Source organism: Pseudomonas sp. PvP100 (assembly GCF_017833055.1).
Lineage (GTDB): Bacteria > Pseudomonadota > Gammaproteobacteria > Pseudomonadales > Pseudomonadaceae > Aquipseudomonas > Aquipseudomonas syringae.
This window is the reverse complement of sequence record NZ_JAFIBO010000001.1, coordinates 4,716,453-4,773,008: the sequence shown is the minus strand read 5'-3', so window position 1 is coordinate 4,773,008 and position 56,556 is coordinate 4,716,453. Positions and strand designations below refer to the sequence as shown.

The window sequence follows — 56,556 nt, the reverse complement described above, 5'->3', positions numbered from 1 at the left end:
CGTTCGGGCGAATATGTAAAAAAGATACTGTATTACTTTTGTTAACAAGAACGATTTGCAATAATGGCAGCCCATTCGTTCCCCGTGAGCGTCGACGGCACCACGCGACGCACTGGAACCATCCCCTTTTTTCCTCTCAGGTCCGGCCAGCATGAAACGCATTCAATCAATCGCTTCGCCTACCCAGATGCCTCGCCTGCCTCGTGCATGGCGCAGTATCGCAGCCCTTGTCTTGAGCCTGATGTTCGTCCCCATGGCACTCGCGGATCAATCGGCTCCGACCGCGGCCCCTGCGACCTCCACCGCACCTGCGGCAACGGCACCTGCCGCACCTGACGCAGCAGCCCCGGTGCAGGCCATGGAACCCGCCGCCGAAGACAACAGCCTGGGCATGGCGCATGACCTGTCGCCGTGGGGCATGTATCAGAACGCCGACGTGGTGGTCAAAGCGGTCATGATCGGTCTGGCCATCGCCTCGATCATTACGTGGACCATCTGGATCTCCAAGGGTTTCGAGCTGCTGGGCGCCAAGCGCCGGTTACGCGGCGAAATTGCCAACCTGAAAAAAGCCCGCTCCCTGTCTGAAGCGAGCGCCACCGCCAGCACGGAAGGCACCCTCGCCCACTTGTTGGTGCACGACGCCCTCGAAGAGATGCGCTTGTCGGCCAACAGCCGCGAGCGCGAAGGGATCAAGGAGCGTGTCAGCTTCCGCCTCGAGCGTCTGGTCGCCGCCTGTGGCCGCAACATGAGCATGGGCACCGGCGTGCTGGCGACCATCGGTTCGACTGCGCCGTTCGTAGGTCTGTTCGGTACGGTATGGGGCATCATGAACAGCTTCATCGGCATCGCCAAGACCCAGACCACCAACCTCGCCGTGGTCGCCCCCGGCATCGCCGAAGCCCTTCTGGCCACGGCGCTGGGCCTGGTCGCGGCGATCCCTGCGGTGGTGATCTACAACGTCTTCGCCCGCTCCATCGCCGGTTACAAGGCTCAGGTGTCCGATGCCTCGGCACACGTCCTGCTGCTGGTCAGCCGCGATCTGGATCATCTGCCAGAGCCGTCCGAGCGCAATCAACAACAACCGCACATGGTCAAGGTGGGCTAACACGTGGGCCTGCATCTTAACGAAGGCGGCGACGATCTCGCCGAGAACCATGAAATCAACGTGACGCCGTTCATCGACGTCATGCTGGTGCTGCTGATCATCTTCATGGTGGCTGCGCCGCTGGCGACCGTTGACATCAAGGTCGATCTGCCAGCGTCTACCGCCACACCGCAGCCCAGACCCGAGAAGCCGATCTTTCTCAGCGTGAAAACCGACAAGAGCCTGTACCTGGGCGAAGAGAAGGTTGCCCGCGAGCAGATCGGTCAGGTGCTGGACGCCCGCACCAAGGGCAAGAAAGACACCACGATCTTCTTCCAGGCCGACAAGGGCGTGGATTACGGCGATCTGATGGAGGTCATGAACACGCTTCGGGGTGCGGGTTACCTGAAGGTCGGTCTGGTGGGTCTTGAGACGGCTGGTAAGAAATGATCAGTACGCGCCAAAAACTGACGCGCTATAGCGGTAGTCTGTTGTTGGTGCTGGCCGTGCACGCCATCGCAATCATTGTTGCCGTTCGCTGGCCTGCCCCGCAGCCTGTCGAATTGCCACCGGCCGCCATGATGGTCGAACTTGCGCCAGTGCCCGAACCCGCTCCGCCACCACCGCCCAAGGTCGTTCAGCCGCCTCCACCGCCAGCCCCGGAGGAGCCGACACCGGTGCCGGAAGTCGTGCAGGCGCCGAAGCCGGAAATCGTGGTGCCCAAGAAGGTCGAGAAGCCCAAGCCCAAACCGCAGCCGCCAAAGCCGCAGAAGAAGCCTGAGCAGCCCAAGGAAAAGCCTGCCGACGAAAAGCCGGTCGATACACCGCCGACCACGGCGCAACCGGCAAAGCCGGTGGCTCCCAAGCCTGCTCCTGCACCTTCGCCACCCAGCAACGCATTGCCGAACTGGCAGGGTGATTTGCTCGGTCATCTGAGCAAGTACAAGAAGTACCCTGAGGATGCACGCCGTCGTGGCATGCAGGGTGTTGCTCGTTTGCGCTTCGTGGTGGATGCTGACGGCAACGTGCTGTCCTACTCGATTGCCAACAGTTCAGGCAGCTCGGCGCTGGATCGAGCGACCATGGAAATGATCCGTCGCGCTCAGCCATTGCCCAAGCCGCCTAAGGAAATCCTCAACAACGGCACCATTGAAATCCTCGCACCGTTCGTTTATTCGCTGGATAAACGCTGAATTGTACTTTTGTTACTCATAAGTACTTCTGATAACGTGCGTCTATCGATTGCACCCGCTATGCTGGGGTCGCAACTTCATGGACGCACGTTATGACTCTTACAGAATTGCGCTACATCGTTACGCTCGCCCAGGAGCAGCACTTTGGCCATGCGGCGGAACGCTGTCATGTCAGCCAGCCAACGCTGTCGGTGGGTGTCAAAAAACTCGAAGACGAACTCGGCGTGCTCATTTTCGAGCGCAGCAAGAGCGCTGTGCGCCTGACACCGGTCGGTGAAGGCATCGTTGCACAGGCGCAGAAAGTGCTTGAGCAGGCCCAGGGTATTCGCGAACTGGCCCAGGCCGGCAAGAACCAACTGACCGCCCCGCTGAAAGTCGGCGCGATCTACACCGTCGGTCCTTACCTGTTTCCTCACCTGATCCCGCAACTGCACCGGGTCGCCCCGCAGATGCCGTTGTACATCGAAGAAAACTTCACGCATGTGCTGCGCGACAAGCTGCGTAACGGTGAGCTGGATGCCGTCATCATTGCCTTGCCGTTCAACGAAGCCGACGTGCTGACCCTGCCGCTTTACGACGAACCGTTCTCTGTCCTGATGCCGGCCGACCATCCCTGGACTCAGAAAGAGACCATCGATGCCTCGGCGCTCAACGACAAGAGCCTGCTATTGCTGGGCGAAGGTCACTGCTTCCGTGATCAGGTCCTGGAAGCCTGCCCGACGCTGGGCAAAGGCAACGAAGGCGCCAAGCACACGACAGTAGAGTCCAGCTCGCTGGAAACCATTCGGCACATGGTCGCCTCCGGGTTGGGCATTTCGATCCTGCCGCTGTCGGCAGTCGACAGCCACCACTACGCGCCCGGCGTGATCGAAGTCCGCCCGCTGACGCCGCCCGTGCCTTTCCGCACGGTCGCCATCGCCTGGCGTGCAAGCTTCCCGAGACCCAAAGCCATCGAAATCCTCGCTGACTCTGCACGTCTGTGCTCGGTGGCACGTCCGAAAACAGTCGCTAGCTAGGCAGAACAGAAATGAGCGAGCTTTCCAGGGTCTCGGTCACGGCGCTCAAGGGTGTCGGTGAAGCGATGGCAGAAAAGCTGGCCAAGGTCGGCCTGGAAACCCTGCAGGATGTGCTGTTCCATCTGCCGCTGCGTTATCAGGACCGCACGCGCATCGTACCGATCGGTGCGTTGCGTCCTGGTCAGGATGCCGTCATCGAAGGCGTGGTCAGCGGTGCCGATGTGGTGATGGGCAAGCGCCGCAGCCTGCTGGTCCGGCTGGGCGATGGCACCGGCGTCGTCAGTCTGCGCTTCTACCATTTCAGCAACGCCCAGAAAGAAAGCATGAAGCGTGGCACGCACCTGCGTTGCTTCGGCGAAGCGCGTCCCGGAGCTTCAGGACTGGAAATCTATCACCCGGAATATCGGGCGATTACCGGTGATGAGCCCGCGCCCGTCGAACAGACCCTCACGCCGATCTACCCGACGACCGAAGGCCTGACCCAACAGCGTCTGCGCCAGCTGTGCCAGCAAAGCCTGGCCATGCTCGGCCCCAAAAGTCTGCCGGACTGGCTGCCTGAAGAGCTGGCCCGAGATTATCAGCTGGCCCCGCTGGATGATGCGATCCGTTACCTGCATCACCCGCCGGCCGATGCCGACGTGGAGGAGCTGGCCCTCGGGCATCACTGGGCGCAGCACCGACTGGCTTTCGAAGAACTGCTGACTCACCAGCTTTCCCAGCAACGCCTGCGTGAAAGCCTGCGTTCACAGCGCGCACCGGCATTGCCCGTTGCGAAAAAACTGCCGAAACAGTTTCTCGCCAACCTTGGCTTTGCCCCCACCGGCGCGCAGCAGCGTGTCGGCAAGGAAGTCGCCTATGACCTGAGTCAGCCTGAGCCGATGCTGCGGCTGATTCAGGGCGACGTAGGGTCGGGCAAGACCGTGGTTGCTGCGCTGGCTGCATTGCAGGCACTGGAAGCGGGTTATCAAGTGGCGCTGATGGCGCCCACCGAGATTCTCGCCGAGCAGCACTACATCAACTTCCAGCGCTGGCTCGAGCCCTTGGGCGTGGGTGTGGCATGGCTGGCGGGCAAGCTCAAAGGCAAGGCGCGCGTCGCGTCTCTGGAGCAGATCGCCGGCGGCACACCCATGGTGGTCGGCACCCATGCGCTGTTTCAGGACGAAGTGCAGTTCAAGAACCTGGCGCTGGTGATCATCGACGAGCAACACCGGTTCGGCGTGCAGCAACGCCTGGCGCTGCGCAAAAAGGGCGTTGGTGGCCTGATGTGCCCGCATCAATTGATCATGACCGCCACACCAATCCCGCGCACGCTGGCCATGAGTGCCTACGCCGACCTGGATACTTCGATCCTCGACGAACTGCCGCCGGGCAGGACGCCGGTCAATACCGTGCTGGTTGCCGACAGTCGCCGCCTTGAAGTCGTGGAGCGTGTGCGCGCCGCCTGCGCAGAAGGTCGCCAGGCCTACTGGGTGTGCACGCTGATCGAAGAATCCGAAGAGCTGACCTGCAAGGCCGCTGAAACCACGTACGAAGAATTGAGCAGCGCGTTGGGTGATGTGCGCGTCGGGCTGATTCACGGGCGCATGAAACCCGCAGAAAAAGCCGCGATCATGGCCGAGTTCAAGCAAGGTGCGCTGCAATTGCTGGTGGCAACGACGGTCATCGAAGTCGGTGTCGACGTGCCGAACTCCAGCCTGATGATCATCGAGAACCCCGAGCGCCTCGGCCTGGCGCAATTGCACCAGTTGCGCGGCCGCGTCGGGCGCGGCAGCGCGGTGAGTCATTGTGTGCTGCTCTACCATCCGCCGCTTTCACAAATCGGACGGCAGCGGCTGGGCATCATGCGCGAAACCAACGACGGTTTCGTCATCGCCGAAAAAGACCTCGAACTGCGCGGCCCTGGCGAAATGCTAGGTACCCGACAAACGGGCCTTCTGCAGTTCAAGGTCGCCGACCTGATGCGCGACGCAGACCTGCTACCGGCCGTACGCGACGCGGCTCAGGCGCTGTTGGAGCGCTGGCCGCAACACGTCAGCCCGCTGCTCGACAGGTGGCTGCGTCATGGCCAGCAGTATGGTCAGGTGTGATGCAGACTATGCTTTGCAAACCGCGTGCGACCCAAATCGAATAACGTGGTTATACTTCAAAAAATGTAGGAATTTGGACATAGCTCATGACAGAAGTCGCCCACGTCAATGATCCGCACCATGCGCCGTCGGTAATCCGGCAGTTGCTTGAAAAATTGGCTATCAACTATAACGAAGTCGTGGACGAAAAAAACCTCCCTCCAGCGCGCAAGGTGCAGGCTGTGCTGGTCGAGGACGCTGTCGGTGCATTGCTTATCCTGTTCCCGCAAAGCCAGTTGCTCGACCTCTCTCGCATCACCGAGCTGACCGGTCGCAAACTGACCGCCGTACCGCACGAGCGGCTGGCGCGCATGCTCACCAAGCACAACCTGCGCGTACTGCCAGGTCTCCCGGCGCTGACCAGCTCACCGTGCCTTTACGACGAGCGCCTGCTTCAGGAGCCAACCCTGTTGGTGGGTTCGGGCGAGCCTGGTGTCCTGCTGGAAATCAGCAGCGACGACTTCAAGGGCATGCTGAGCAAGGCCAGCGCCGCGCACTTTGGTCAACCGGTGGCGACGATCCGGCCGAACCTCGACCGCCCTGACGACGATCCTGCAGAAATCACCCAGGCCATGCATGCCTTTACAGCGCGCCGCATCCAGCAGCGTCTGGAGGCGACCCTGGAGATTCCGCCGCTGGCTGGCACTGCGCAAAAAATCATCAAACTGCGGGTCGACCCCGATGCGACCATCGACGACATCACCGGCGTCGTCGAAACCGATCCAGCGCTGGCCGCTCAGGTCGTCAGCTGGGCCGCTTCGCCGTATTACGCGTCGACCGGCAAGATTCGTTCGGTCGAAGACGCAATCGTCCGCGTACTGGGCTTCGATCTGGTGATCAATCTGGCACTGGGCCTCGCACTGGGCAAAACCCTGAGCCTGCCCAAGGATCAGCCACAACAGACCACGCCGTACTGGCAGCAATCGATCTACACCGCTGCCGTCATCGAAGGCCTTACCCGCGCCATTCCACGCGCCAGCCGGCCGGAGGGTGGTCTGAGCTACCTCGCCGGCTTGCTGCATAACTTCGGTTACCTGCTGCTGGCGCACGTGTTTCCACCGCACTTCACCCTGATTTGCCGGCAACTGGAAGTGAATCCGCATTTGCACCACAGTTTTATCGAGCAGCACCTGCTGGGTATCAGCCGCGAGCAGATCGGTGCGTGGCTGATGCGCTATTGGGACATGCCGGATGAGCTGTCCATCGCATTGCGTTTCCAGCACGACCCGCACTACAAGGGTGAGCATCACGTCTATGCCAACCTGGTCTATCTCGCAGTGCGCCTGCTGCGAGCCAACGGTATCGGCTCCGGTCCCGAGCAGGACATCCCGGACGAATTGTTCGACCGCCTGGGTCTGACGCGCGACAAAGCCAACGAATCGGTGAAAAAAGTGCTCGAGGCCGAAGTGCTGCTGCGCGAACTGGCGTCGCAGTTCAGCAAGTAACCTGCGGATGTAACGTACGAATAGTGCCGAAGGCTACGGCCTTGGCACTCTCCCCTCAAACCCTAGAAAGGTTCGCCTTCAACCCCCGGCAGGTGCGCATCCAGGCGTAGCCATGGAAGCCGGTTGGTAACACAGCTCGCCGCAATGGCAGCCACCCGGGTGTATCTCGCTCATCCGCGCCCCTCCTGTTCATGCCCACAACCCCAGCGACAATAAAATTCCCGCAACTGCCGAATGAAAGGTCGGTGAAAGCTTGGCCAATTAGCATCAGCCCACTTCCGGCAAAAAGACCGGTTAGCCAGGAACGGACTCCGCGGTGTTTCAGGCCCAATTAACAACAATAATGGTGACTCCGATGCTTGCTGACTTCTCGCTCCACACTCTCCTTGCGCCCCCACTCCACGTACCGATCTGCTGAGCTGACTCGTTCATTTCGCGTTCTGTAGCCGTATTACGTCTGGAGTATTCCCATGCTGACTTTCCTTGGCTTTGCCATGGTTATTGCGTTCATGTACCTGATCATGAGCAAGCGCCTGACTGCGCTGATCGCCCTGATTCTGGTTCCGATCATCTTCGCCCTGTTCGGTGGCTTCGCGTCGCAGATCGGCCCGATGATGCTGGCAGGTATCACCAAGCTGGCGCCGACCGGCGTGATGCTGATGTTCGCCATTCTGTACTTTGCGCTGATGATCGACTCCGGTCTGTTCGACCCGGCCGTGCGCAAGATCCTGAAAATGGTCAAGGGCGACCCGATGCGCATTTCGGTCGGCACCGCCGTACTGGCGCTGGTGGTGTCCCTCGACGGTGACGGCGCGACCACCTACATGATCTGCGTCGCCGCCATGCTGCCGCTGTACAGCCGCATCGGCATGAGCCCGCGCATCATGGCCGGCCTGATCATTCTGGCCGGCGGCGTGATGAACATGACCCCCTGGGGCGGCCCGACCGCTCGTGCGGCCAGCGCCCTGCACGTCGATGCCTCCGACATCTTCGTGCCGATGATCCCGGCCATGCTGGCAGGTGTGATCGCGATCCTGGCGATTGCCTACTTCTACGGCAAACGCGAACGTGCCCGCCTGGGTGAACTGCACCTGCAGGGTGATGAAGTCGACCACAGCGAAATCAGCGTCTCGCAATTCCCTGACGCGCGCCGTCCAAAGCTGATCTGGTTCAACGCTGCCCTGACCCTGACCCTGATGGTCGCCCTGATCATGGGCCTGCTGCCCCTGCCGGTCCTGTTCATGATCGCGTTCAGTATCGCGATGATCATCAACTACCCGAACCTGCAGGACCAGAAGGATCGCGTATCGGCCCACGCCGGTAGCGTACTGGCGGTGGTCGGCCTGATCTTCGCTGCGGGCATCTTCACCGGCATCCTGTCCGGCACCGGCATGGTCGACGCGATGTCGAAAAGCCTGCTGGCCGTGATCCCGGATGCGCTGGGCCCGTACCTCGCCGTGATCACCGCGCTGGTGAGCATGCCGTTCACCTTCTTCATGTCCAACGACGCGTTCTACTACGGCGTACTACCAGTGCTGTCCGAAGCCGCTGCTCACTACGGCATCAGCCCGGTGGAAATGGCCCGCGCCTCGATCGTCGGTCAGCCGGTCCACCTGCTCAGCCCGTTGGTGCCTTCGACCTACCTGCTGGTGGCACTGGCCGGTATCGAGTTCGGCGACCACCAGCGCTTCACCCTGAAATGGGCGATTCTGGTGTGCATGTGCATCCTGGTTGCCGCGCTGCTGATGGGGATCTTCCCGTTCTATAGCAGCATGTAAGCGTCTTTAGCTGTCCCAAAACTCGCCGTCGACTTGATCGTTGACGGCGAGTTTTTGCGTTTGCGGCCATCAATTGGTTGAAGGCCGATACTGCAAGGCCTCCGCCAGATGACTGCGGTTGATCGCGTCCACCTGCTCCAGATCAGCCAACGTCCGCGCCACCTTCAGCAATCGATGCGCCGAGCGCAACGACAGGGTCAGACGCTCACACGCCGTCTCCAACCAGCTTTCGTCAACACTGGACAGCGCGCAATACTCGCGCAGCCCCGGCAGATCGAGAAACGCATTGGCACAGCCCTGACGACGTTGCTGACGGTCTCTCGCCTCAGCGACCACGGCTGCGGCACTGGCAGTGTTTTCACTGGTGGTCGGGTCAGGGTTGAGGGCGGTGGCTTCCCGAGCGACGGTCAGGTGCAGGTCGATCCGGTCCAGCAGCGGGCCGGACAACTTGTTGCGATAGCGCTGCACCTGCTCGGTGGAACAACGGCAGCGCCCGGTCGGCTCGCCTAGATAGCCACAGGGACACGGGTTCATCGCTGCCACCAACTGGAACCGCGCCGGAAAGCGCACGCGATCCCGCGCCCGGGAAATCACGATATGCCCGGACTCCAGCGGCTCGCGCAAAACCTCCAGCACGCGGCGATCAAACTCCGGCAGCTCATCAAGGAATAGAACACCGTGATGCGCCAACGTGATCTCGCCAGGTTGCGGACGACTGCCACCGCCCACCAACGCCGGCCCGGACGCCGAGTGATGCGGCTGGCGAAACGGCCGCTGCGGCCAACTGGTCAGTGGCACCTGGCTGGCGACCGACTGAATCGCTGCCACTTCAAGCGCTTCATGCTCGTCCAGCGGCGGCAACAAACCCGGCAGGCGGCTGGCGAGCAGCGTCTTGCCGGTGCCGGGCGGCCCGCTGAACAGCAGGTTATGCGCCCCCGCCGCGGCAATCACCAAGGCACGCTTCGCGGCGGTCTGGCCCTGCACTTCGCTAAGGTCCGGATACGGCTTGGGCTGATGCAGCAGACCGCTGGACTGATACGGCGCAATCACCGTACGGCCGTTGAAATGCGCGACCAGCTCCAGCAAGTGACTCACCGCAATCACCCGCAGCCCCGACGCCAGGCACGCTTCCTCGGCGTTCACCGCCGGGATGATCAGCGTCCGCTCCGCAGCACGCGCCGCGAGCGCAGCAGGCAGCACACCCTGAATCGGCCGAATCGCCCCCGACAGCGCCAACTCGCCCAGGCATTCAACATCCTGCAGCGCAACCAGCGGCACCTGCCCGCTAGCGGCCAGTAAACCCAACGCAATCGCCAGATCGAACCGCCCGCCATCCTTGGGCAAATCAGCCGGCGCAAGGTTGAGCGTGATCCGCCGCGCCGGAAAATCCAGCCCGGAATTGAGAATGGCACTGCGCACCCGGTCCTTGCTCTCCTTGACAGCGCCTTCCGGCAACCCCACCAGCGTCAGGGCCGGCAGGCCGTTGGCCAGGTGCGCTTCAACAGTAACCGCCGGGGCTTCCACCCCGACCTGGGCACGACTATGGACGATAGCCAGCGACATGGATCATTCCTTGATATGAGCGATGGGCGGGTATCGTGCTTTATTTACGGGGTGGGGGTGAGGGGGGAATGGATACAGGGTGTGAGTGGGGCGAGAACGACGGATATATATTTTGGTTGCGTAGAAATGCCATAAACATTGCTTTAAATGCTGAAACAAACCAAGCAGGAGCATTGATATGAGCATCCGCCTTGCCCTTCCCGAGGACTCGCTGCAAATAGCGACGATTCATCTGGAGTCATGGAGAAGTGCCTATGAGGGCATCATTCCCTCCGCCTATATCAATCGGATAACGCTTGAGGCGAGGCTGTCCCACTGGACTAAGGAGATCGCTTCGGGCGAATCGGACCTGTACGTCAAAGTCGACAGGTTAGATCGGGTCTTGGGCTGGATGGCAACCGGGGCTGACAGGGAACATCCCGAAGACCGCGGCGTCGCGGAAGTACAGGCCATCTATGTCAGCCCAGCGCACACACGCCAAGGCGTTGGGCGAGAGCTGTTCGACCATGTGATGCCTCTCTTTCAATCCGCTGGCCGCACCAGAGTTGTCGTCTGGGTGCTGGAGAGCAATACCCCTGCCATCGATTTCTACCATCAACGAGGGTTCGCAAAAGAGCCGATCGAAACCAAGACGATCGAACGAGACAATGCCAGGTTGGTCGAGATCAAGCTTGAACAGCTCATCACGACACCGTCCTCAACGGTGCCCTGCTCACCTTAGTCAAGCCTGCAGCTCAATAAGCACTCCCCGTAGGCCGCACCACAATCTCGCTCACATCCACCCCATCCGGCTGCTCGATCGCGTAAACAAGCGCACGTGCGATCGCATCCGGCTCCAGCGCAACCTTTCTAAACGCTTTCATCGCCTCGCGCGCGGTCTCGTCGGAAATCGAGTCGGCCAGTTCTGATTCGACCACGCCGGGGCAGACGACGGTGACGCGGATTTTGTCGGTTTCCTGTCGAAGGCCATCGGAGATGGCGCGAACAGCGAATTTGGTGGCGCAGTACACTGCGGCGGTCGGGGAAACGGCGAGGCCGCCGATGGACGAGATGTTGATGATCTGGCCATGCCCTTGCGCTTGCATGCTCGGCAGCACGGCGGCGATGCCGTGCAGTACGCCGCGCACGTTGACGTCGAGCATCTGGTTCCACTCTGCGATGTTCAGCGCGGCGAGCGGCGACAGGGGCATGACGCCGGCGTTGTTGATGATCACGTCGATCTTGCCGAACGCGTGTTTGGCGAAGTCGGCAAAGGCTTGCATGTCGAGCGCATCGGTCACGTCCAGCGCGCGGAAGCGTGCCGAGCCGCCCTGCGCTTCGATGTCTGCCGCCAGCATCTCCAGACGCTCGATGCGCCGAGCGCCCAGCACCACGTGTGCGCCCTTGGCGGCGATGAGTCGGGCGGCAGCTTCGCCAATGCCGCTGCTGGCACCTGTGATCAGTACAACCTTGCCTTGAATGTTCGACATGACTGGCTTTCCTCGTGAAGTCATCGTGGCTCAGCTTCAGCGCGGGGCTCAAACTGATTGCGATGGCCATGCTACGAGTCGCTCATCACTGTGCGCATGCCGATACCTGCGCGACACTTGCCTATTCCTGTCTGTGGGTCTGCCTTACGCTGAATCGCTGCACAATGGCCGCTATGATGGCGTTCGATGCAAAGGAAAGGCGTGCAGCAACACTGACTTGGGACGGGGTTATTCGTGGATACACACAATGCTGCGAGCGCTCCGGGCACCAATGTTTGCCGGGCTGAAATCATCCAGTTGCTGACGCAGCGCTTTGCGGCACCCGGTGTTTATGAAACCGCTATTGCGCCGCTGCACGTTATCCGCTGCGATGCACCGTCCGAGCTGATTCATGCGCTGCATCGGCCAGCCCTTTGCGTGATCGTTCAAGGTCGCAAGGAGGTTGCGCTGGGCGATGAGCAATATGTGTACGACCCGCTCAAGTACCTGATCGTCGCGGTGACTGTGCCGGTCGCCGGGCGCGTGCTGGAAGCGAGTGGCGAGGCGCCCTACCTGTGCATTCGTCTGGATTTCGAGCCTGCGCACATTGCCCAGCTCATTGCGGAAGCGCCATTGAACGGCGTTCCGGACGAGCCGCAGCGGGGCCTGTTTCTTGAGCCTATGGATCAGCCATTGCTGGAGACGATGTTGAGGCTGGTGCGCCTGCTCGACACGCCTCGCGACATCGGCATGCTCGCGCCCCTTGCACTTCGGGAGCTCTACTATCGGCTGCTGCGCGGTAACAATGGGCGGCGACTCTACGAAATCGCGGTTGGGGATTCGCAGACGCATCGCGTCACGCGGGCGGTCGACTGGCTGAACAGTCATTACACCGAGCCGCTGCGCATCGACGAGCTGGCGCGTCTGGCCAACCTCGGCAATTCGACGCTGCACCACCGATTCAAGGCGCTGACCGCCATGAGCCCGTTGCAGTACCAGAAAAAGCTGCGCCTGCAAGAGGCTCGACGACTGATCATCAATGAAGGCCTGGACGCCTCCAGCGCCTGCTATCGCGTCGGCTATGAAAGCCCTTCGCAGTTCAGCAGGGAGTACAGCCGCCAGTTTGGCTGCCCGCCCTCGACAGATCTCAGCCGAGTGCGGCAGATTGGCTGACCTCCCCGTCTGATATCAGCGACCGGGCGCGGCCAACCGCGCATATTGGTCCTGACTGATCCACCCGGTAAACGAGCGATCATCGGCATTGATGAACTCGACCTGAGCCGCGCCATCCTTGAATGCCAGAACCCCGACAACGTCATCCTTGACGATATAGGCGCCTCGGGTGGCTTTGGCATTCGGTGTTTTTTGCAGCCAGGCCTTGTCCGCCGTGACGGTCACCAGACCGACCCACTGCTTGCTGGCGGTCCGGGTCAGATCCATGCCGGTGGCGATGTCCGGCGCCATCACGTTCATGCAGCCGGGGTGCTGCCGGCCTTGCTCGATCGTCAGCACCACGCCATCAGCCGAGGCCTTTAGTGTTCCTGGGTAGACGTCATCAAGCCAGGACGACACCGCTGCGCCCTTCCCGGCCTCGACCTTGCCTTGCAGATAGAACGCACAGCTGAATGCCTCGCCGCGCGTCTCCGAGTAATAACCCTCGACCTGATGCTCGGGCGTTACGGCCAGCATCAACTGCTCGTACTTGCCGGAATGCAGTGCCGTGTCCTGAGCGAAAACCGACGTGCCGACACACAACCACAAGGTTGCGGCCAGCGAGCAGTGAGTAAGGGGACGTTTGTCAGTCATGCTTCCATCCATAGAACGTTCGAATAGCCGGGAGGAGTGGCCAGTCCATGACTGGCGCGCCGAGACGTTAGCGTATTTCGGCGCGCAACTGTATCACTGAAGTCCGGAGCGATTCATGGCTGCGACGCGAAGGCCAGTACACGTTTGAGCATCTCGCTTCGCGAGCAGGTCAGGTGTCTGGCCGGCTGTGCATGACAACGTTCAGCACTACAGCGCACTGAAAGCAAAACAAAGGAAAGCCCTTATTCGGCTTTTTCAGCCCCTGCGGCCCCACCAGCCTTCTCTTCCAGCTCGACCATCTTGGCCTCCAGCGCTTCGAGGCGCGCGCGGGTGCGGGCGAGGACGGCCATCTGGCTGTCGAACTCTTCACGGCTGACCAGATCCAGTTTGCTGAAGCCGCTTTGCAGCAGGGCCTTGAACTGGGTTTCGAATTCGCTGCGCGGTACAGGCGTTTCGCCATTGAACAGGCGAGAGGCGTGGCCGCTGAGAGCGTCAAGAAAGGCTTTGGGCGCGAGCATGGTTATTTTCCTGAATCAGAGGCCGGCAGTGTAACACGCAGTGTCTATAGTCAATCCCAGGTGCGCAATGCACGCTTATGGAGCGCAGTGACGGGCACATGAGCACCATTGCTGTGCATTAGCTCCATGATGGACCCTGCAAGGTTATGCAAAACCGGCCCAAGGGCCTGTATTCAATGAATATTCGCGAGGTGGCAAGCTTTCTGCTTAGTGGCTTATGACCCATGCACTGATGCAGTCGCTGTGACGAATGCAGTGCGGCAGGCGGAGCGGGGAAGTGTTTCGTCAGAAGCGGTTTTCTGGAGTTGGCCTGGCCTGATCAGGCGGCCAGCACGTTACAAAGCCAGACACTGCGCTTAGACTTGAGTCGGGTTTGTTTTCCTGGGGCAAGTCCACCAAATTCGGGAGAAAGTTTTCATGAAGCTAGTCACTGCCATCATCAAGCCGTTCAAACTGGATGACGTTCGCGAGTCGTTATCTGAAATCGGCGTGCAGGGCATCACCGTCACTGAAGTCAAAGGCTTCGGGCGTCAGAAGGGTCACACTGAGCTTTATCGCGGTGCTGAATACGTCGTCGACTTCCTTCCCAAAGTGAAGATCGATGTCGCCATCGATGACAAGGATCTGGATCGTGTCATCGAAGCCATAACCAAGGCCGCCAACACTGGCAAGATCGGTGACGGCAAGATTTTCGTGGTCAATCTGGAACAGGCCATTCGCATCCGTACCGGCGAGACCGATACAGACGCTATTTAAGCCGCCAAACCCAACGCCCCAGGAGAAAACAATATGACTCTGCGTCAATTCGCAGGGCTCGGTGCCCTGTTGTCCCTCGCATTACCTGGTCTTGCCCTGGCGGCTGATCCAGTGGCCGAGCCGGTGCTGAACTCTGGCGACACTGCATGGATGCTGACCTCGACCGCTCTGGTCCTGTTCATGACCATCCCCGGTCTCGCGCTGTTCTACGGCGGTATGGTTCGCTCCAAGAACATTCTGTCGGTGATGATGCAGTGTTTCGCCATCACCGGTCTGATCAGCATCCTGTGGGTCGTCTACGGCTACAGCATTGCGTTTGACACAACCGGTATGGAAGCGGGCATCGTCAACTTCAATTCCTTCTTTGGCGGTATGGGTAAAGCGTTCCTGGCAGGCATCACGCCGGCAAGCATTACCGGTCCTGCTGCGTTGTTCCCTGAGGCGGTGTTCGTCACCTTCCAGATGACCTTCGCGATCATCACCCCTGCCCTGATTGTCGGCGCTTTCGCAGAACGCATGAAGTTTTCCGCGATGCTGGTGTTCATGGGCATCTGGTTCACTCTGGTCTACGCGCCAATCGCCCACATGGTCTGGGGCGGCGTCGGTGGTTTGCTGTGGGACTGGGGCGTTCTGGACTTCGCTGGCGGTACCGTCGTACATATCAACGCCGGTGTAGCCGGTCTGGTAGCGTGCCTGGTACTGGGCAAGCGCAAAGGTTTCCCGACCACGCCGATGGCGCCGCACAACCTGGGTTACACCCTGATCGGCGCCGCGATGCTCTGGGTCGGCTGGTTCGGCTTCAACGCAGGCTCGGCAGCTGCGGCCAACGGTACTGCCGGTATGGCTATGCTGGTCACTCAAATCGCTACCGCGGCCGCCGCACTGGGCTGGATGTTCGCCGAGTGGCTGACTCACGGTAAGCCAAGTGCTCTGGGTATTGCCTCTGGTGTGGTTGCCGGCCTGGTTGCCGTTACCCCTGCGGCCGGTACCGTCGGCCCGATGGGCGCGCTGATCATCGGTCTGGCAGCGGGCGTGATCTGCTTCTTCTGCGCGACCAGCCTCAAGCGCAAGCTGGGCTACGATGACTCCCTGGATGCGTTCGGCGTTCACGGCATCGGCGGTATCGTCGGCGCGATCCTGACCGGTGTGTTCGCAGCACCTGCACTGGGCGGCTTCGGCACCGTGACTGACATCGGTGCTCAGGTCTGGATTCAGTTCAAGGGCGTCGCGTTCACCGTTGTCTACACCGCAATCGTGACCTTCATCATCCTCAAGGTGCTGGATGCGGTCATGGGTCTGCGCGTCACCGACGAGGAAGAGTCTGTCGGTCTGGACCTCGCTCAACACAACGAGCGTGGCTACAACTTGTAAGCTTTGGCCTACGCAAAAAAGAATGCCCGGTCTCCGGGCATTTTTTTGTCTGACGTTTGTGGATATACCGCCGCTTTTTGCTGTCATTGATCTTGCCCGTGTCAATGATTTCGGCACCGTGACGCAGCGCAGGTAACGAGGTTGCGGCAGTCTTCGTCAACTTGCAGGGAAGCCGGTTTATTGCGCGCTTTGCTTTTTTCTCAGTCGAGTTAGAATGCGCGCCGAAGGTGCGGAGAACGGTATGTGGCATCAATCCAGGATTGCCTTGCGGGCCAGGCCCCGCGGGTTCCATCTGGTGACTGACGAGATAGTCGCGGGGTTGCCCCCGTTGCGCGGTTGTCGTGTCGGGCTTCTGCATGTATGGCTGCAACATACCTCGGCTTCGTTGACCGTCAACGAGAATGCCGATCCGGCGGTACGTCGCGACTTTGAGCGTTTTTTCAACCGTCTGGTGCCCCAGGGCGCGGACGGCTACGAACATGACGACGAAGGCCCTGATGACTTGCCAGCGCATTTCAAGGCCAGTCTGCTGGGCTGCCAGTTGCTATTGCCGGTTACGGCAGGGCGACTGGCGCTGGGCACCTGGCAAGGTATTTACCTGGGCGAACACCGAGACGCTGGTGGGTCTCGTAACGTCCTTGCCACCCTTCAGGGTGAGTGGACATAACCGCTGAAGTCAGCGGTTGTTGAATTTTTCCGGTTGCCTTAGCAATTTTGGGCGATTGGGCTATAACTAATCAGCTTTCGCAAGTCATGAGGTAGAACATGAGCGACGACGACGATATTAAGGACGATCTGGAAGACGACCTGGAAGGCGAAGAGGACGGTGAGGAGCTTGCAGCTGCTTCCGGAGACGACCCGGTCGAAGCAGACGATGACGTTCCGGCACCTGCCGCAAAAGGCAAAGCCAAGGCTGCAGTCTCGGTCGATGAGCTGCCTAGCGTGGAAGCCAAGAACAAGGAGCGTGATGCTCTGGCACGTGCCATGGAAGAATTCCTGGCGCGTGGTGGCAAGGTGCAGGAAGTGGAGGCCAACGTGGTCGCCGATCCGCCCAAGAAGCCTGACAACAAATACGGTAGCCGCCCTATCTGAGGCTGCGTGACTGTATGAGGAAAGCCCGCCGTCGCTGCGGGCTTTTCTATGCGCGCTTGTCAGTGCGCTTTCAGGCCCAGCGCGCCAGCACCTCGGGCAGTTGCGACAGGTTATGGATCTCGGCATCCGGAAGTCGATCCGCATCCCAGGCCTTGCCTTGCGGGTTGTACCAGATGGCGCGCATGCCAGCCTGCTGGGCACCTGCAATGTCGTCCCTGGGGTGGTCACCGACATGCACCGCCGAACCGGCATCGACCTTTGCCCGGCGCAGCGCCTCCACGAACGGTGCCGGGTCAGGCTTGCCGATGCCCAGGTCCTCGGCGCACAGCGCGAAGGCAAAGTAGTCCGCCAGCCCCAGACGACGCACATCGGCATTGCCATTGGTAATCACGCCCAGCGTGAAGGTCTTGGCGAGAATCTCCAGCATCGGTTGCACCTCAGGGAAAATCTGCACCTGATGACGGCCCTGCAGAAACACTTCAAAGCCCCGGTCGGCCAGATCCTGCGCCTCTTCCGGGTCGTAGCCGGCATCTTCGAGTGCATGAAACAGTACGCGGCGGCGCAAGGCGCTGATGCGGTGCTTGAAGGACGGGTCTTCGGCCACCAGACGCGAGCGGATTTCCCACAGGTGCTCGACAGGAACCGCCCCCAGCCTGGGCGCGTTTTCGCCCAGCCAGTCACGCAGCGTGACTTCGGCACCGGCAATGGCAGGGGCGGTGTCCCAGAGCGTGTCGTCAAGATCAAACGTCACCAGCTTAATCATCTGCAGCTCCTTTACGTTTGGCTCGAGGATGGGCGCTGTCATAAACAGTAGCCAAATGCTGGAAGTCCAGGTGTGTGTATATCTGCGTGGTCTTGATATCCGCATGACCGAGCAGCTCCTGCACGGCGCGCAAGTCCTGTGACGATTCGAGCAGATGGCTGGCGAAGGAGTGCCGCAGCATGTGCGGGTGCAGATTCTGCCCCAGCTCTCGCTCACCGGCTGCCTTGAGTCGCACCTGAATCGCACGCGGGCCAAGACGCTTGCCTTGCTGGCTGACAAATACCGCGTCGTCCTGCGGATGGGTCAGAGCGCGTAATGGCAGCCAGACTTCCAGTGCCTGACGCGCCTTGCTGCCCACAGGCAGTACGCGGGTCTTGCTGCCCTTACCCAGCACCTGCACCAGTCCGTCGCGCAGGTCCAGTTGGTCCAGGTTCAGGCCGGTCAGTTCGGACAGGCGCAACCCCGACGAGTACAGCAGTTCCAGAATGGCTTGGTCGCGGTGCGCCAGAAAATCATCTTCAACGCCGCCGTCCAGCAATTGCGCGGTGCGGTCGGTGTCCAGGGTCTTGGGCAGACGCCGCTCACCCTTGGGCGGTGACAGGCCGTTTGCCGGGTCGTGCTGGCAAATGCCTTCGCGATTGAGGTACTTGTAGAAGCCGCGCACCGCCGACAGCATCCGCGCCAGGCTGCGTGAAGACTGGCCCTGCTGGTGCTGGCGGGCAGTGAAGCTGCGCAGGTGCTGGATATCCAGATCACTCCAGCTCGACAACTGTGCCTTTTGGCAATACGCCAGAACCTTGCCCAGGTCGCGTCGGTAGGCTTCGAGTGTGTGAGGCGACACCTGGCGCTCACTGCGCAGGTGCATGCAGTAGGCGTCCAGATGCTGATCCATGGCTAGCGAACCGAGCGTAATGAGTGGGCGAAGCGCGGCAGCAGGCGACTCAGCACATCGGCGATATAACTGAGGAACAAGGTGCCGACCGAGCTTTTGTAATGCTGCGGATCACGGCTGCCGATGGCCAGCACGCCATGCAGTCCCAGATGATTGAGGCTGGCGATGGCGGTCGAACCGACTTCCTTGCCCTGTTCTGCGCCAAACAGAAACGCCAGTTCATGCTCACGCAGAGCGCCACAGATGATTTTCTCGCCAATCAGGCCGCCGATGGCTTTCTGTGCTTCGGCGCTGCTGACCCAGCGACCCACGGGCATCGGGCTGTCGCTGAACAGGATCAGGCTGACAAAGGGCACCTGGAAGTCTTGACGCAGGCTGTCTTCGACGGCGATGACCAACTCTTCCAGACTGGTCGCATCCATCAATGCGAGGTTCAGGCGGCGGGTCTTTTCGAACAGACGGTCGTTGTCCCGTGCGACGTCCATCAATTGCGACAGGCGATGGCGCATTTCGATATTGCGCTCGCGCAGCAGCTTGAGCTGACGCTCGACCAGCGAAACGGTGTCGCCACGCTGGTGCGGGATGCGCATCGACACCAGCAGCTCGTCGTGCTCGGCGAAGAAGTCCGGGTGCTCGAGCAGGAAGGCGATGACCGCCTCTGCTTCAAGGTCTGGCGCTGCGCTATCGACAGGCGATTCGCAGGGTGTGCCTGTTGAAGCGGGAGGTTGATCGGTCATGGTACTTACTCACTCAAAGACGGACTTGGCCTTCATAGACCCTGACTGCAGGGCCGGTCATCATGACAGAATGTCCCGGCCCAGCCCATTCGATGGATAGGCGCCCTCCGGGCAGGTCGATCAGCAACGGCGAGTCCATCCAGCCCTGACTGATGGCAGCGACAGCCGCCGCACAGGCACCGGTGCCGCACGCCTGGGTTTCCCCGGCACCGCGTTCCCAGACACGCAACTGCGCACGCTGACGGTCCACAACGTGAAGAAAGCCGACGTTGACCCGGGCCGGAAAGCGCGGGTGATGCTCGATCTTCGGCCCCAGTTCATGCACCGGTGCGTTATTGATGTCATCGACCCGCAGCACGGCGTGCGGATTGCCCATGGACACGGCCGCCATTTCGATATTCTGCCCGTCGACGTCAACGGTGTAACTGATGGCCTGTTCCGCTGCTTCGAAGGGTATCTCTTCGGGGACAAACCTTGGCGGTCCCATATCGACGCTGATCTGCCCGTCGCTGCGGATATCCAGTTCGATGATGCCGCTCTTGGTCTCGACGCGGATCTGCTTCTTGGCCGTCAGGCGCTTGTCGAGTACGAAACGGGCAAAGCAGCGTGCACCGTTGCCGCACTGCTCGACTTCGGAGCCGTCGGAATTGAAGATTCGATAGCGAAAGTCCACATCCGGGTTGTTCGGCGCCTCGACCAGCAAAAGCTGATCGAAACCGATACCGGTGTGGCGGTCGCCCCATTGTTTGGCGTGCTTGGGCAAGATATGCGCGTGCTGACTCACAAGGTCCAGGACCATGAAGTCGTTACCCAGCCCGTGCATCTTGGTAAAACGCAGCAGCATGGGGATTACTCCGGCAGCAGGCTTTCGCCAGCGAACAGCTCGGCCACGGTTTCGCGACGACGCACTTCAAAAGCCTGGGAACCGTCGACCAGTACCTCGGCGGCACGGCCACGGGTGTTGTAGTTCGAGCTCATGACGAAGCCATAGGCACCGGCTGAATGAACGGCTAGCAGATCGCCCTCGGCCAGGGCCAGCTCGCGCCCCTTGGCGAGGAAATCGCCGGTCTCGCAGATCGGCCCGACGATATCGTACGCACGAGGTTCGCTGTCACGCGGACGCACCGCTGTGACATCCATCCAGGCCTGATACAGCGCGGGCCGGATCAGATCGTTCATCGCCGCATCGACGATGGCAAAATCCTTGTGATCGGTATGCTTGAGGTATTCGACACGGGTCAGCAACGCGCCTGCGTTGGCGACGATGAAGCGTCCCGGCTCGAACAGCAGCCCCAGGTCGCGACCGGCAAGGCGCTCACGCACGGCCTTGATGTAGTCGGCCGCCAGCGGAGGCTCTTCATCGCGATAACGCACGCCAAGGCCGCCACCCAGGTCGATGTGGTGCAGATGAATGCCGCAATCGCCCAGACGATCGACCAGGGCCAGCAGGCGATCCAGCGCATCAATGAACGGTTCGAGCGTGGTCAGTTGCGAGCCGATATGGCAGTCGACCCCGATCACTTCCAGGTTCGGCAGTTGCGAGGCGCGAATGTACACGTCTTCCGCTGCTGCAATGGCGATGCCGAACTTGTTTTCCTTGAGGCCCGTGGAGATGTAAGGATGAGTGCCTGCATCCACGTCCGGATTGACCCGCAGCGATATCGGCGCACGAACGTTGAGTTCGGCAGCCACTTCCTGCAGGCGCTCGAGCTCGTCGGTGGATTCGACGTTGAAGCAGTGCACGCCGACTTCAAGGGCGCGACGCATGTCTTCGCGGGTCTTGCCGACACCGGAAAACACGATTTTTTCGGCCTTGCCGCCCGCCGCCAGCACACGCTCCAGTTCGCCACGCGAGACGATGTCGAAACCGGCGCCAAGGCGCGCCAGGACATTGAGCACGCCCAGGTTGGAGTTGGCTTTCACGGCGAAGCAGACCATGTGCGGCATGCCGCTCAGCGCATCGGCGTAGGCACGGTATTGCGCTTCGATATGAGCGCGCGAGTAGACATAGGTCGGCGTGCCGAAGCGCTCGGCAATGGCAGACAATGCTACCCCTTCCGCGAACAGCTCACCGTCGCGGTAGTTGAAGGCGTCCATTGGAGTCCCTTAAAGGTGCTTGTGCGATTGCGATTTGGCTTGTTCGTCCGGGGTTTTGGTGTCATCCGGCAGATACAGCGGGCCTTTCTGGCCACAAGCTGTGACAAGACAAGCGACCGCGACAAGCGCAGCAAGCGAAGAGATCAGGCGCTTCATGGCGAAATCCTTTGTAAAAGCATTAATTGCGCCCGAGTATACCGACCACCCGGCACCTTGCCTATGCGAGCAGCGTCCCGTCTGGCGGGCCTTTGGCGCGAAAGCCGCAGCAGAGCTATGGTTGATCGGGATTAAAGTGCTCGTGCATCGTCAATGATGAGTAAGCTTTGCATTTGCCTGGCTGCGTCCGTATCTTGCCCCTCTGCGCTATTTGCAGACACTTACCGAGGTTCCCGCAATGAGTTTGACCGAAGCCCGTTTTCACGACCTCGTCGATGCGACGCAGCAGAATATCGAAGACGTATTCGACGAGAGTGGTCTGGATGTGGACCTGGAAAACTCGGCCGGTGTACTGACGGTCAAGTTTGAAGGCGGCACGCAGCTCATCTTCAGCCGTCAGGAGCCCCTGCGTCAGCTCTGGCTGGCCGCCAGATCAGGTGGTTTTCACTTCGACTACGACGAAGAGAATCAGTGCTGGGCCTGCGACTCCAGTGACGAGCTGCTGAGCGAGATGCTGGAGCGCTTTACCGTCGAGCAAGCCGGCGTCGAACTGGACTTCTCCGAGATCTGATCGTGAGCCAGTCCCCCGTTCGACCGCCCAAGCCGCTTTTCAGCAATGTCAGCCCGGCAGTGGCCTCGCCGTGTATCAGCCTGTGTCGGCTCGATGAGCAGAAGGTTTGCCTGGGGTGCTTCCGTCATGTCGAAGACATCCGCGAATGGCGATCGGCCGATGACGACCGCCGCCGTCAGATTCGCCATGAAGCCGATCAGCGTCGAGCCCGCGCCGAGGTTGACCAGGCCGCAGGCTAAAACCGCGTCGGGTTGTGTATTTACTGCGCTGTGTTAGTGTCAGGCCTTGCCTCTGCAGACAAGAGGCTCGTCAAACCCCGCCAACTGGTGGGGTTTTGTTTTATTCATGGAGAATAAAGGAGTCTGCCCAGACCATGACCACAGCACCTTCGATCATCCTTACCCGACTCGACGTACAGCGTCTTGAGAGTTTTATCGCCAGCCAGGACGAAGACGCGCCGGGTATCCAGGCGTTGCAGGCCGAACTGGACCGCGCCGACCAGGTGGTTGGCCACGACGAAGTGCCTGCGGGCGTTGTGACCATGAATTCGCGTGTGCATTGCCGCGAAGAAGTCAGTGGCAAGGACTACCACCTCAAGCTGGTTTATCCACAGGATGCGGGCGCGGACGGCACCGTCTCGGTCCTGGCGCCAATGGGTTCAGCGCTGCTGGGTCTGCAAATCGGCCAACACATCGACTGGCCTGCACCGGGCGGCAAGACCCTGAAACTGACCTTGCTGGCGGTGGAATATCAGCCGGAAGCGGCGGGCGAGTACGAGTAATAGAAGACGCTACCTCCGCATTCAAGAGCGGACGCAGAGCGTCCGGAACTGCATTCCCACGGAGCGTGAGGAACGACAGGCGTCCCTCAGAACACCTACCGTGCCAATGCTGAACGTCAGGCCTGATCCATCGCCTCGTTCAGCAGCTTCTCCAGTTCGGCCTTGTGGCGCAGGAAGAGGATGCTTTGTCCGTGCTTGCCGTCGAGCAGCCCGGAGAGGTCCAGGTCGGTGATGTAACAGCGGTAGCGCTGAAGCTCCAGGCGTTTGCCGAGGATTTGTTGCGCGACGGCGGCGTACAGTCGATCGCCGTATTCCAGCTCGGAAAACTCGCTGTTGTCGCAGTACAGGGTAGCGTTCAGTTGCCCTGGCGAGGTTTCTTCAATGATTGCCTGCACATCGTAAAACGCCTTGTCCGCGGCAGTCGGCGCTGGTCGATGTTCAACACGTCGGGCAGGCCCTGCGCCGGAGGGCAGCATCTGATAGTAGAGGGCTTCCAGCGTAACCGGCGCGGACGGATCATCCAGCGGCAATGAAGCGCCCCGGCGATAAACCAGCGCGTGAAGAAAGCGCTGCAGCGGCACCAGCAGGCTTTGCTCATCGTGATAAGGCAGACGCTGGTGCCAGAGCGAATTGTGCTCGTCAAGCACGTACAGGTCAGCATCCGGCTCGTTGACCCGGTAGAACACCTGAATGCATTCCGGCTGACCAAGCGGCAGGATCAGGGCCAGATCGTGGTCATCGAGTGCCTGCGGGTCCAGGTGTAGCGGGCTGTACGACGACAGCTGTTCACCCAGATACTTGAACAGGCCGGGCAGGCTGTTGATCACCACATGACCGATCTGCCCCGGCTTCATCTCTAACACGTGATACTGCTGCTGCACCTGAATCAGGTAACGGTGATTGAGCCGCCTTTCAAGTAACAAACGTGCCGTGCCGATCAGTTCTTCAACACGCTGAGCAATGGCGGGCGCACGGTTATGGCAGAAGCAACGCACGTGAATCTGCGGCTGTTTACCGCTCTGCGGCAGGCTGCCGAGCAGTTCGCTCATGCAATCGAGCAGGGCGTGCGGGCCGTCGTAGCGGCTGACCAGTGTTTCGTTCCAGGTATTGAGGGTGATCTGGTCCAGCGTCAGCACCAGATTTTCCCGGACACCCGCATAACTGAGCGAGTCGGTGCGTTCGGTGGTCATCAGAATATTGAGGTCGCGGTGATGCCTGAGCGGATCGACGCCGACATTGATCAACAGCAGTATCTCGCTGGGCGTGCTGGGCATCAGTAACGCCTCATCGCTGACCTCGGGCAGTGGCAGTTGAATGCTCTGCTGCAAGGCGCCCATCAGATTGAACAGTTCGAACTCGCTCAGGTGACTGGCGCCGGGGTGCAATGCCACGCGGGTAGTGCTGTCGATCACGGTATTGCGGTGGCACCAGGTCAACAGCTCAAGCAATTCACGGCTGCGTTTGAGTGGTGAGAAGTTCGGCAACTCGTGAATGCCCAGATTGCCGTTATACAAGGCCCACTGGTGCTTGCCGGGCTCGCGCTTGTCGGGAGAGTGCACCAGCGTCAGCGTATCTTCGGCAAGGTCAGGGGCGATGCCAGGGTTGATGAACTCGACCTTGCCCGCCTTGCGTTCAAAAGCCGCATACAGGCGCCGACCCAGAATGGTCAGGTCGCGGGCATTGAGGGCATCGGCAGTGCTTTGCGTTTTGGCGAATCGGCTCTGAAAGCGATAGCTGTAATTCAGCTCGTTGACCAGTGAGCGGCGCTCGCCGGCCACCTGGCGGACTTTCCACTGACTGCGACTGTCGAGCAACGCCAATTGTCGCTCGTCCCACCCCCACTCCGTGGTCAGGCGCTCCAGCAGCTGGCGCTGCCAGCCGGCGTTGCGCAGGCGGGTCGATCCGGTGAGCTTCTTGTTGACCTTCAGGTACAGGCTACGCCGCACCAGCTCCAGGCGCTCCGGCTCGTTGCGCGCCTGCAGATGCTCCTCGATACGCCGGTACACGACCACGTAAGGGTCCAGTTCATCCGGGTCCAGCTGATTGGCGAACACCGCTTGTTTGAAGCGCAGGCTCAGGCACTGCACGCGAGGATGCTCGCTGGAATAGACCTCGATCAACAGCAGCTTGAGCACAGACTTGTAGGGCGACTCGATGCCTTTGAACAACTGCCACAATCCGGCACCGATGAACTCGGCCGGGGGAATGTGCGACATCGGGCCGAGGTCGAGCACCTCGCTGGCGCGAATGAAGCGCTTGCTGAGCAGGGTGTGGGTGTAATCATCGTAATTCTGCTCTTCATAGACCGGCACCAGCCACCACATCGGGGTGCGCCCGGCGAGCCAGATCGCGGTGCGATAAAACTCGTCGAGCAACAGGTAATGCTGGGTAGTCCCGCAATCGTCCGAGCTGAGCTGCGAATCGCGCTCGCCGCTCTTGAAACGCTGTGGGTCGATCAGAAAGAAATGCGCCTCTGCGCCCATCGTCGCAGCCCAGGCTTCAAGTGCCTGGCACTTCTTGCGCAGTTCGGCGATGGCCTCCGGTTCCAGCTCGCTGTCGTGGCAGACCCAGACATCCATGTCGCTTTGTTCAGCCTGAGCCAGCGTGCCGAGGCTGCCCATCAGAAACAGGCCATGAATCGGCTGGGGCGGGTTGCCATGCCGGGCCTTGTAGGAAAAGGAGCGCGTCAGCCGCTGCGCCTCGGCCAGGGCCAGCGTGTCCGGTTCGTAATGCGAAACGCCGGCAGGCGTGCTGCCGGAAACATAACCGGGCAACAGCGGATGGTTGACGTGAAAGAACAGCGGCAGCAGGGTCAAAACGCTCTGCTGGCGGGTCGACATACCTTCCAGCGCACGCGCGTACCGCCCGTCATTGAGCGACAGGAAACGGTTACGCAGCTGGCTGAGAACCTTGCGGTCGATGCCCTCATCCAGGTCGGGGCGAATTTCAGGATTACGCGTCATCGCAACTCAAGGCATCTGGCCTGTGCCGGCGTGGAATTACCGAGCAAGATGGCGGAGAAGGTTTGCAGCCGAGAGAAGCGGATTCGGTCGGATGGTTATTCTGGCGCCAACGTCCTGTATCGACTGGCGCTCGGATAAGTGAAGGGCCTGCCACGCTTTTTTGTGCGCAGGCCCTGCTACATTCAGGCGGCTTGCCTGGAGACGTTGAGGATGGTCAGCAATGATTGGGCATGCTGGGCGGCCTCGAGCCCGAGGCTGGTCAGGTAGCCGCCATCGACCTGGGTCGTCAGTCCTTTATCGAAGAGTCTTTGTGCTGCTGCGACGGCGGTGGGCGCCGCTACATGGTGGACTTTGAGGCCTTCCTGGGTGTTTCCCAGATTGAACAGTGCAAGAATTTCCAGTTCGGCAACCAACTCAGGGGTATACGACATAGGTACTCCAGACTTTTTGTAGTAGTACGACCTCGCCGGCTGGCGGGTGTGCTCTGGAATCGACGTGTCCGATCTGCGCTCGTCGGTTCTGGATGACCGTTAAAGCCGGTTTGGCGTGTGGCCCCGGAGGATCAAGCGGCAGCGGGGCATTTGCAGTGTAGTCAGCGTCTGAAGTGTTTGCAGCATATATCTTGCTGTCACGCTCTGACCGCAGGATCATTTTTCCGGCGGCAGGTCAGGCAGGGCGCGCAGCGCGGCTTCATACCATTGTGTGTCGAACGGACGGTCCTGCTCCAGCAGGGCATCGATCTCGATAGCCAGCACATGGGCCATCATTTCAAGAATATCTTCACGCTCATAGTTCACCAGGGTCAGCATGTTGAAGACCGCTCTGGCTGCGGGCGGATTACCGGCTTCGATCTGGTTCTCGATGGCTTCGATCAGGGTCGAGGCAGCAAAGTCTTCTTCGTCATTATCGATGTCGTCGGTCATGGTCACTCCTCAGGTAAGGCGGGCAGTCTACCCGGAATCCTGCAATCGGGCAGTCCTGCGCGCCCGAATGGTCATGTGTAGGACGCTTCCTAAAACTGCCGGGAAATGACCCAAGTCACTGAAAGATAGAGTCAGCCCGGTAGCGTGCAGCCCGTCAATTACCAGGATGGAGGCTGAGGAGGCCGACGATGCTGACGCTTTATGGATTCGCCGCAAGCAACTACTTCAACATGGTCAAGCTGGCGCTGCTGGAGAAGCAACTGCCCTTTCAGGTGGTGCCGCTGTTTGGCTGTCAGAGCCCCGAGGTGCTGGCCGTCAGCGCCCGCGGGAAGGTGCCGGTACTCGGAACGGCGGAAGGCTTCATCAGTGAGACCGACGTGATTCTGCGCTATATAGAGGACACCTCACCGGACCGGCCACTGCTGCCCGCCAGCGCTTTCGCACGCGCTCAGGTATGGACCATCGCCAAGGAAATCGAGCTGTACATCGAGCTGCCGGCGCGCATGTGTTATGCGGAGGTGATCTTTGGTGGCAGACCGACGCCGCCCGACCTCAAGGCCAAGGCGCGTCGCGATCTGATCAAAGGGTTCGCCGCCCTGGCCCAGCGCGGCCTGTTTGCACCCTACGTCGCTGGCGAGCATTTCACCGTTGCCGATATCTACTTTCTGTACAGCGTCGATCTGGCGCAACAGGTCGGCGAGCGATTGTTCGGGCTGGACCTGCTGGAGGACATGCCCGCTGCCCGAGCCCTGCAGGAGCAACTGGCCTTGAGCCCGAACGTTCAGCAAGTAGCGGCTGACAGAGAGGCCGACTGGCCGGCATTCATGGCTCGCGTGCAGCGGGCAGACCGCTGAGACAGCTCGTTCCTCACGCCCACGCATGAGGAACGATGGGCGTTACTCTGCAGTAGGCTGGCGCAGTGGCACGGGCTCTTTGCTACGCCAGTGCGGCAGGGATTCCCAGTAGCGCTCGCCCTTGGCATCGTCGTACATGCCTTCCCAGCGCGAGATGACCAGCACTGCCAGCGCATTGCCGATAACGTTCAAGGCGGTACGCGCCATGTCCATGATGCGGTCGACACCGGCGATGAATGCCAGGCCTTCCAGAGGAATACCGGCGCTGCCCAGGGTCGCCAGCAGCACGACGAAGGAAACGCCCGGTACGCCTGCGATGCCTTTGGAGGTGACCATCAGGGTCAGTACCAGCATCAATTGCGCGCCAATCGACAGGTCGATGCCGTACAACTGAGCGATGAAGATCGCTGCGATGCTCTGATAGAGCGTCGAGCCGTCAAGGTTGAACGAGTAGCCCGTAGGCACCACGAAGCTGCAGATCGCCTTTGGCGCGCCATAGGCTTCCATCTTCTGGATCACGCGCGGCAGCACGGTTTCGGAGCTGGCTGTGGAGTAGGACAGAATCAGCTCGTCCTTGAAGATGCGCATCAGCCTGATGACCGAAAAGCCGAATGCACGAGCGATCAGCCCCAGCACCACAAAGGCGAAGAAGGCGATGGCCACGTACACCAGAATCACCAGCTTGGCGAGCGGCAGCAGGGAGGCGAAGCCGAAATTGGCGACAGTCACGGCAATCAGCGCAAACACGCCGATCGGCGCGTAGTTCATGATCATGTGAGTGACCTTGAACATGGTCTCCGAGACTCCCTGAAACAGTTTCACCAGCGGCTCACGGACCTCGGCCTGCAGGCTGGAAAGCCCAAGACCGAACAACACTGAAAAGAAGATGATCGGCAGCATCTCGCCACGCGCCATGGCAGCGAAGATGTTGGACGGGATCAGGTTGAGAATGGTCGCGATAAACGCATGATCGTGCTGAACTTCAGCAGTCGTCTGCTGATACTTGGAGATATCGACAGTGCCCAGTGTACTCATGTCGATGCCGGTGCCCGGATGGAACACATTGGCCAGCACCAGGCCCACCAGAATCGCGATAGTGGTCACGACTTCGAAATAGAGAATGGTCTTGAGACCGATACGCCCCAGTTTCTTGGCATCACCCACGCCGGCGATACCGACGATCAGCGAGGCGACAACGATAGGGATAACGATCATCTTGATCAGACGAATGAAGATATCGCCTGCGGGCTGCAGGATGTTAGTGATCCACCAGGCCTTTTCTGCACTGAAATGATTGAGTAGCGCCCCCACAGCGATACCCAGTACCAGTCCGATCAGAATCTGCCAGGCCAGACTCAGCTTTGCCTTCTTCATATTATTACCCTTGTTCAAAGTGGCTTGGGCAAATCCAAAACCCGTGCGCCGAGCGTGCTTTTTCACAGCAGTTTCGAGGCAGGAGCTCCCTTTGGAAATGTCCCGAGAAGGTCACCGCAGACGAGCATCCCAGCTCTGTAGCAGGCGAAAAAAGTCGCAACTATTCCCATGGCGCGCGTATACGTCTAATGCCGTAAACGACTACCTCATGCATGATCGGCATACAAATACGCGAGAAATGTGTTGATTTATGCCGCGCAGGAGGAGGGCTATTCGGCGCGAAGCTGGCTATTACGTCGCCTTAAGCTGAACAGAGGGATGCGGGATTAAAGACGGGATACGGCGGCGAGGACTCGACTGGCAAGCCTGTTTACCTGATGTACGGTAGCTGAATGCACAGGCCGGCGTCCGCAGACATGGCGCCGGCGTGTGCAATCGAAACGGGGGCGGGCAGTCAGCCTTTACCTTTGGTACGGGTCATATGCGGGCCGCTGTTTTTCTCGAGGTACTCGATGATCATCCCGGCCACGTCCTTGCTGGTGGTCACTTCAATGCCTTCCAGGCCAGGCGAGGAGTTGACCTCCATCACCAGAGGGCCGTGGTTGGAACGCAGGATATCCACACCCGCCACGCTCAGCCCCATGACCTTGGCTGCACGCAGCGCAGTCATGCGCTCTTCAGGGGTGATCTTGATCAGGCTGGCGCTGCCGCCGCGGTGCAGGTTGGAGCGGAACTCGCCAGGCTTGGCCTGGCGCTTCATCGAGGCAATGACCTTGTCACCGACCACAAAGCAGCGGATGTCGGCGCCGCCCGCTTCCTTGATGTATTCCTGAACCATGATGTCCTGCTTGAGGCCCATGAAGGCTTCGATCACCGATTCGGCCGCTGTGGCCGTTTCGCACAGCACCACGCCGATCCCCTGAGTGCCTTCGAGCACCTTGATGACCAGCGGCGCGCCGTTGACCATCTGGATCAGGTCGGGAATATCGTCGGGCGAGTGAGCGAAACCGGTAACGGGCAAGCCGATCCCCCGGCGTGACAGGAGTTGCAACGAGCGCAGCTTGTCCCGCGAACGGGCAATGGCGACCGATTCATTGAGCGGAAACACGCCCATCATTTCAAACTGACGCAACACCGCACAGCCATAGAAAGTCACCGAAGCACCGATGCGCGGGATCACCGCATCGAAGCCCTCCAGAGGTTTGCCGCGGTAGTGAATCTGCGGCTTATGGCTGGCGATGTTCATATAGGCGCGCAGGGTGTCGATCACCACCATCTCATGGCCACGCTCAATGCCAGCTTCGACCAGACGACGGGTGGAATACAAACGCGGATTACGCGAAAGCACAGCGATCTTCATGCAACACCTGAGGAAGTAGAGGCCGGGAACACCGGCTTGTCTTGTACGTAAGTTATGCCCGGATTGACCACCAGATGGCCGTCGATCAGAGCTTTGGAACCGAGCAGCAGTCGATAACGCATCGACTTGCGGCAAGCCAGTGTGAATTCCACCGGCCAGATACGATCACCCAGGGCCAGTGTGGTGCGAATGACATAACGCACCTGCGCCTGACCGTTGGAGCTTTTAATGGTTTTCATGGCAACCAGTTGCGCTTCGCAGCGACGATGCCGCAACTGAACCACAGTGCCCAGATGCGCGTTAAAGCGCACCCATTTCTGGCCATTGCGTTCAAAAGGCTCGATTTCCGTGGCATGCAGGCTCGACGTGCTTGCACCGGTATCGATTTTTGCCCGCAGGCCTGCCACGCCCAGATCGGGAAGCGCCACCCACTCGCGCAGGCCGATAACTGTCAGATGATCGAATGTCTTCAATGCAATTCCGTACTGTTCAAGACTTCTGCCAGGCCTCGGGTGCTACCTGAGCCAGGGCTTTGAATGCAGGTTTGGCGAACAAATAGCCTTGCATCAGGGATATGCCGCAGTCAGCCAGAAAATCCCGCTCTTCAATGTGTTCGATGCCTTCGGCGATGAGTTTAATCCCCAAGTCCGTACACATTGTGACAACGCCACGAACAATGGCCTGACGTGCGCGATCACGATGAATGTCGCGAACCAGGTGCATGTCGAGTTTTATCAGATCGGGCTGGAAATCAGCCAGCAGCGTCAGGCCGGAGTAGCCGGCACCGAAATCGTCGATGGCGGTCATGAAACCGAACTCTCGGTATTCGCGCAGGATGTTGCTCAAATGGCCGTTGTTGCAGACATGTTCGCTTTCAATGGTTTCGAAAATCAACCGCTCGATGGGAAAGTCATGAAGCTTGGCCGCTTCCAGCGTGCTGCGGATACACAGCTCGGGACGATACACGGCATTTGGCAAAAAATTGATCGATAAACGTTCGGTCATGCCCAGTCTCGCAGCGCCGGCGATGGCTGTGGTCCGGCAGGTCTGATCGAACCGATAGCGGTTCTGGTCGGTGACCTGGTTCAGTACCGACATCGCGCCTTCACCATTCGGGCCCCGGACCAGCGCCTCATGGGCAAAGATCGACTGGTCATGCAGGTTGACGATGGGTTGATAGGCATAATCAAACGAAAAGCCCAGTTCCGGACTGCCGGTGCAGCCCTCACACCCCTTTTTGGGGGAGGTCAACGAAGTTGGAAAATCTGTCACATCGCACTCCATGTGAGGTCAGGGCCATAAAATGATGAATAGCGGATTTTGACAAGCAAGGATCGGTTACTTCATGTTCTTGACAGCTATAGATCAGCAACTGCAGACCGCCAGGTTTCCTGATTAGCCGGATAACGTTCAGACTGCCACACGCATGAGGAATTCAAATGGCACAAAAGATGGAAGAAGACGATAAGGTCCGCCTGGATAAATGGCTGTGGGCCGCGCGCTTTTTCAAAACTCGCGCGCTGGCCAAAGCGGCTATCGAAAGCGGAAAGGTGCACTGTCGCGGCGAACGTTGCAAGCCCGGCAAAGAGCCTCGTATCGGCGACGAGTTTCAGATTCGCATGGGTTTCGACGACCGCACCGTAGTCGTCGAGGCTCTGTCCATCGTTCGCCGTGGCGCGCCGGAGGCACAGACGCTGTATCACGAGACACCCGAGAGCATCGCCAGGCGCGAGCATGCTGCCGCTCAGCGCAAGGCCGGCAACCTGGGTGTGACCACCGACGGAAAGCCGACCAAGAAGCAACGCCGGGAGCTTTTCGGCTTCCGCGCCAGCCAGAACAACGACTGAAACACGGCACCGGGCAGCTCCGGCTATCAGTCCGACGTGCCATCCAGCTTGGAAGCGCACCGCATAGCTCCTAAAATGCGGTCAATCCGCATGGCCCACGGCGCTTTCGAGTGCCGGACGGTGCTTCCTCAGCCGCGTGCCATCCATTGTCATTACTTCAGATACCTTTCCTACCTATGCATGATTTCCCGAACATCGATTTCACCCAGCGCTTCATCTTCGACGAAAGCGACGTTCGCGGAGAACTGGTCGCCTTGGAGCGCAGCTACGCCGAAGTGCTCGCCAAGCATCCCTACCCGGAGCCGGTCGCGCAGTTGCTTGGCGAACTGATGGCGGCTGCCGCGCTGCTCGTCGGCACCCTCAAATTCGACGGCCTGTTGATCCTCCAGGCACGCTCCAGCGGCGCAGTGCCGTTGCTGATGGTCGAGTGCTCCAGCGAGCGTGAACTGCGTGGCATTGCCCGTTATGACGAGGCATTGGTCACAGCAGGCGCAGGTCTGCAGGACCTGATGCCCGATGGCTCGCTGGCATTGACCATCGACCCGAACAAGGGCAAGCGCTATCAGGGCATCGTTGCCCTCGACGGCGTCGACCTGTCGGAAAGCCTCTCCAACTATTTCGTGATGTCCGAACAGCTCGGCACGCGTTTCTGGCTCAAGGCCGACGGTCACCGCGCCCGTGGTCTGTTGCTGCAACAGCTGCCCATCGCACAGATCACCGATCCGGAAGAACGCGACGCCAGCTGGGAGCACGTCATCACCCTGGCCAACACCCTTACGGCCGAGGAAATGCTCGGGCTGGACAACCAGACCATCCTGCATCGCCTGTATCACGAAGACCCGGTTCGCCTGTTCGACGAACAGCCCATCTGCTTTCGCTGCAGTTGCTCGCGTGAGCGCTCGGCCAATGCGCTGGCCAGCCTTGGGCTGGAGGACGCGCAGCAATTGGTTATCGAGCACAACGGCACGATCGAGATCGATTGCCAGTTCTGCAACGAACGCTATCTGTTCGATGCCACTGACGTCGCGCAGCTGTTTGCTGGCGGCGGTGTCGATTCGCCATCTGACACGCGCCATTAATCATCGCGTAAAGGGCCTCAGAAAACGGTGTGGGCCCCTGTAATGCTGTTCTGACAGGAGGGTCCTACCATTTCCGGGCATTTCTGGCATAATCCGGCCCACTTTTACGCTGTAGTAGTGGTTGTTTTTTTACTACAAAACCGTTTGGAGCACTCGGCCACAGGCCGACGGGGAACCTCATGACGCAAACCAACAACGCTGTGTACACCGATCTGAGCACCGACGAACTGGTCAAGGAAGCCCTTGCCCGCAAAGAAGGCGTACTGTCCGATACTGGCGCACTGGTTGTGGAGACAGGCCATCGCACTGGCCGTTCGCCGGTCGATCGTTTCATCGTTGAAGAGCCGAGCACTCAGGACGCCATCGCCTGGGGCCCGATCAACCGCAAGTTCCCGGTGGATAAATTCAACGCTCTGTGGGACCTTGTCGGCGCGTACCTCGCCGAGCGCGAGCGCTTCGTTTCCCATGTTCATGTAGGCTCCGACCCTGCGCACTACCTGCCGGTCAAGATGACCACCGAGACTGCGTGGCACAATCTGTTCGGCCGTTGCCTGTTCATCAACCCTGAACAGTACAACCCGGCTGGCAAGGACGAGTGGGAAATCCAGAACGCGCCATGGTTCGTCTGCGACCCTGAGCGTGACGGCACCAACTCCGACGGCACCGTCATCATCAACTTCAAAGCCCGCAAGGTGCTGATCGCAGGCATGCGTTATGCCGGCGAAATGAAGAAAGCCATGTTCTCGGTGCAGAACTTCCTGCTCCCGGCGTCCGACGTTCTGCCGATGCACTGCGCGGCCAACATGGGCGAAGAGGGCGATGTCACCCTGTTCTTCGGCCTGTCCGGCACCGGCAAGACCACCCTGTCCGCTGATGAAAGCCGTTACCTGATCGGTGACGACGAACACGGCTGGGGCGAGGGCGTGGTGTTCAACATCGAAGGCGGTTGCTATGCCAAGTGCATCGATCTGTCCGAGAAGAACGAGCCGGTCATCTGGAAAGCCATCCAGCACGGCGCCGTACTGGAAAACGTCGTACTCGACCCGGTTACCAAAAAAGCCGACTACGCCGACAGCAGCCTGACCCAGAACAGCCGCGCCGCCTACCCGCGCGAACTGATCGAAAAACGCGCACCGAAGAACCTCGGTGGCGAGCCGAACGCCGTTATCTTCCTGACCTGCGACCTGACCGGCGTACTGCCGCCTGTGTCGATCCTCAGCGAAGAACAGGCCGCCTACCACTTCCTGTCGGGTTACACCGCACTGGTCGGCTCGACTGAAATGGGTTCGGGTTCGGGCATCAAGTCCACCTTCTCCACCTGCTTCGGCGCACCGTTCTTCCCGCGTCCGGCTGGCGAATACGCAGAACTGCTGATCAAGCGCATCCGCGGCTTCAAATCCAAGGTCTACCTGGTCAACACCGGCTGGACCGGCGGTGGCTACGGCGTCGGCAAGCGCTTCAACATCCCGACCACCCGTGGCGTGATCGCAGCGATCCAGAGCGGCGCACTGATCGGTGCCGAAACCGAACACCTCGACACCATCAACCTCGACGTACCGAAGTCAGTACCCGGCGTCGATACCGGCCTGCTCAACCCACGCAACACCTGGGCTGACAAAGCTGCCTACGACGAAGCGGCAAAAGCACTGGCTGGCCTGTTCGTGGAGAACTTCAAGAAGTTCGACGTGAGCGACGCCATCAAGGCTGCGGGTCCGAAGTTGTAATTAAACATCTTCAGGGTCACACGCCCGTGTGACCCTCGAAAATGCTCAAGCAAACGCCTCGACTTGTCGGGGCGTTTGCTTGTCTGGAATACTGATTTCCACTGAGGACGATGACCAGGAGGTGTGTTGTGGGCGTAAACGGGATTCAGATACGGCGTTTCGTGCCGAGCGACGAGTCAGGTGTATCGGCGATGATCCTGCCGATCCAGCGTGAAGAGTTCGGTATTCCCATCACCGCCGAAGATCAGCCTGACCTGAAAGCGATCCCGGCGTTTTACCAGACCGGCACAGGGGATTTCTGGGTCGCGGTACAAGACGATCAGATCATCGGCAGCATCGGTCTCAGGGACATCGGCGCAGGCCAGGCAGCACTGCGCAAGATGTTTGTCGCCGCCCCGTTTCGCGGCCGGGAATTCTCCGTTGCAGCCAGACTGCTCGAGCGCCTGATCGCGGAATCAACTCGCAAGGGCGTCAGCGAAGTATTCCTGGGCACGACCGACAAGTTTCACGCTGCGCATCGCTTCTATGAAAAGCACGGCTTTAGAGAGATCACGAAGGAGGACCTGCCTGCGAGCTTTCCGTTGATCGCGGTGGACAGCAAGTTCTATGTGCTGGGCCTGAAAGAATAATGTAGCGGGCGAGAAGCATCACCAGTGTTTGGGTGCTTCTGCCGGTTTCGTTGTATTCATCCACATAGCTTTTTCCCATCGCTCCATTCCAAGCTCCCTGCTGAATAGAGTCGTCGGGCGAAGCAGCACGTCGTTCTACTTCACGTCACCGCATAAAACTTGCGCACATACGCAGTGCTGGTCCATTTGCAGGGCGCGCCTTGGGCGACGAATACGGTATCGCCGGTGTTCACGGTCAGGCTCGGGCCGTTTTCCAGACTCAGCTCGACGCTGCCTTCGATCAGGTTCATCAGTTCATGGATCTTGTGCGGCCGCGAGATGCGTTCGTAGGGCGTCGAGTCCCACACGCCGATACGCAGGGTGCTGGCGGTGTCTTCGAAGAGGTTGTTGCTGCGGCATTGTGGCAGCGCGCTGATCATGATCGCCGGGTCTGGCGGTGAAGACGGCGTGAGCATGGCCAGGCGATCGAGCGCGGTGATGCCGGGTTTGTCTGGCCCGCTGGCCTGGGTGGACGCGCAGAACGCCCAGAGGCTGTCCGGTTGCGCGTCGATACGTACTTGAGTGCCGCGACCGATCACGGCACTTTCACCGGTCTTGATGGTGAGGCTCTCGGTGCCGGAGGTCAGGGTGACGGACCCCCGATGCATCACCAGCATTTCGGTGTAGGGGTAGGCTGCCACTGACAGTGACGTGCCGAAGTGCACGAGGCCGGCCGCAATGCCCTGATCATCGATGAACGCTGTGCGACGCTCATTATCGAACGAGTCATGCGCATCGATGGGGCCAGTGGTGAATTCGGTGTCGACCGGGCTGAGGTCAGCGCGGGCCAATAGCAAAACAGTGGGTTGGGGCATCGGGTCGGGCTCCTGAAGTTGAAGCGTTGATGATCGTTCCCACGCTCCGGACTCAGCGTTATACACAAATCCGCTTTTGCTTCTGGCCGGAGGCCGTAGGAGCGAACTTGTTCGCGAAAGGGCCGGTATGATCGCCTGCCTTCGCGAACAAGTTCGCTCCTACGCCCTGCGGGCCGAAGCCTGAAAAGCACGTATTCGGGGCTCTCCAGGACTTATGTATAACGATGAGCGCTCTGCGTGGTAATGCATTTCGTGACGCTCTGCGAGAGCACTGGCACGATGAGGTGCTTACGGGCGATCAGCCGATCGCCTGGGTAATCAGCGCAAACTGGCGCACGCCCTGAGTGGCTTGCGGGACTGCGCCCATGCTCATGCAGGTCACGCTGTCGACGCGCTTGAGGCCGGCTTCCTCCAGCCAGTCAGCCAGGCCGCTGTCGGTCGGGATGTCGATACGTACGAAGGCATAAGGCACGCGGGCCAGCAGCTCTCCAATCATGTGCCTGGCCTGGTCAACGCTCTGGGCAACAACAGGGCCGATGCACAGGCCACGACCGAACGGGCGCAGCAGGGCAAAGGCCTGCAACTGGCCGTCGCGCTCAATGCCGACAGCGTGTTCAAGGTTGTTCAGCACATCGCCCAGCGTCACCGAGCGGTCCATACCCGAACCGGCGTTGGCCAGTTCCAGCACACGAGGGTGGTCAGCCTCGCTCAGCCCCCGGCAACGTTCCTGTGCCTTCAGTTCGGTGGTGTCGGGCGGTTGCGCCTGCCCCTGACGCTGCTGGATCTCGCCAAAGCTGACGAACCCCATCTTCGCGTAGAGCGGCGCACCTGCCAGCGTGGCGTTGAGGACCGCCGTGCGCGGCGCGACGCTGCCGACGGCCAACTCCATCAGCTTGCGACCAATGCCCTTGCCCTGGTAATCGTCACTGACGATCACCAGGCCGATGGTGGAAAACTCGCCCTGATGACAGGCAAAGGCACTGCCGATCAAACGCCCATTGTGTACCGCGACAAAGCCTTGGGCGACACGCTGCAGCATGGCCCAGTCCTCAAGTCGATGCGGCCACTTCAGGGCGATGGATAACTCATGAGCGTTGCCGACATCGGCTGCGGTCATGGGGCGAAATTCAAAGTCGAGGCGTTGCTGAGCGAGCATGACGTGTCTCCGTCCAGAAGGATGCACAGGCAATAAAAGGATGCGCCAGGCTTGCTGTATCCCATCTGCTGCAGGCGGTGACAAGAGGGCTGCGCGCATTCGGCAGATTCCACGAAGTGCCGTTCGCCAGACCACAGTTACTGCTTAAATCGACCGGGCCTCCGGCAGCAAATGCTTAGGTTTTTTACCCCGCGTTCAGGCTCTTTATATAGCTGCCGGCATTTGTCACTCGCCAACCACCGACGCGGCGCAGTTTCTGCGGCGCAAACCCGCGTGTTTGAGCCCGAGCGCCCTGAAAAGGGTCATAAAAGCGCCGAAAACAGGGCTCTGCCCAAGGCTGGAGCGCCCCGCAAAGTCTGCTGAGCGCGCACCTCAAAACGGTGGTTTCTATCAAGCAGCCATCACTTTTAACGCCATATGCTGATTTCACGGTGTTGTAATGAGGTTGTGCTGCAGCGTGCATCACCGCCCCTGGATATCAGGCCGGATTGCTCGTCATGCCATGACCTCAACGAACTTTCAGGACCGCACACAATGAGCTTTCTTCGACCAAAATTCATTACGTTCGACTGCTACGGCACGTTGACCAATTTCCATATGGGCACCATGACGCGCGAGCTGTTTGCCGACCGCGTTCCGGCTGAACAGATGGATCAGTTCGTCAGGGATTTTTCGGCGTATCGTCTGGATCAGGTCATGGGTGACTGGATGCCATACGACGAAATCCTGAAAGTCGCACTGGCGCGCACCTGCAAGCGCTGGAACGTTGAATACCGCGAAGAAGGCCAGCTGTATTACGACGCCGTACCAACCTGGGGCCCACACGCCGATGTGCCCGCCGGTCTGGCGAAAATCGCCGACAAGATCCCGCTGGTGATTTACTCCAACGCCAGCGACAGCCAGATCATGTCCAACGTCGAAAAGCTCGGTGCACCGTTTCACAAGGTGTTCACCGCTGACCAGGCCAAGGTCTACAAGCCGCGTCTGGCAGCCTTCGAGTTCATGCTCGACAACCTGGGTTGCGGTCCGGAAGACATCTTGCATGTGTCCTCGAGCTTCCGTTATGACCTGTTCTCGGCCCACGACATGAAAATCAAAAACAAGGCGTTTGTGGCTCGCGGTCATGAACAGCCCGCCAACAGCTTTTACGAATACCACCAGATCCCGGATATCGGCGGACTGGCCGGGCTGGTCGGCCTCTAGGCTGGGCAACCCGCGCAAAACCGGCATTTTTCAAGGTGCTCTTCGATGAGTGACAAGGGGAACGATATGCGCAGTGAGTCTTACTGGCTCGATACGGCTCCAGACTTTACCGGCGCGCAGGACGGCGCAGTGGAGGGGCAGGCTGACGTGGTGGTGGTCGGTGGCGGTTTCACCGGCCTTGCGGCGGCGCGTGCATTGGCCTTGAAAGGTGCCAGCGTGGTGGTTCTGGAAGCAGGCCGGGTGATCGGCGAAGCGTCGGGCCGCAATGGTGGACAGTGCAATACCGGCGTGGCCCAGGACTACGCGTCGTTGAGCGCAACCCTGGGTGCCGATCAGGCACGCGAGTATTACAAGGCTTATGAAAGCGCGGTGCAGAGCGTCGTGACCGTAATCGAGGAGGAAAACATCGCCTGCGACATCAAGCGTAACGGCAAGCTCAAGCTGGCGGCCAAGCCAGGGCATTACGAAGGACTGGCGCGCACCTGCGAGCTGATCCGCCGCGAAGTCGATGCTGACGTCGAGCTGCTATCGGCTCAGGACGTGCGCGCCGAAATCGATTCGAACGAGTTTCACGGTGGCCTGCTGCAGCGCAACGGCATACAGATGCATGTCGGACGTTTCGGTCTGGGTCTCGCCGATGCGGCCGTGCGCCATGGCGCAAGGGTGTATCAGAACGCGACGGTAAAAGACTGGAAAGCCAACCGTGGCGGCTTTGTGGTCAACACCTCGAAAGGCTCGATCCAGGCCGGCCAGCTGATGTTGGCGACCGGTGCCTGCCAGCATGGCGGACTGGGCTGGTATCGCCGGCGCATCGTGCCGGTCGGCAGCTTCGTCATCGTCACTGAAGTATTGCCGCAAGCGCTGATCGACCAACTGTTCCCCCACCAGCGCGCTTACGTGACCAGCCGTTTGATCGGCAACTATTTCCGCCTCACACCGGACAACCGCCTGCTGTTCGGCGGACGCGCACGCTTCGCCATGTCCAACAGCAGCTCAGACGCCAAAAGCGGCAAGGTGTTGCAGGCGGCCATGGTGCAGATGTTTCCGCAACTGGCACACGTCAAGGTCGACTACTGCTGGGGCGGGCTGGTGGACATGACCTCCGACCGTTTGCCGCGTGCAGGCGAACACAACGGGGTCTTCTATTCGATGGGTTACAGCGGTCACGGTGTGCAGATGTCGGTGCACATGGGGCGGATGATGGCCGAAGTCATGGAAGGCAAGGCACAGGCCAATCCCTGGAAAGACCTGAGCTGGCCAGCCATTCCCGGCCATTTCGGCAAACCATGGTTTCTGCCGCTGGTAGGCGCTTATTACCGCTATCAGGACAGCCGCCACTGAGTGTTCGTCTGACCGTCATCGTGTGTGCTTGAAGGACGCTCCGGCCAACCGTGAGCAATTCGGAATTTTCCCTTTTCGACAGGTAGAACTGATATGGCTGATAAAAAAACCGACTCCGCGTTGATCACAGGCCAAGACAGCCTGCGGGTTTTCGAAGGTCTCAATCGTGGCCTGTCACGGCGCGATGCGTTGCGCATGCTGGGTGTTGCAGGCGTAGTTGCGGCGGGCTCCACCAGCCTGTTCGGCGCGGCCGGCAAGGTCTTTGCCGACGACGCGGATGCCCCTGTCAAAGGCAAACCGGGCGGCCGCATTCGGGTTGCCGGCATGTCCAGTTCTACCGCCGATACGCTGGACCCGGCCAAGGGCGCGCTGTCCACCGACTACGTGCGTCATTTCATGTTCTACAACGGCCTGACGCGTTTCGACAGCCATCTGGTGCCGCACATGGAACTGGCCGAGAAGATCGAAAGCGACAACGCGACGGTCTGGACCGTGACCCTGCGCCAGGGCGTGACCTTCCACAATGGCAAGGCGCTGACCGCTGGTGACGTGGTGTTCTCCCTGTCGCGCCACAAGGATCCGGCCACCGGTTCGAAAGTCATGCCACTGATGGCGCAGTTTTCCGAGATCAAGGCCACCGGCCCGCTGGAAGTGCAGATCACCCTCAGCTCGCCAAACGCCGAGCTGCCGTCGATCCTCGCGGTCTCGCACCTGCTGATCGTGCCTGAAGGCACCACCGACTTCAGCAAAGGCATCGGCACCGGGCCGTTCACCGTCAAGGAATTTAACCCTGGCGTGCGCTCGGTCAGTGCGCGCAACCCCAACTACTGGAAGCCGGGCCTGCCGTACCTGGACGAGATCGAATTCATCGCCATCGCCGACGAGCCATCGCGGGTCAACGCGCTGCTCTCCGGCGACGTACACATGATCAACGAGGTCAATCCGCGCTCGACCACACGCATTGCCGCCAGCGCCAAACACCGGGTGGTCGATGCCCCGTCCGGCAACTATACCGACCTGATCATTCGTCAGGACCAGATGCCCGGCAAGAGTCCGGAATTCACCGAGGCCATGAAGTACCTGCTGGACCGTGAGCAGGTCAAATCAGCGGTGTTCCGTGGCTATGCTCGCGTCGGTAACGACCATCCGATCTCGCCAGGCTCGCGCTACTTCAACGCTGACCTGCCACAGCGCGCCTACGACCCGGAAAAAGCCAAATTCCTGCTCAAGAAAGCCGGCATGGAAAGTATCACCATGGCCGTGGCGGCGTCGCCTGCTGCGACCGGTTCGGTGGACATTGCCGTGCTGCTGCAACAGTCCGCCAAGCAGGCCGGTCTGACCCTCAACGTCAACCGTCTGCCAAGCGACGGCTACTGGTCCAACCACTGGATGAAGCATCCGCTGAGCTTCGGCAACATCAACCCGCGCCCGAACGCCGACGTGATCTTCTCGCAATTCTTCCAGTCCACAGCGCCGTGGAACGAATCCGGCTGGAAAAACGACCAGTTCGATCAGTTGCTGGTGCTGGCCCGTGGCGAAACCGACGACGCCAAGCGCGGCAAAATGTATGGCGACATGCAGGCTCTGGTCAGCCAGAACTGCGGCGTCGGCATCCCTGTGTTCATCAGCAACATCGACGGTGTGGACAAGCGTGTCCAGGGCTACTCCAGCAACCCGCTGGGCGGCTTCATGGGCTACATGTTCAGCGAGCAGGTGTGGCTGGACGCGTAATAGCAACGCTGAACCGAGCAGGAGGACGCAGATGAATAGCAACACACTCTGGTTGATCGTGCAGCGCTTCGGCGCGGCGATCGTGACGTTGTTGATCGTTTCCATCGTGGTCTTCGCCATTACCGCGGTGTTGCCTGGAGACGCAGCGCAGCAGGCCCTTGGGCAATTCGCGACGCCTGAACAGGTCGCGGCGTTGCGTATCAAGCTGGGCCTGGATCAACCCGGTGTGGTGCGTTATCTGCATTGGTTGACCAACCTGCTCAGCGGCAACCTCGGCGAATCGGTCTCCAACGCGATGCCGGTCTCCGAGCTGATTGCCGGACGCTTCCCGAAAACGCTGATGCTGTCGGCCACCACCGCGCTGGTATCGGTGCCGGTAGCGCTGGCGCTGGGGATTGGCGCAGCGATGTACCGCGGTAGTCGCCTGGATAGCGCGCTGAATTTCATCACCCTGTCACTGGTCGCCGTGCCCGAGTTTCTGGTGGCAACGCTGGCGGTGCTGATTTTCGCCGTCAATCTGGGTTGGCTGTCCGCGCTGTCCTACGGCGCCGATGTCAGCTCGCCTTGGCAGTTCATGCGCACCTACGCGTTGCCGGTGATGACCCTGTGCTGCGTGATCGTGGCGCAGATGGCGCGCATGACTCGCGCTGCGGTCATTGACCAGCTGGACAGCGCGTATGTGGAAATGGCGCGCCTCAAGGGCGTCAGCCCGGTGCGTATCGTATTGCGCCATGCCTTGCCGAACGCCATCGGACCGATCGTCAACGCCGTGGCACTGAGCCTGTCGTATCTGCTCGGCGGCGTCGTCATCGTCGAGACCATCTTCAACTATCCCGGCATCGCCAGCCTCATGGTCGATGCCGTGACCAACCGTGACATGGCCCTGGTGCAGGGCTGCACGATGCTGTTCTGCTCCGCTTACCTTGGGTTGGTGCTGATGGCCGACCTGTGTGCAATTCTTTCCAATCCGAGGCTGAGAAACCAATGACTCAATTCATTGCGAAATCGACGCCTGCGGCGCCGCAACCGGTGCTTCGCAAAAAGGTGTCCCGTCCGACCTCATGGCTTGGCCTGCTGGGCGCAACGGTGTGCTTCATCTGGTTGATGGTCGCCCTGTTCGGCCCCTGGCTCGCACCGCATCCGGTGGGCGAAGTGGTCTCCGACAACATGTTCGAAAACATGAGCGCAGCCTATCCATTCGGTACTGACTACCTGGGTCGCGACATGCTCAGCCGCGTATTGGTCGGCGCGCGCTTCACCGTCGGCCTGGCATTGATTTCTGCCGTACTGGCCAGCGGCATCGGCACGCTGTGCGCGCTGCTGTCGGTGGTCGCGCCAAAATGGCTGGACGAAATCATCAGCCGCCTGATGGACGCGTTCATCTCGATCCCCAGCAAAATGCTGGCGCTGATCATGGTCTCGGCATTCGGCTCGTCCGAGGTGCTGCTGATCTGCACGGCGGTGCTGAGCTACACACCAGGCGCGTTTCGGATCGCGCGCAGCATGGCGGTGAATATCGAGGCGCTGGAATACGTGCAAGTGGCACGCACACGCGGCGAGGGCCGTATTTACATTGCCTGCCGGGAAATCCTGCCGAACATGCTCAACCCGGTCATGACCGACCTGGGCCTGCGCTTCGGCTTCATCGTCTTGCTGCTCAGCGGCATGAGCTTTCTGGGGCTCGGTGTACAGCCGCCTGACGCCGACCTTGGCTCGCTGGTCCGCGAGAACATCGGTGGCCTCAGCCAGGGCGCGCCGGCCATCGTGATCCCGGCACTGGCCATCGGCACCCTGACCATCGGCGTGAACCTGCTCATCGACCGGCTGGCCTCGCGGCGCGGTCGTCGTTCGGGAGGGCATTGAGATGAGCCAGTTGATTCGTGTGCAAGACCTACGCGTAGTTGCCGATGGCGACCATGGCGAGCTGGAGATTGTCAAAGGCGTCAGCTTTGCGCTGGAAAAAGGTGAAGTGCTGGCACTGATCGGCGAGTCGGGCTCCGGCAAGACCACGATCGCGCTAGCCCTGCTGGGTTACGCCCGACGCGGTTGCAAGCTGGCCGGCGGGGTGGTTCAAGTGGGCGAGCACGACATGCTCAGCCTGCCCGAAAGCCAATTGCAGGGCCTGCGTGGCAATCGCGTTTCCTACATTGCGCAAAGCGCCGCAGCGGCCTTCAACCCGGCGAAAAAGCTGATCGATCAGGTGATCGAAGGTGCGTTGATTCACGGCCTGGGCAGCCGCGCGGAACTGGAAGCCAAGGCGGTCGAGCTGTTCCGCGATCTGGCCCTGCCCAATCCGGAAAGCATCGGTCGACGTTATCCGCATCAGGTCTCGGGCGGCCAGTTACAGCGCGTCATGGCGGCCATGGCGCTGATCAGTGATCCGTTGCTGGTGATCCTCGACGAGCCGACCACGGCACTGGACGTCACCACGCAGATCGACGTGCTGCGCGCATTCAAGCGGGTAGTCCGTGACCGGGGTGCCACTGCGGTTTATGTCTCCCACGACCTTGCGGTGGTGGCGCAGATGGCCGATCAGATCGTGGTGCTCAACGGTGGGCAGATCATCGAAACCAGCAGCACCGCCGCGCTGCTCAAGGGACCCGTGGATGCCTACAGCCGCAGCCTGCTGGCGGCGGCGCGTCCGGATAAAGTGCTGAGCCCGGCCAGCGAAGTGGCCAAGGACAGCACGCTGTTGACCATCACGGGCCTGACGGCGGGCTACGGCAAGAAGAACCTGCAGGGCATGCCGATGATTCGCGTGCTGGAAGACATCGACCTGACCATCCGCCGTGGTCAGGCCATCGGCGTGATCGGCGAGTCAGGCTCGGGCAAATCGACGCTGGCCCGTGTGGTCGCCGGTCTTCTGGACCCGGCGCATGGCAGCCTGACGTTCGACGGTACCGAGTTGTCCGGCACCCTGGCGGGTCGTACCGAAGAACAGTTCCGGCGCATCCAGATGGTGTTCCAGAACGCCGACACCGCACTCAACCCGATGCACAGTATCAGCGCAATTCTGGCGCGCCCGCTGAAGATGTATTTCGGCCTGAAGGGCAGGGCCCTGCGCGAGCGCATCGATGAACTGATGGACCTGGTGCGCCTGCCCCGCGAGCTGGCCGAGCGGCGTCCCAACGAACTCTCGGGCGGGCAGAAACAACGCGTCAACCTGGCTCGCGCGCTGGCGGCCAAGCCGGACCTGATTCTCTGTGATGAAGTGACCTCGGCACTGGATACCGTGGTGGGTGCCTGCATCCTTGAACTGCTCGGCGAACTGCGCCGCAAGCTGGGGGTTTCCTACCTGTTCATCAGCCACGACATCTCCACCGTTCGCGCTCTGTGCGACGACATCGTGGTGATGTACAGCGGCCACAAGGTCGAAGAGGGCAGCCGCGAAGCCTTCAGCCGAATGCCGTTCCACCCCTACACCGATCTACTGGTGCATTCGGTGCCGGAACTGCGTCAGGGCTGGCTGGAAACCTGCGGTGTAACCAGCGGCAACCTGCCGCCCATCAGCGCACCGGCCAACAATCCGGAGCTGTGCACCTTCCTCAATCGCTGCCCGGCCCGAATCGAAGGCCTGTGCAACAAGACCGCGCCGGGACGCCGCGTGATCGCAGGTGGCAGCGAAATCCTTTGCCACCGCGACAGCGACGAGCTGCAGGCCGTGCAAGAAAATCTGAATCCTGAAATCGTCGGAGCTTACGCATGAATGGCCGTTTTGTGAGGCTGGGCGAGCGTGATCGCCCGGTCGTGAGCCTGATGGTCGATGGCGCGCCTATCGAGGCATTACAGGGCGATACGCTGATGGTGGCGTTGCTGACCCGCAAGGCCACGTTACGCCAGTCCGAGTTCGACCCGGGACGCCGTGCAGGTTTCTGTCTGATGGGGGCCTGCCAGGATTGCTGGGTCTGGACCCGCAGCGGTGAGCGGCTGCGCGCCTGCTCCAATGAAGTCCGCGACGGACTCGACATCGTCACCACCCAACCGGAGGCGAAATGGCCACTTCTTCACGGTTAGACGTTCGCAACCCTGACAGCCCGAGAGTGGTCATCATCGGCGCCGGCCCGGCAGGCACCCGCTGCGCCGAAACCTTGCTGGCTGCGGGCATCAAACCGATCCTGATCGACGAAAACCGGCGTGACGGCGGGCAGATCTATCGCCGTCAGCCAGAAGGCTTCAAGCGCGATTATTCGGCGCTGTATGGCACCGAAGCGGCCAAAGCGCGTGACCTGCATGAAAGCTTCGATCGCTTGCGCCCGCAGATCGATTACCGCCCCGACACCCTGGCCTGGAACCTGACCCACGGCGAGCTGTGCTGTGCCAGTCAGGGCATACACACCGTGGTCGAATACGACGCACTGATCCTGTGTGCCGGGGCCACCGACCGTCTGATGCCGATCAAGGGCTGGCAGTTGGCAGGCACCTACAGCCTCGGCGGCTCGCAGATTGCGCTCAAGTCGCAATCGGTCTCGATTGGCAATCGCGTGGTGTTCATGGGCAGCGGTCCGCTGCTGTACCTGGTTGCCAGCCAATACGTCAAAGCCGGCGCCGACGTCGCTGCAGTGCTCGACACCTCACCGTTCGGCAAACGCGTCCACGCGATGCCCAAATTGCTGGCGCGTCCCGGTCTGCTGTTCAACGGCATGAAACTGCTGGGCCAACTGTACAGCGCCGGGGTGCCGGTGCATCTGGGCGTGCAGCCCGAGGAAATCATCGGCAGCGAACAGGACGGCGTGACCGGCGTGCGTGTGAAGCTGGCCAATGGCACCGCGCTGAACGTCGATTGCGATGCCCTGGCGCTGGGTTATCACCTGCGTCCGGAAACCCAGCTGGCTGATCTGGCCGGCTGCCAGTTACGCTTCGACGAAGCGTCCGGGCAATGGCTGCTGGCAGTCGATGAAGAGGGGCGTACCTCGGTCAAAGGTTTTTACGCCGCAGGTGACGGCGCGAAGATTCGTGGCGCCGATGCGGCGGAACAGGCCGGGCGACTGGTGGCGATGGCGTTGCTGGAAGACCTTGACCTGCCTGTGGATAACTCGCGTCAGGCAGAAGTGCGCAAGAGTCTGGTGGCGATGGACCGCTTTCGGGTCGGGCTGGCCGAAGCGTTTCCGTGGCCTGCGGCCCAGGCGGCTGCCTTGCCCGATGACGCCATTGTCTGCCGCTGCGAGATGATCAGCGCAGGCGAATTGCGCGGCGTCGTACGAGAAAAGGGCGCCTGCGAAGTCAACCGCGCCAAGGCTTTCAGTCGCGTCGGCATGGGCCGCTGCCAGGGCCGTTACTGCTCGCAGGCCGGGGCCGAGGTGATCGCAGCCGAAGCAGGCGTGCCGGTCGAACAGGTCGGTCGTCAGCGCGGTCAGGCACCGGTCAAACCGTTGTCGATGCTGATCGACGAGGTGACATCATGAAGCAGCCAAAAGTGGACGTACTGATTGTCGGCGGCGGCTTCATGGGCTCGGCATCAGCGTTCTTTCTGCGCCAGCGCGGCAAGTCAGTGACGCTGCTGGAGCGCGACGTGATCGGTCAGTACGCCAGCGGCGTGAACTTCGGCAACGTGCGACGTCAGGGCCGGCATCTCGGTCAGCTGGAACTCGCCAACCGCTCCAGAGCCCTTTGGCAGCGGCTGCCGGAGCTGATCGGTGAAGACCTGGAATTTCTGCCCAGCGGCCACATGCGCGTCTGCTATCGCGAGGACGAAATCGCCGAGCTGGAAGCCTACGCAGCAGCCCCGGAAGCCCGTGAGCTGGACCTGAAAATCTATAGCGGGAAAGCGCTGCACGAGCGCTTTCCGTTTCTTGGCCCCGACGTGAAGGGCGGGTCTTATGCGCCGCACGACGGCCACGCCAACCCGCGTCTGGCTGCACCTGCCTTTGCCCGCGCCGCGATTCGGGCCGGGGCGCGGATCGAAGAGCGTACCGAAGTGGCCCATGTGGAAAAGGTCGGTAACGAATTCGAAGTCACCACCACTGACGGGCGCATTTTCAGCGCCGATCAGTTGCTGATCACCGCTGGCGCCTGGGGACAGAAACTCTCCACGCAGTTTGGCGAATCCGTGCCGCTGGACACCCATGGTCCGCAGATGGCCGTGACCGAGCCGGTGCCGTATGCACTGCCGACAGTGATCGGCGTGTTCACCAAAATCCCTCACGAAGTGATCTACTTCCGGCAGATCGCCCGCGGCAACATCATCATCGGCGGGGGTTTTCGCAGCAAGCCGGACATGATCAACCGCCGCGCCTATGTCGAGCCGCGCAGCATCGTCAATCAGGTGCAGCAGATGCGTCGCCTGTTGCCCGGTGTCGGCAACCTGAACATCATCCGCGTGTGGAGCGGCATCGAAGGCTACACGCCGGACTCGCTGCCGGTGATGGGCCGCAGCGGCAAGATCGACGGCCTGTTCTATGCGTTCGGCTTCTGCGGCCACGGCTTCCAGCTCGGTCCGGGCGTGGGCGACGTGATGGCCGAGTTGATCAGTACCGGTGCTACCAGCACCTCGATCAGCCCGTTCGACATTCGCCGTTTTGACGTCAGCCTTGTGGATAACTTCACCGAACAGACGAGTAAAGCCTCATGAGCCCCCGCGCACTGGAAATCCTCAAGCGTCTGATCGCCTTCGACACCGTGTCGTCGGAGCCGAACATGGCACTGATCGAATACGTCCGCGAACTGCTGGCCAGCAAAGGCATCGAGTCGCTGATCGTCAAGGACGAGACCGGCAAGAAAGCCAACCTGTTCGCCAGCACCGGCCCGCGCGATGTACCGGGCGTGCTGCTGTCCGGCCACACCGACGTGGTTCCTGCGGCCGGTCAGGCGTGGACCATGCCACCGTTTCAGGCAACCCTGCGTGACGGGCGCATCTACGGCCGTGGCACCTGCGACATGAAGGGCTTTATCGCCCTGGCTATCGACGCAATGCTCGATGCCGCAGACATGACCCTGATGCGCCCGCTGCAATTGGCGCTGTCCCACGACGAAGAGATCGGCTGTGTCGGTGTGCGGCGTCTGCTCGATGTCCTGCATCTGGCACCGGTACGTCCGTTTCTGTGCGTGGTTGGCGAGCCGACCCTGATGCAGTTCGCCGTCGGCCACAAGGGCAAGGCGTCCTATCGCACCTTCTGTCGAGGTCAGGAGGCGCATTCCTCGCTGGCACCGCGCGCGGTCAACGCGATTCACCTGGCCAGCGATTTCATCGCCGAACTGCGCAAGAGCCAGAAGCAGATCGAACAGCAAGGCGCGCGTGACGAGGGTTACGACATCCCTTACAGCACCGTGCACATCGGCCGTATCGATGGCGGCAAGGCGCTGAACATCGTGCCCAACCTGTGCACCATGGAATTCGAGTACCGCAACCTGCCGGGCGACAACCCCGATGCGTTGCTGGAGCAATTGCGCGAGCGTGCCGAGGTGCTGGTACGTGAAGCGCGACAGCTGTCGGGGGTGGCAGACATCGAGATCGAGGTCATGAACGAATACCCGGCGCTGGAGACCCATCCAAGCGTTGAGGCAGTGCGCCTGCTGCATGCGTTTGCCGAACCGGGCACACAGCACATCAAGGTCTCGTATGGCACCGAGGGCGGTCTGTTCGCCGGGCGCCTGAACGTGCCGGTGGTGGTCTGCGGGCCAGGCTCCATCGAGCAGGCACACAAGCCGGACGAGTTTATCGACGAGAGTCAGATGGACGCAGGCGAGCGCTTTTTGCAGAGTCTGCTGGGGTCGTTGAAGCAGTAGAGGCTGCCGTCCGCAGGCAAATTTCAGCATCGGACGCTGCCGTTATCGCGCTTTCAGCATCCTGGACTGTGGCGTCTGCCTAGACTGGCAGTCATCCCGGAACAGGACTTGATCATGCTCAAGAATCAGTTGAAAGACCCCAGCCTGCTGGTAGACCGCGCCTACGTCGATGGGCAATGGATCAGCGCTGACGATGGTGCCACCCTGACCATCAACAACCCGGCCACCGGCGAGGCGCTGGCGCAGGTGCCGGCCCTGCAGGGCGTCGAAACCCTGCGCGCCATCGAAGCGGCTGATCGCGCCTGGCCGGCCTGGCGCGCACGTCCCGCAGCCGAACGCGCGGCGCTGCTGGAGCGCTGGCATCAGGCGATGCTCGACAACGTCGAAGACCTGGCGCTGATCATGACCTTTGAGCAGGGCAAGCCACTGAACGAGTCGCGCGGCGAGATCCGCTACGGTGCCAGCTTCGTCAAATGGTTCGCCGAGGAGGCGCGCCGCTCGTACGGTGAAACCATTCCCGCGCCCAGCGCAGACCGTCGCTTGATGACCCTCAAGCAACCAGTGGGTGTCTGTGCCGCGATCACACCGTGGAACTTCCCCAACGCCATGATCACCCGCAAGTGCGCGCCGGCCCTGGCTGCCGGGTGCCCGATCATCGTCAAGCCATCGGACCTCACGCCCTTGTCAGCCTTGGCGCTGGCGGTGCTGGCCGAACGCGTGGGCATTCCTGCCGGGGTGTTCAACGTCATCACTGGCATGCCCACCGGGATTGGCGAAGAGCTGACCAGCAACCCGGTAGTACGCAAGATTTCCTTCACCGGTTCGACGCCGGTCGGCCGTCTGCTGATGCGCCAAAGCGCCGAACACATCAAGCGTCTGAGCCTGGAACTGGGTGGCAACGCGCCCTTCATCGTGTTTGACGACGCGGACCTGGAACAGGCGGTGACGGGCATCATGCTCAGCAAATTCCGCAACGCCGGGCAGACCTGCGTGTGCGCCAACCGGATTCTGGTGCAAAACGGCATCTACGACCGTTTTGCTGCACGGCTGGTGGAAGAAGTGAGCAAGCTCAAGGTCGGCAACGGACTGGAAGAGGGCGTGACCATCGGCCCGCTGATCAATCCTGCGGCGGTCAGCAAAGTCGCCCGGCATATCGACGATGCACTGAGCCAGGGGGCGAAACTGCTGCACGGCGGTTCTCCCGACGGCACCAGCCAGTTCGTCCAGCCCACGGTATTGGGCGACACCCACGCGGGCATGCTGCTGGCCAACGAAGAAACCTTCGGGCCGGTCGCACCGCTGATGCGCTTCACAGATGAAGCCGAAGCGCTGGCACTGGCCAACGCCACGCCTTATGGCCTGGGCGCGTATTACTTCACCCAGGACCTGCGCCGCTCATGGCGTTTCGGCGAGGCGCTGGAGTTCGGCATGGTCGGCCTCAACACCGGCATCATCTCCATGGAAGTCGCGCCGTTCGGCGGCATCAAACAATCCGGCCTGGGCCGCGAAGGCTCCAGCTACGGACTGGATGAATACCTGGAAGTGAAGGCGTTTCATGTGGGCGGGTTGTAGAGGCGGAGAAAACAGCGAGTCCCCTTCGCGAACAAGCGAAGCGTCGCCCGGTTCGCTCCTACGGCCTGCGGCCAGAATCAAAAGCAGACCGTATTCGCCTTGGCTTCTGCCCGAAGGGCGTAGGAGATTCTATGGTTTTGGGAAAGCCCTCAAGCCACTTTTGTTTGATATTCGCTCTGGTTCTTTAACAGAGCGAAGACTACTCGAGCCAACTTTCGGGAGAGCATGACCAGCGCTTGAGTTGTACTAAAGCCACGCTTTCTCTGCTCTTCATAAAAAGGCTTCCAGGCCGGCGTACGGCTCCCGGACATAGCCGCGTTGTGCAGCAACCGTCGGGCTTCTGGATCGCCGCGTTTGGTCAATCGACGAGGTCCATCACTTTGCCCTGATTTGGATACTCTCAGGTCCAGCCCAAGAAACGCGATAAAGGCGTTCGCTCCGCTGAACTCGCCTCGCTGAAAAGAAGTGACCAAACGAGCTGCAGTCAGAAAGCCGATCCCCTCTACTTTCATACAGCGGTTGACCTGCCTCATCAGCCCGGCTTCCTGCAGTACATCGCGAATCTTCTTTTCAACGAGCGCCTCAAATCGTTTCATCGAGTTGACCTGATTGGCGAACGCTGTTCTCAGAAAAGGCTCGTTGGTCCAGCTTTGTACCAGGCCAGTACGAGCCTGAACCAAGGCTGCACGACGTCGGAACAGGCTCAGAAGCTGCCGATAAAGCGGGCTCGCAGGTATCCAGGGCCGCAACTCATCAAGCTCGTTTTTCAGGTATCGGGCCAACAAACGAGCATCTTGGGCATCGGTTTTGGCGCGTATGTTGACGCCTTTACGGTAATGACTGAGCTGATAGCCATCCACTATATAAACGTCACAGCCTGCTTCGTGGGCCGCATCCGCGAACAGGACGTGATAGACGTTAGTGGCTTCGATGGCGATGGCGCAGCTGCTCGCCAAGGCCTTCAGCCATTGTGTGATGGCGACTTTGGTATTGGGGATTGCCTCAAGTCGATCATATTGATCGTGGTAGATCACCAGCTCATTCTTGGCGACATCTACACCGATGATCGGTTTTTCCAGAGTAACCCGCATTGCCATAACGCCTCCTCGGGGATAAGGTTTACAGACTTGAAGGGGCCACCCAGAGGCGCAGGCTTGTTTCTATCGTAGGTTGTGAGCCTTAAGCATTCTTTATCGGCGCTTGGGTGAAAGGAGGAGGGGTGAAATCTCCTACGGGTCTGTACTGCGCGAACAGTCAGAAGCGAACTAAGTCCCTCCTCCTCCCTTCAAGTCTTACCATACAAGCGAACTTGTTCGCGAAGACTGGCATTCACACAACCTGGCTTCCGGACATAAAACGCCCGTTTTCGAGGATCAAAGCGCGAAGCGCGCAACCATGCCGTTGAGGTCGATTGCCAGGCGTGGCAGTTGAGGCAGCTTTCGCAAACAAGCGAAGCGTCGCCCGGTTCGCTCCTACGGCCTCCGGCCAGAATCAAAAGCAGACTGTATTCGCCTTGGCTTCTGCCCGAAGGGCGTAGGAGCGAACTTGTTCGCGAAGACTGGCGTTCACACAACCTGGCTTCCGGACATAAAACGCCCGTTTTCGAGGATCAAAGCGCGAAGCGCGCAACCATGCCGTTGAGGTCGATTGCCAGGCGTGGCAGTTGAGGCAGCTTTCGCGAACAAGCGAAGCGTCGCCCGGTTCGCTCCTACGGCCTCCGGCCAGAATCAAAAGCAGACTTGTGTATGACGCTGGGTACGGAGCGTGGGAACGATCATCCGTCAGTAACCCTGGCCGCGATCCACCCGTCCTTGCATCGCTTCACCACGTTCAAAGCGGCGGATGTTATCGAGCAGGCCAGGAAAGGCGCTTTCCGGCTGGGTCATGGCCGCCACATGCGGGGTCAGCAGGATCTTCGGGTGGTTCCAGAACGGATGGTCGGCTGACGCTGGTTCCTGCTGCAGCACATCCAGCACTGCAGCGCTGAGTTGGCCGCTGTCCAGCGCTTCAATCAGATCCGCTTCCACCAGATGCCCACCACGGCCCATATTGATCAGTGCAGCACCTTCGGGCAGTTGCTCGAAAAGCCGGCCATTGAGGATGCCTTCGGTCTGGCCGGTCAGCGGCAGGACACACAGCAAAATGTCGCACTGCCCCAGAAATGCGTCCAGTTGCTCTTCCCCGGCATAGCACTGCACAGCGTCGATTCGATGCGCGCTGCGCGCCCAGCCCGACAGTTGGAAACCGAACGGTTTGAGGCTCGACAGAATATGCTGCGCCTGCAAGCCCAGCCCCATCACGCCGACTCGCCGTTGGTTCGCCGGTATCAGCGGGTGGGCTTTCCAGACGCCTTCAACCTGCTGCTGCCGATAACGCAGCATTTCCCGATGCAGGCTCAGCACGGCGAAGGTCGCGTACTCACACATCGCGTGACTGATGCCAGGGTCCAGCAGACGCACCACCGGCAGTGCTTTCGGAATACGGCCCAGGTCCAGCTGGTCCACACCCGCCGACAGGGCAAACAGCACTTTCAGGTTGGGCAGCAGTTCCTGCAGATCATCGGGCGCCAGCCAGGCGCCCAGATAGTGGATGTCGGCCGGGTCACCGATGTCTGGCCATACCCGCCATTCAATGTCCGGCGCGTGCTCGGCAAACAGGACGCGCCAGCGTTCGGCACGTGCGGGATCGGCTTTGTAGAGCAGGGCGGGCATGGGCGTTTCCTGAGCATGAAAGATGAGCCCCATCATGCCGTAAAAGCAAAGCATGATCTGTCGAAAAGGACTGCTTCCAGGCCCCTCTAAAGTCCGAAAAGCGCCGCTGCCCGGCAGATTGCATGGTGATTTGCGGGCATGAAGGAATCTGCCGTTTGCAATGCGAAAAACAGTCGATATGGACTTTTGAGGGGCGAAGTTCGGCGTAGATCATTTCGCTGAACGCTTAACCTGAACAACATCGCAGCCACCCCCGCCGGCTGCCTGGCCCATGATAGGTAAAACCATGAACAGCAAAGTCGACGACACCCCTCATCTGATCCGCCAGCGCGACCAGTTTGTGCCGCGTGGCATTGTCACGGCCCACCCGCTGGTCATCGACCGTGCCCAGGGTTCTGAATTGTGGGACGTCGATGGCAAGCGCTATCTGGATTTCGTCGGCGGTATCGGCGTGTTGAACATCGGCCACAACCACCCCAACGTGGTCGCGGCGATTCAGGCGCAACTGACCAAAGTCACCCACGCCTGCTTTCAGGTGGCCTCCTACCAGCCCTATATCGACCTGGCCAAACGCTTGAGCCTGTTGATCGCAGGCCAGAGCGGTATCGATCACAAGGCCGTGCTTTTCACCTCCGGCGCCGAAGCCGTGGAAAACGCGGTGAAAATCGCCCGCGCCCACACCAATCGCCCGGCGATCATCTCGTTCCGGGGCGGCTTTCATGGCCGTACGCTGCTCGGCACCACGCTGACCGGCATGAGCCAGCCGTACAAACAGAATTTCGGCCCGATGGCCCCCGAAGTGTTCCACACGCCGTACCCGAACGAATACCGCGGCGTGACCACCGACGTGGCGCTGGCGGCGTTGCACGAACTGTTGGCCACTCAGGTCGCACCGGAGCGTGTGGCGGCGATTCTGATCGAGCCGATGCAGGGCGACGGCGGCTTCCTGACTGCGCCGGTCGAGTTCATGAAGGCCTTGCGTGCCCTGACCGAACAACACGGCATCGTGCTGATTGCCGATGAAATCCAGTCCGGTTTCGGGCGTACCGGCAAGTGGTTCGGCTTCGAGCATTCGGGTATCCAGCCTGATCTGGTGACCGTGGCCAAGAGCCTTGCGGGCGGCATGCCGCTGTCGGGCGTGGTCGGGCGTGCAGAGATCATGGATGCACCGCTTCCGGGCGGCCTGGGCGGCACCTACGGCGGTAATGCCCTGTCCTGCGCCGCGGCACTGGCAGTGATCGACACCTATGAGCAGGAAAACCTGCTGGCGCGTGGCGAACAGTTGGGCGAACGCCTGCGTGCCGGTCTGCTCGCGCTCAAAGAGCGTTACGCCTGTATTGGCGACGTGCGCGGCACGGGTTTCATGCTTGCCATGGAGATGGTCAAAAACGACGCGGCACGCAGCCCGGACGCCGACCTCAACCAGAAGATCATCGACCAGGCGCGCCTCGGTGGCCTGCTGGTGATCAAGTGCGGCGTGTACCGCAACGTCCTGCGATTCCTCGCCCCGCTGGTGACCACCGAGCAGCAGATCGATGAAGCGCTGGGCATTCTCGACGCGGCCTTGGCACGAGTATTGAAGTCCAGCTGAGCGCAAGCGTGGTCGCGGCTGTCGTGAGACGCTGCGATCACCCGCGCTGGGGATCATTGTTGAATGGAGACGTTGCCTGCCATGGGGCTTATTGATTACCGCGCACTGTTGATCGATTGTGATGAAGTGCTGGTGGACCGTGATTCCGGTGTCTGGACGGCATTGCAGCCGTTGCTGGACAACGGTCTGAACACACCCGGCAAAGACCAGGTACTCGCTGAATTCAATGATGTCATCCGCACGTTATACCCGCGCTTTGACGAATTGGGTTTCAGCGGGCTGCTGTGCTTTGCGCATCGCCAGCTGGCCGAACGACTGGGGATCAAGGCGAGTTGGGAGGAAGGCATGAGTTTCGCCCGCTCGGTGCCGAACTGGACGCTGTTCGAGGATGCGCCCGGCGCGATGCTCTACCTGCGCAAGTTCTACCGGCTGTTGGTTTACGCCGACCGGGATCTGCAGGATCGCGGTCTCCTGTGCGAGCGATTGGGGCTTGAGGCTGACAGTTTGCTGTCGTTGACCACGCACCCGCTGGACGACACGCGCTGGCTTGCCAAGATGGATCTGGACACCCGAGACACCTTGCTGGTATCCCGCCCACCGGCCTCTGCTCCGGGCCTCGGCGGGCTGTGCCTGATCCGCCGCAGCCGCGAGCAGCACAGCCAGCCCTGCGCCGCAGATATCTGCATCAACAGCATGGCGGATCTGGTTGCTCAGCATCAGCTGTCTTTA

Annotated in this window: 55 protein-coding genes (1 of these 55 cut by a window edge); 34 read left to right on the top strand and 21 right to left on the bottom strand. The window is 60.6% G+C overall.

The genetic code is table 11. The features are described from left to right. Window positions 1–151 precede the first annotated feature (151 nt). The 7 genes from exbB (at window position 152) to JOE39_RS20585 (ending at window position 8,642) form a co-directional block, all read left to right on the top strand. The gene (gene exbB / locus JOE39_RS20615) at window positions 152–1,105 is read left to right on the top strand and encodes a tonB-system energizer ExbB (protein WP_003392612.1); all 954 of its coding nucleotides are present in this window, start codon (window positions 152–154) and stop codon (window positions 1,103–1,105) included. Window positions 1,106–1,108: 3 nt separating this feature from the next. Then, window positions 1,109–1,534: a TonB system transport protein ExbD gene (exbD, locus tag JOE39_RS20610; protein WP_002551495.1), complete on the top strand. Its 426-nt coding sequence runs from the start codon at window positions 1,109–1,111 to the stop codon at window positions 1,532–1,534. Continuing rightward, on the top strand, window positions 1,531–2,277 hold the full coding sequence (locus JOE39_RS20605) for an energy transducer TonB (RefSeq protein ID WP_122220031.1): 747 nt from the start codon (window positions 1,531–1,533) through the stop codon (window positions 2,275–2,277). The genes exbD and JOE39_RS20605 overlap by 4 nt, the downstream gene beginning before the upstream one ends. A gap of 92 nt (window positions 2,278–2,369) precedes the next feature. Beyond that, on the top strand, window positions 2,370–3,293 hold the full coding sequence (locus JOE39_RS20600) for a hydrogen peroxide-inducible genes activator (RefSeq protein ID WP_002551493.1): 924 nt from the start codon (window positions 2,370–2,372) through the stop codon (window positions 3,291–3,293). Window positions 3,294–3,304: 11 nt separating this feature from the next. Further along, window positions 3,305–5,380, top strand: coding sequence for an ATP-dependent DNA helicase RecG (recG, locus tag JOE39_RS20595; protein WP_003425918.1), 2,076 nt, complete (start codon window positions 3,305–3,307; stop codon window positions 5,378–5,380). 86 nt (window positions 5,381–5,466) lie between these two features. After that, a complete protein-coding gene (locus JOE39_RS20590) occupies window positions 5,467–6,864 on the top strand; it encodes an aminoacyl-tRNA deacylase and HDOD domain-containing protein (RefSeq protein WP_057446098.1) in 1,398 nt (465 codons plus the stop codon). Window positions 6,865–7,334: 470 nt separating this feature from the next. Further along, window positions 7,335–8,642: a CitMHS family transporter gene (locus JOE39_RS20585; RefSeq protein ID WP_003313973.1), complete on the top strand. Its 1,308-nt coding sequence runs from the start codon at window positions 7,335–7,337 to the stop codon at window positions 8,640–8,642. 69 nt (window positions 8,643–8,711) lie between these two features. Here the strand turns inward: JOE39_RS20585 and JOE39_RS20580 are convergent, their stop codons facing one another. Next, a complete protein-coding gene (locus JOE39_RS20580) occupies window positions 8,712–10,205 on the bottom strand; it encodes a YifB family Mg chelatase-like AAA ATPase (RefSeq protein ID WP_003413980.1) in 1,494 nt (497 codons plus the stop codon). A gap of 178 nt (window positions 10,206–10,383) precedes the next feature. On the opposite strand from JOE39_RS20580, the gene JOE39_RS20575 reads away from it, so the two are divergent. Then, a complete protein-coding gene (locus JOE39_RS20575) occupies window positions 10,384–10,926 on the top strand; it encodes a GNAT family N-acetyltransferase (RefSeq protein ID WP_210078332.1) in 543 nt (180 codons plus the stop codon). Between the two features lie 13 nt (window positions 10,927–10,939). Here JOE39_RS20575 and JOE39_RS20570 read toward each other — a convergent pair whose 3' ends face one another. Beyond that, a complete protein-coding gene (locus tag JOE39_RS20570) occupies window positions 10,940–11,674 on the bottom strand; it encodes an SDR family oxidoreductase (RefSeq protein WP_210078334.1) in 735 nt (244 codons plus the stop codon). 234 nt (window positions 11,675–11,908) lie between these two features. On the opposite strand from JOE39_RS20570, the gene JOE39_RS20565 reads away from it, so the two are divergent. Beyond that, window positions 11,909–12,826 (top strand): AraC family transcriptional regulator, encoded by a 918-nt coding sequence (locus tag JOE39_RS20565; protein WP_210078336.1) that lies wholly within the window; start codon window positions 11,909–11,911, stop codon window positions 12,824–12,826. Window positions 12,827–12,841: 15 nt separating this feature from the next. Here the strand turns inward: JOE39_RS20565 and JOE39_RS20560 are convergent, their stop codons facing one another. Continuing rightward, window positions 12,842–13,459, bottom strand: coding sequence for a hypothetical protein (locus JOE39_RS20560; protein ID WP_010408659.1), 618 nt, complete (start codon window positions 13,457–13,459; stop codon window positions 12,842–12,844). A gap of 242 nt (window positions 13,460–13,701) precedes the next feature. Then, window positions 13,702–13,977: an accessory factor UbiK family protein gene (locus JOE39_RS20555; protein WP_010408657.1), complete on the bottom strand. Its 276-nt coding sequence runs from the start codon at window positions 13,975–13,977 to the stop codon at window positions 13,702–13,704. A 417-nt stretch (window positions 13,978–14,394) separates the two neighbouring features. Here JOE39_RS20555 and glnK point away from each other — a divergent pair, with 417 nt between their 5' ends. The 4 genes from glnK to sutA all read left to right on the top strand — a co-directional run bounded on the left by glnK (window position 14,395) and on the right by sutA (window position 17,196). After that, window positions 14,395–14,733, top strand: a complete 339-nt coding sequence (glnK, locus tag JOE39_RS20550; protein ID WP_002555808.1) for a P-II family nitrogen regulator — start codon at window positions 14,395–14,397, stop codon at window positions 14,731–14,733. 33 nt (window positions 14,734–14,766) lie between these two features. Then, the gene (locus tag JOE39_RS20545) at window positions 14,767–16,104 is read left to right on the top strand and encodes an ammonium transporter (protein WP_010408534.1); all 1,338 of its coding nucleotides are present in this window, start codon (window positions 14,767–14,769) and stop codon (window positions 16,102–16,104) included. 241 nt (window positions 16,105–16,345) lie between these two features. Further along, on the top strand, window positions 16,346–16,771 hold the full coding sequence (locus JOE39_RS20540; RefSeq protein ID WP_003425839.1) for a secondary thiamine-phosphate synthase enzyme YjbQ: 426 nt from the start codon (window positions 16,346–16,348) through the stop codon (window positions 16,769–16,771). A 98-nt stretch (window positions 16,772–16,869) separates the two neighbouring features. After that, a complete protein-coding gene (sutA, locus tag JOE39_RS20535) occupies window positions 16,870–17,196 on the top strand; it encodes a transcriptional regulator SutA (RefSeq protein ID WP_003425837.1) in 327 nt (108 codons plus the stop codon). A 70-nt stretch (window positions 17,197–17,266) separates the two neighbouring features. Here the strand turns inward: sutA and JOE39_RS20530 are convergent, their stop codons facing one another. The 6 genes from JOE39_RS20530 to JOE39_RS20505 are packed head-to-tail and all read right to left on the bottom strand — an operon-like array spanning window position 17,267 to window position 21,841. Further along, window positions 17,267–17,959: an HAD family hydrolase gene (locus tag JOE39_RS20530; protein ID WP_004403714.1), complete on the bottom strand. Its 693-nt coding sequence runs from the start codon at window positions 17,957–17,959 to the stop codon at window positions 17,267–17,269. Beyond that, window positions 17,952–18,851, bottom strand: a complete 900-nt coding sequence (gene xerC, locus JOE39_RS20525; RefSeq protein ID WP_003318087.1) for a tyrosine recombinase XerC — start codon at window positions 18,849–18,851, stop codon at window positions 17,952–17,954. The genes JOE39_RS20530 and xerC overlap by 8 nt, the downstream gene beginning before the upstream one ends. 2 nt (window positions 18,852–18,853) lie before the next feature. Next, the gene (locus tag JOE39_RS20520) at window positions 18,854–19,588 is read right to left on the bottom strand and encodes a DUF484 family protein (protein ID WP_004403712.1); all 735 of its coding nucleotides are present in this window, start codon (window positions 19,586–19,588) and stop codon (window positions 18,854–18,856) included. A gap of 13 nt (window positions 19,589–19,601) precedes the next feature. After that, window positions 19,602–20,432 carry a diaminopimelate epimerase gene (dapF, locus tag JOE39_RS20515; protein WP_003437351.1) on the bottom strand — a complete coding sequence of 277 codons (831 nt, stop codon included), beginning with the start codon at window positions 20,430–20,432 and terminating at the stop codon, window positions 19,602–19,604. A gap of 5 nt (window positions 20,433–20,437) precedes the next feature. Then, on the bottom strand, window positions 20,438–21,685 hold the full coding sequence (lysA, locus tag JOE39_RS20510; RefSeq protein WP_032658795.1) for a diaminopimelate decarboxylase: 1,248 nt from the start codon (window positions 21,683–21,685) through the stop codon (window positions 20,438–20,440). A 9-nt stretch (window positions 21,686–21,694) separates the two neighbouring features. Beyond that, a complete protein-coding gene (locus JOE39_RS20505) occupies window positions 21,695–21,841 on the bottom strand; it encodes a lipoprotein (RefSeq protein WP_002555817.1) in 147 nt (48 codons plus the stop codon). 238 nt (window positions 21,842–22,079) lie between these two features. On the opposite strand from JOE39_RS20505, the gene cyaY reads away from it, so the two are divergent. The 3 genes from cyaY to rnk all read left to right on the top strand — a co-directional run bounded on the left by cyaY (window position 22,080) and on the right by rnk (window position 23,193). Further along, window positions 22,080–22,412 carry an iron donor protein CyaY gene (gene cyaY, locus JOE39_RS20500; protein WP_003408323.1) on the top strand — a complete coding sequence of 111 codons (333 nt, stop codon included), beginning with the start codon at window positions 22,080–22,082 and terminating at the stop codon, window positions 22,410–22,412. A gap of 2 nt (window positions 22,413–22,414) precedes the next feature. Beyond that, window positions 22,415–22,651 carry a DUF1289 domain-containing protein gene (locus JOE39_RS20495; protein WP_003318094.1) on the top strand — a complete coding sequence of 79 codons (237 nt, stop codon included), beginning with the start codon at window positions 22,415–22,417 and terminating at the stop codon, window positions 22,649–22,651. A 134-nt stretch (window positions 22,652–22,785) separates the two neighbouring features. Beyond that, window positions 22,786–23,193: a nucleoside diphosphate kinase regulator gene (gene rnk, locus JOE39_RS20490; protein WP_003344485.1), complete on the top strand. Its 408-nt coding sequence runs from the start codon at window positions 22,786–22,788 to the stop codon at window positions 23,191–23,193. A 116-nt stretch (window positions 23,194–23,309) separates the two neighbouring features. Here the strand turns inward: rnk and JOE39_RS20485 are convergent, their stop codons facing one another. The 3 genes from JOE39_RS20485 to JOE39_RS20475 form a co-directional block, all read right to left on the bottom strand. Beyond that, window positions 23,310–26,156: a class I adenylate cyclase gene (locus tag JOE39_RS20485; RefSeq protein ID WP_210078338.1), complete on the bottom strand. Its 2,847-nt coding sequence runs from the start codon at window positions 26,154–26,156 to the stop codon at window positions 23,310–23,312. A 182-nt stretch (window positions 26,157–26,338) separates the two neighbouring features. Beyond that, window positions 26,339–26,587, bottom strand: a complete 249-nt coding sequence (locus tag JOE39_RS20480) for a TIGR02647 family protein (protein WP_003344490.1) — start codon at window positions 26,585–26,587, stop codon at window positions 26,339–26,341. Between the two features lie 216 nt (window positions 26,588–26,803). Further along, the gene (locus JOE39_RS20475; protein WP_003344493.1) at window positions 26,804–27,079 is read right to left on the bottom strand and encodes a hypothetical protein; all 276 of its coding nucleotides are present in this window, start codon (window positions 27,077–27,079) and stop codon (window positions 26,804–26,806) included. Window positions 27,080–27,267: 188 nt separating this feature from the next. Here JOE39_RS20475 and JOE39_RS20470 point away from each other — a divergent pair, with 188 nt between their 5' ends. After that, window positions 27,268–27,933 carry a glutathione S-transferase gene (locus JOE39_RS20470; protein WP_004412267.1) on the top strand — a complete coding sequence of 222 codons (666 nt, stop codon included), beginning with the start codon at window positions 27,268–27,270 and terminating at the stop codon, window positions 27,931–27,933. A 42-nt stretch (window positions 27,934–27,975) separates the two neighbouring features. On the opposite strand, the gene gltP is transcribed toward JOE39_RS20470, so the two are convergent. From gltP to JOE39_RS20450, 4 genes are all read right to left on the bottom strand, one after another. Next, entirely contained in the window at window positions 27,976–29,307 is a 1,332-nt protein-coding gene (gene gltP, locus JOE39_RS20465) for a glutamate/aspartate:proton symporter GltP (RefSeq protein WP_003344498.1), read from the bottom strand. Between the two features lie 454 nt (window positions 29,308–29,761). Beyond that, window positions 29,762–30,667, bottom strand: coding sequence for a 30S ribosomal protein S6--L-glutamate ligase (gene rimK, locus JOE39_RS20460; RefSeq protein ID WP_003318100.1), 906 nt, complete (start codon window positions 30,665–30,667; stop codon window positions 29,762–29,764). Then, entirely contained in the window at window positions 30,664–31,107 is a 444-nt protein-coding gene (locus JOE39_RS20455) for an ATP-dependent zinc protease (protein WP_170855945.1), read from the bottom strand. The genes rimK and JOE39_RS20455 overlap by 4 nt, the downstream gene beginning before the upstream one ends. A 49-nt stretch (window positions 31,108–31,156) precedes the next feature. Continuing rightward, a complete protein-coding gene (locus JOE39_RS20450; RefSeq protein WP_003318102.1) occupies window positions 31,157–31,939 on the bottom strand; it encodes an EAL domain-containing protein in 783 nt (260 codons plus the stop codon). Between the two features lie 167 nt (window positions 31,940–32,106). Between JOE39_RS20450 and JOE39_RS20445 the strand changes: the two genes are divergently transcribed. The 4 genes from JOE39_RS20445 (at window position 32,107) to JOE39_RS20430 (ending at window position 35,946) form a co-directional block, all read left to right on the top strand. After that, a complete protein-coding gene (locus tag JOE39_RS20445) occupies window positions 32,107–32,514 on the top strand; it encodes a S4 domain-containing protein (RefSeq protein ID WP_003344502.1) in 408 nt (135 codons plus the stop codon). A 176-nt stretch (window positions 32,515–32,690) separates the two neighbouring features. Then, window positions 32,691–33,593, top strand: coding sequence for an Hsp33 family molecular chaperone HslO (gene hslO, locus JOE39_RS20440; RefSeq protein WP_003318104.1), 903 nt, complete (start codon window positions 32,691–32,693; stop codon window positions 33,591–33,593). 179 nt (window positions 33,594–33,772) lie between these two features. Then, the gene (locus JOE39_RS20435) at window positions 33,773–35,317 is read left to right on the top strand and encodes a phosphoenolpyruvate carboxykinase (RefSeq protein WP_046266620.1); all 1,545 of its coding nucleotides are present in this window, start codon (window positions 33,773–33,775) and stop codon (window positions 35,315–35,317) included. A gap of 128 nt (window positions 35,318–35,445) precedes the next feature. Continuing rightward, complete coding sequence (locus tag JOE39_RS20430; protein WP_195765702.1) at window positions 35,446–35,946, top strand: GNAT family N-acetyltransferase; 501 nt, start codon at window positions 35,446–35,448, stop codon at window positions 35,944–35,946. Between the two features lie 140 nt (window positions 35,947–36,086). Here the strand turns inward: JOE39_RS20430 and JOE39_RS20425 are convergent, their stop codons facing one another. Both JOE39_RS20425 and JOE39_RS20420 read right to left on the bottom strand, forming a co-directional pair. Continuing rightward, entirely contained in the window at window positions 36,087–36,800 is a 714-nt protein-coding gene (locus JOE39_RS20425) for a cupin domain-containing protein (RefSeq protein WP_010408443.1), read from the bottom strand. Window positions 36,801–37,098: 298 nt separating this feature from the next. Beyond that, on the bottom strand, window positions 37,099–37,956 hold the full coding sequence (locus tag JOE39_RS20420; RefSeq protein WP_210078339.1) for a GNAT family N-acetyltransferase: 858 nt from the start codon (window positions 37,954–37,956) through the stop codon (window positions 37,099–37,101). A 534-nt stretch (window positions 37,957–38,490) separates the two neighbouring features. On the opposite strand from JOE39_RS20420, the gene JOE39_RS20415 reads away from it, so the two are divergent. From JOE39_RS20415 to JOE39_RS20365, 11 genes are all read left to right on the top strand, one after another. Beyond that, window positions 38,491–39,159: a haloacid dehalogenase type II gene (locus JOE39_RS20415; RefSeq protein ID WP_003344523.1), complete on the top strand. Its 669-nt coding sequence runs from the start codon at window positions 38,491–38,493 to the stop codon at window positions 39,157–39,159. Between the two features lie 66 nt (window positions 39,160–39,225). Beyond that, window positions 39,226–40,500, top strand: coding sequence for an FAD-binding oxidoreductase (locus JOE39_RS20410; RefSeq protein ID WP_024663736.1), 1,275 nt, complete (start codon window positions 39,226–39,228; stop codon window positions 40,498–40,500). A 93-nt stretch (window positions 40,501–40,593) separates the two neighbouring features. Continuing rightward, window positions 40,594–42,231 carry an ABC transporter substrate-binding protein gene (locus JOE39_RS20405; protein ID WP_003318111.1) on the top strand — a complete coding sequence of 546 codons (1,638 nt, stop codon included), beginning with the start codon at window positions 40,594–40,596 and terminating at the stop codon, window positions 42,229–42,231. A gap of 31 nt (window positions 42,232–42,262) precedes the next feature. After that, on the top strand, window positions 42,263–43,219 hold the full coding sequence (locus JOE39_RS20400) for an ABC transporter permease (protein ID WP_003318112.1): 957 nt from the start codon (window positions 42,263–42,265) through the stop codon (window positions 43,217–43,219). Beyond that, complete coding sequence (locus tag JOE39_RS20395; RefSeq protein WP_003425791.1) at window positions 43,216–44,094, top strand: ABC transporter permease; 879 nt, start codon at window positions 43,216–43,218, stop codon at window positions 44,092–44,094. Before JOE39_RS20400 ends, JOE39_RS20395 begins: the two co-directional genes overlap by 4 nt. Window position 44,095: 1 nt before the next feature. Beyond that, window positions 44,096–45,937 carry an ABC transporter ATP-binding protein gene (locus JOE39_RS20390; RefSeq protein WP_210078341.1) on the top strand — a complete coding sequence of 614 codons (1,842 nt, stop codon included), beginning with the start codon at window positions 44,096–44,098 and terminating at the stop codon, window positions 45,935–45,937. Then, on the top strand, window positions 45,934–46,245 hold the full coding sequence (locus JOE39_RS20385) for a (2Fe-2S)-binding protein (protein WP_003318115.1): 312 nt from the start codon (window positions 45,934–45,936) through the stop codon (window positions 46,243–46,245). Before JOE39_RS20390 ends, JOE39_RS20385 begins: the two co-directional genes overlap by 4 nt. After that, the gene (locus JOE39_RS20380; RefSeq protein ID WP_057445586.1) at window positions 46,224–47,633 is read left to right on the top strand and encodes an FAD-dependent oxidoreductase; all 1,410 of its coding nucleotides are present in this window, start codon (window positions 46,224–46,226) and stop codon (window positions 47,631–47,633) included. The genes JOE39_RS20385 and JOE39_RS20380 overlap by 22 nt, the downstream gene beginning before the upstream one ends. After that, a complete protein-coding gene (locus JOE39_RS20375) occupies window positions 47,630–48,799 on the top strand; it encodes an FAD-binding oxidoreductase (RefSeq protein WP_210078343.1) in 1,170 nt (389 codons plus the stop codon). The genes JOE39_RS20380 and JOE39_RS20375 overlap by 4 nt, the downstream gene beginning before the upstream one ends. Further along, window positions 48,796–49,953: an acetylornithine deacetylase gene (gene argE, locus JOE39_RS20370; RefSeq protein ID WP_003425778.1), complete on the top strand. Its 1,158-nt coding sequence runs from the start codon at window positions 48,796–48,798 to the stop codon at window positions 49,951–49,953. The genes JOE39_RS20375 and argE overlap by 4 nt, the downstream gene beginning before the upstream one ends. A gap of 114 nt (window positions 49,954–50,067) precedes the next feature. Beyond that, window positions 50,068–51,525, top strand: coding sequence for an NAD-dependent succinate-semialdehyde dehydrogenase (locus JOE39_RS20365; RefSeq protein ID WP_003437314.1), 1,458 nt, complete (start codon window positions 50,068–50,070; stop codon window positions 51,523–51,525). Between the two features lie 149 nt (window positions 51,526–51,674). Here the strand turns inward: JOE39_RS20365 and JOE39_RS20360 are convergent, their stop codons facing one another. After that, a complete protein-coding gene (locus JOE39_RS20360) occupies window positions 51,675–52,622 on the bottom strand; it encodes an IS110 family transposase (protein WP_063314422.1) in 948 nt (315 codons plus the stop codon). A gap of 684 nt (window positions 52,623–53,306) precedes the next feature. After that, the gene (locus tag JOE39_RS20355) at window positions 53,307–54,236 is read right to left on the bottom strand and encodes a glyoxylate/hydroxypyruvate reductase A (RefSeq protein ID WP_210078345.1); all 930 of its coding nucleotides are present in this window, start codon (window positions 54,234–54,236) and stop codon (window positions 53,307–53,309) included. Window positions 54,237–54,522: 286 nt separating this feature from the next. On the opposite strand from JOE39_RS20355, the gene gabT reads away from it, so the two are divergent. Both gabT and JOE39_RS20345 read left to right on the top strand, forming a co-directional pair. After that, window positions 54,523–55,827 carry a 4-aminobutyrate--2-oxoglutarate transaminase gene (gene gabT / locus JOE39_RS20350; RefSeq protein ID WP_210078347.1) on the top strand — a complete coding sequence of 435 codons (1,305 nt, stop codon included), beginning with the start codon at window positions 54,523–54,525 and terminating at the stop codon, window positions 55,825–55,827. Window positions 55,828–55,908: 81 nt separating this feature from the next. Then, on the top strand, window positions 55,909–56,556 hold the 5' portion of the coding sequence (locus JOE39_RS20345; RefSeq protein ID WP_032634241.1) for a 2-haloalkanoic acid dehalogenase. The gene runs 9 nt beyond the window's last position; the window shows 648 of its 657 coding nt (coding positions 1–648); the start codon lies at window positions 55,909–55,911; the stop codon falls past the right edge of the window.

Bases quoted from the DNA above. Each gene is read 5' to 3' on its own strand.
- JOE39_RS20590 (WP_057446098.1), top strand. From the start codon at position 5,467: ATGACAGAAGTCGCCCACGTCAATGATCCGCACCATGCGCCGTCGGTA.
- JOE39_RS20575 (WP_210078332.1), top strand. From the start codon at position 10,384: ATGAGCATCCGCCTTGCCCTTCCCGAGGACTCGCTGCAAATAGCGACG.
- JOE39_RS20400 (WP_003318112.1), top strand. From the start codon at position 42,263: ATGAATAGCAACACACTCTGGTTGATCGTGCAGCGCTTCGGCGCGGCG.
- rnk (WP_003344485.1), top strand. From the start codon at position 22,786: ATGACCACAGCACCTTCGATCATCCTTACCCGACTCGACGTACAGCGT.
- JOE39_RS20410 (WP_024663736.1), top strand. From the start codon at position 39,226: ATGCGCAGTGAGTCTTACTGGCTCGATACGGCTCCAGACTTTACCGGC.
- JOE39_RS20520 (WP_004403712.1), bottom strand. From the start codon at position 19,588: ATGACCGATCAACCTCCCGCTTCAACAGGCACACCCTGCGAATCGCCT.
- JOE39_RS20475 (WP_003344493.1), bottom strand. From the start codon at position 27,079: ATGACCGACGACATCGATAATGACGAAGAAGACTTTGCTGCCTCGACC.
- JOE39_RS20390 (WP_210078341.1), top strand. From the start codon at position 44,096: ATGAGCCAGTTGATTCGTGTGCAAGACCTACGCGTAGTTGCCGATGGC.
- xerC (WP_003318087.1), bottom strand. From the start codon at position 18,851: ATGGATCAGCATCTGGACGCCTACTGCATGCACCTGCGCAGTGAGCGC.
- dapF (WP_003437351.1), bottom strand. From the start codon at position 20,432: ATGCTGCTGCGTTTTACCAAGATGCACGGGCTGGGTAACGACTTCATG.
- JOE39_RS20600 (WP_002551493.1), top strand. From the start codon at position 2,370: ATGACTCTTACAGAATTGCGCTACATCGTTACGCTCGCCCAGGAGCAG.
- JOE39_RS20375 (WP_210078343.1), top strand. From the start codon at position 47,630: ATGAAGCAGCCAAAAGTGGACGTACTGATTGTCGGCGGCGGCTTCATG.
- JOE39_RS20545 (WP_010408534.1), top strand. From the start codon at position 14,767: ATGACTCTGCGTCAATTCGCAGGGCTCGGTGCCCTGTTGTCCCTCGCA.
- JOE39_RS20360 (WP_063314422.1), bottom strand. From the start codon at position 52,622: ATGGCAATGCGGGTTACTCTGGAAAAACCGATCATCGGTGTAGATGTC.
- cyaY (WP_003408323.1), top strand. From the start codon at position 22,080: ATGAGTTTGACCGAAGCCCGTTTTCACGACCTCGTCGATGCGACGCAG.
- rimK (WP_003318100.1), bottom strand. From the start codon at position 30,667: ATGAAGATCGCTGTGCTTTCGCGTAATCCGCGTTTGTATTCCACCCGT.
- JOE39_RS20605 (WP_122220031.1), top strand. From the start codon at position 1,531: ATGATCAGTACGCGCCAAAAACTGACGCGCTATAGCGGTAGTCTGTTG.
- JOE39_RS20480 (WP_003344490.1), bottom strand. From the start codon at position 26,587: ATGTCGTATACCCCTGAGTTGGTTGCCGAACTGGAAATTCTTGCACTG.
- JOE39_RS20570 (WP_210078334.1), bottom strand. From the start codon at position 11,674: ATGTCGAACATTCAAGGCAAGGTTGTACTGATCACAGGTGCCAGCAGC.
- JOE39_RS20485 (WP_210078338.1), bottom strand. From the start codon at position 26,156: ATGACGCGTAATCCTGAAATTCGCCCCGACCTGGATGAGGGCATCGAC.
- JOE39_RS20380 (WP_057445586.1), top strand. From the start codon at position 46,224: ATGGCCACTTCTTCACGGTTAGACGTTCGCAACCCTGACAGCCCGAGA.
- JOE39_RS20395 (WP_003425791.1), top strand. From the start codon at position 43,216: ATGACTCAATTCATTGCGAAATCGACGCCTGCGGCGCCGCAACCGGTG.
- JOE39_RS20555 (WP_010408657.1), bottom strand. From the start codon at position 13,977: ATGCTCGCGCCCAAAGCCTTTCTTGACGCTCTCAGCGGCCACGCCTCT.
- JOE39_RS20415 (WP_003344523.1), top strand. From the start codon at position 38,491: ATGAGCTTTCTTCGACCAAAATTCATTACGTTCGACTGCTACGGCACG.
- JOE39_RS20435 (WP_046266620.1), top strand. From the start codon at position 33,773: ATGACGCAAACCAACAACGCTGTGTACACCGATCTGAGCACCGACGAA.
- gltP (WP_003344498.1), bottom strand. From the start codon at position 29,307: ATGAAGAAGGCAAAGCTGAGTCTGGCCTGGCAGATTCTGATCGGACTG.
- JOE39_RS20540 (WP_003425839.1), top strand. From the start codon at position 16,346: ATGTGGCATCAATCCAGGATTGCCTTGCGGGCCAGGCCCCGCGGGTTC.
- sutA (WP_003425837.1), top strand. From the start codon at position 16,870: ATGAGCGACGACGACGATATTAAGGACGATCTGGAAGACGACCTGGAA.
- lysA (WP_032658795.1), bottom strand. From the start codon at position 21,685: ATGGACGCCTTCAACTACCGCGACGGTGAGCTGTTCGCGGAAGGGGTA.
- JOE39_RS20405 (WP_003318111.1), top strand. From the start codon at position 40,594: ATGGCTGATAAAAAAACCGACTCCGCGTTGATCACAGGCCAAGACAGC.
- gabT (WP_210078347.1), top strand. From the start codon at position 54,523: ATGAACAGCAAAGTCGACGACACCCCTCATCTGATCCGCCAGCGCGAC.
- argE (WP_003425778.1), top strand. From the start codon at position 48,796: ATGAGCCCCCGCGCACTGGAAATCCTCAAGCGTCTGATCGCCTTCGAC.
- JOE39_RS20445 (WP_003344502.1), top strand. From the start codon at position 32,107: ATGGCACAAAAGATGGAAGAAGACGATAAGGTCCGCCTGGATAAATGG.
- hslO (WP_003318104.1), top strand. From the start codon at position 32,691: ATGCATGATTTCCCGAACATCGATTTCACCCAGCGCTTCATCTTCGAC.
- JOE39_RS20365 (WP_003437314.1), top strand. From the start codon at position 50,068: ATGCTCAAGAATCAGTTGAAAGACCCCAGCCTGCTGGTAGACCGCGCC.
- glnK (WP_002555808.1), top strand. From the start codon at position 14,395: ATGAAGCTAGTCACTGCCATCATCAAGCCGTTCAAACTGGATGACGTT.
- JOE39_RS20530 (WP_004403714.1), bottom strand. From the start codon at position 17,959: ATGATTAAGCTGGTGACGTTTGATCTTGACGACACGCTCTGGGACACC.
- JOE39_RS20505 (WP_002555817.1), bottom strand. From the start codon at position 21,841: ATGAAGCGCCTGATCTCTTCGCTTGCTGCGCTTGTCGCGGTCGCTTGT.
- JOE39_RS20470 (WP_004412267.1), top strand. From the start codon at position 27,268: ATGCTGACGCTTTATGGATTCGCCGCAAGCAACTACTTCAACATGGTC.
- JOE39_RS20420 (WP_210078339.1), bottom strand. From the start codon at position 37,956: ATGCTCGCTCAGCAACGCCTCGACTTTGAATTTCGCCCCATGACCGCA.
- JOE39_RS20355 (WP_210078345.1), bottom strand. From the start codon at position 54,236: ATGCCCGCCCTGCTCTACAAAGCCGATCCCGCACGTGCCGAACGCTGG.
- JOE39_RS20385 (WP_003318115.1), top strand. From the start codon at position 45,934: ATGAATGGCCGTTTTGTGAGGCTGGGCGAGCGTGATCGCCCGGTCGTG.
- exbB (WP_003392612.1), top strand. From the start codon at position 152: ATGAAACGCATTCAATCAATCGCTTCGCCTACCCAGATGCCTCGCCTG.
- JOE39_RS20560 (WP_010408659.1), bottom strand. From the start codon at position 13,459: ATGACTGACAAACGTCCCCTTACTCACTGCTCGCTGGCCGCAACCTTG.
- JOE39_RS20585 (WP_003313973.1), top strand. From the start codon at position 7,335: ATGCTGACTTTCCTTGGCTTTGCCATGGTTATTGCGTTCATGTACCTG.
- JOE39_RS20425 (WP_010408443.1), bottom strand. From the start codon at position 36,800: ATGCCCCAACCCACTGTTTTGCTATTGGCCCGCGCTGACCTCAGCCCG.
- recG (WP_003425918.1), top strand. From the start codon at position 3,305: ATGAGCGAGCTTTCCAGGGTCTCGGTCACGGCGCTCAAGGGTGTCGGT.
- JOE39_RS20580 (WP_003413980.1), bottom strand. From the start codon at position 10,205: ATGTCGCTGGCTATCGTCCATAGTCGTGCCCAGGTCGGGGTGGAAGCC.